General features: G+C 63.4%; 38 protein-coding genes (1 of these 38 running past the window's edge). 20 read left to right on the top strand and 18 right to left on the bottom strand.

The genetic code is table 11. From position 1 onward, the window contains the following. Positions 1 to 341: 341 nt before the first annotated feature. The 3 genes from IVA98_RS16120 to IVA98_RS16110 form a co-directional block, all read right to left on the bottom strand. Positions 342 to 1619, bottom strand: a complete 1278-nt coding sequence (locus IVA98_RS16120) for an acyl-CoA dehydrogenase family protein (RefSeq protein ID WP_247301404.1) — start codon at positions 1617 to 1619, stop codon at positions 342 to 344. Between the two features lie 367 nt (positions 1620 to 1986). After that, the gene (locus IVA98_RS16115) at positions 1987 to 2367 is read right to left on the bottom strand and encodes a VOC family protein (protein ID WP_247301402.1); all 381 of its coding nucleotides are present in this window, start codon (positions 2365 to 2367) and stop codon (positions 1987 to 1989) included. Positions 2368 to 2472: 105 nt separating this feature from the next. Then, positions 2473 to 3252, bottom strand: a complete 780-nt coding sequence (locus tag IVA98_RS16110) for an SDR family NAD(P)-dependent oxidoreductase (protein ID WP_247301401.1) — start codon at positions 3250 to 3252, stop codon at positions 2473 to 2475. A 168-nt stretch (positions 3253 to 3420) separates the two neighbouring features. Here IVA98_RS16110 and IVA98_RS16105 point away from each other — a divergent pair, with 168 nt between their 5' ends. Genes IVA98_RS16105 through IVA98_RS16095 form a run of 3 tightly spaced genes read left to right on the top strand, consistent with a single transcriptional unit; the run spans position 3421 to position 5572 of the window. Further along, entirely contained in the window at positions 3421 to 4209 is a 789-nt protein-coding gene (locus IVA98_RS16105) for an enoyl-CoA hydratase/isomerase (RefSeq protein WP_247301400.1), read from the top strand. Then, a complete protein-coding gene (locus IVA98_RS16100; protein ID WP_247301399.1) occupies positions 4206 to 5192 on the top strand; it encodes a phosphotransferase family protein in 987 nt (328 codons plus the stop codon). The genes IVA98_RS16105 and IVA98_RS16100 overlap by 4 nt, the downstream gene beginning before the upstream one ends. 2 nt (positions 5193 to 5194) lie before the next feature. Continuing rightward, positions 5195 to 5572 carry a DUF6285 domain-containing protein gene (locus IVA98_RS16095; RefSeq protein ID WP_247301397.1) on the top strand — a complete coding sequence of 126 codons (378 nt, stop codon included), beginning with the start codon at positions 5195 to 5197 and terminating at the stop codon, positions 5570 to 5572. Positions 5573 to 5685: 113 nt separating this feature from the next. Here IVA98_RS16095 and IVA98_RS16090 read toward each other — a convergent pair whose 3' ends face one another. Next, on the bottom strand, positions 5686 to 6465 hold the full coding sequence (locus IVA98_RS16090) for an enoyl-CoA hydratase-related protein (protein WP_247301395.1): 780 nt from the start codon (positions 6463 to 6465) through the stop codon (positions 5686 to 5688). A gap of 211 nt (positions 6466 to 6676) precedes the next feature. Between IVA98_RS16090 and IVA98_RS16085 the strand changes: the two genes are divergently transcribed. Beyond that, a complete protein-coding gene (locus IVA98_RS16085) occupies positions 6677 to 7951 on the top strand; it encodes an acyl-CoA dehydrogenase family protein (RefSeq protein WP_247336431.1) in 1275 nt (424 codons plus the stop codon). 120 nt (positions 7952 to 8071) lie between these two features. Here the strand turns inward: IVA98_RS16085 and IVA98_RS16080 are convergent, their stop codons facing one another. Then, complete coding sequence (locus IVA98_RS16080; RefSeq protein ID WP_247301393.1) at positions 8072 to 9649, bottom strand: fatty acid--CoA ligase; 1578 nt, start codon at positions 9647 to 9649, stop codon at positions 8072 to 8074. A 138-nt stretch (positions 9650 to 9787) separates the two neighbouring features. Continuing rightward, positions 9788 to 10660 carry an SDR family oxidoreductase gene (locus tag IVA98_RS16075; RefSeq protein WP_247301391.1) on the bottom strand — a complete coding sequence of 291 codons (873 nt, stop codon included), beginning with the start codon at positions 10658 to 10660 and terminating at the stop codon, positions 9788 to 9790. Between the two features lie 105 nt (positions 10661 to 10765). On the opposite strand from IVA98_RS16075, the gene IVA98_RS16070 reads away from it, so the two are divergent. The 4 genes from IVA98_RS16070 (at position 10766) to IVA98_RS16055 (ending at position 14602) form a co-directional block, all read left to right on the top strand. Further along, on the top strand, positions 10766 to 11575 hold the full coding sequence (locus IVA98_RS16070) for a crotonase/enoyl-CoA hydratase family protein (protein WP_247301389.1): 810 nt from the start codon (positions 10766 to 10768) through the stop codon (positions 11573 to 11575). 126 nt (positions 11576 to 11701) lie between these two features. After that, complete coding sequence (locus IVA98_RS16065; protein WP_247355181.1) at positions 11702 to 13246, top strand: acyl-CoA synthetase; 1545 nt, start codon at positions 11702 to 11704, stop codon at positions 13244 to 13246. A 153-nt stretch (positions 13247 to 13399) separates the two neighbouring features. Next, a complete protein-coding gene (locus IVA98_RS16060; RefSeq protein WP_247301386.1) occupies positions 13400 to 13804 on the top strand; it encodes a YccF domain-containing protein in 405 nt (134 codons plus the stop codon). Between the two features lie 372 nt (positions 13805 to 14176). Then, positions 14177 to 14602, top strand: a complete 426-nt coding sequence (locus IVA98_RS16055) for a YybH family protein (RefSeq protein WP_247301385.1) — start codon at positions 14177 to 14179, stop codon at positions 14600 to 14602. A gap of 899 nt (positions 14603 to 15501) precedes the next feature. Here IVA98_RS16055 and IVA98_RS16050 read toward each other — a convergent pair. Together IVA98_RS16050 and IVA98_RS16045 are read right to left on the bottom strand one after the other, a co-directional pair. After that, on the bottom strand, positions 15502 to 16113 hold the full coding sequence (locus tag IVA98_RS16050) for a dioxygenase family protein (protein ID WP_247355180.1): 612 nt from the start codon (positions 16111 to 16113) through the stop codon (positions 15502 to 15504). After that, on the bottom strand, positions 16113 to 17102 hold the full coding sequence (locus tag IVA98_RS16045) for a Bug family tripartite tricarboxylate transporter substrate binding protein (protein ID WP_247355179.1): 990 nt from the start codon (positions 17100 to 17102) through the stop codon (positions 16113 to 16115). Before IVA98_RS16045 ends, IVA98_RS16050 begins: the two co-directional genes overlap by 1 nt. Positions 17103 to 17219: 117 nt before the next feature. Here IVA98_RS16045 and IVA98_RS16040 point away from each other — a divergent pair, with 117 nt between their 5' ends. The 4 genes from IVA98_RS16040 to ppc all read left to right on the top strand — a co-directional run bounded on the left by IVA98_RS16040 (position 17220) and on the right by ppc (position 23650). After that, positions 17220 to 18170: a LysR family transcriptional regulator gene (locus tag IVA98_RS16040; protein ID WP_247301374.1), complete on the top strand. Its 951-nt coding sequence runs from the start codon at positions 17220 to 17222 to the stop codon at positions 18168 to 18170. Between the two features lie 160 nt (positions 18171 to 18330). Then, positions 18331 to 18774, top strand: a complete 444-nt coding sequence (locus IVA98_RS16035) for a cache domain-containing protein (protein ID WP_247336444.1) — start codon at positions 18331 to 18333, stop codon at positions 18772 to 18774. Positions 18775 to 18854: 80 nt separating this feature from the next. Beyond that, positions 18855 to 19763: an alpha/beta hydrolase gene (locus IVA98_RS16030; protein WP_247336447.1), complete on the top strand. Its 909-nt coding sequence runs from the start codon at positions 18855 to 18857 to the stop codon at positions 19761 to 19763. A 1088-nt stretch (positions 19764 to 20851) separates the two neighbouring features. Further along, entirely contained in the window at positions 20852 to 23650 is a 2799-nt protein-coding gene (gene ppc, locus IVA98_RS16025; protein WP_247301370.1) for a phosphoenolpyruvate carboxylase, read from the top strand. Between the two features lie 93 nt (positions 23651 to 23743). On the opposite strand, the gene IVA98_RS16020 is transcribed toward ppc, so the two are convergent. The 4 genes from IVA98_RS16020 to IVA98_RS16005 form a co-directional block, all read right to left on the bottom strand. Further along, complete coding sequence (locus IVA98_RS16020; protein WP_247301368.1) at positions 23744 to 24910, bottom strand: SMP-30/gluconolactonase/LRE family protein; 1167 nt, start codon at positions 24908 to 24910, stop codon at positions 23744 to 23746. A gap of 115 nt (positions 24911 to 25025) precedes the next feature. After that, positions 25026 to 25940 (bottom strand): SDR family oxidoreductase, encoded by a 915-nt coding sequence (locus IVA98_RS16015; protein ID WP_247301366.1) that lies wholly within the window; start codon positions 25938 to 25940, stop codon positions 25026 to 25028. A gap of 138 nt (positions 25941 to 26078) precedes the next feature. After that, the gene (locus IVA98_RS16010) at positions 26079 to 27218 is read right to left on the bottom strand and encodes a thiolase C-terminal domain-containing protein (RefSeq protein WP_247301364.1); all 1140 of its coding nucleotides are present in this window, start codon (positions 27216 to 27218) and stop codon (positions 26079 to 26081) included. Between the two features lie 3 nt (positions 27219 to 27221). Beyond that, on the bottom strand, positions 27222 to 27635 hold the full coding sequence (locus IVA98_RS16005) for a Zn-ribbon domain-containing OB-fold protein (protein ID WP_247276049.1): 414 nt from the start codon (positions 27633 to 27635) through the stop codon (positions 27222 to 27224). 178 nt (positions 27636 to 27813) lie between these two features. Here IVA98_RS16005 and IVA98_RS16000 point away from each other — a divergent pair, with 178 nt between their 5' ends. From IVA98_RS16000 to alkB, 4 genes are all read left to right on the top strand, one after another. After that, a complete protein-coding gene (locus IVA98_RS16000; protein WP_247301362.1) occupies positions 27814 to 29163 on the top strand; it encodes an amidase in 1350 nt (449 codons plus the stop codon). After that, positions 29156 to 29842 carry a DUF2848 domain-containing protein gene (locus tag IVA98_RS15995; RefSeq protein ID WP_247336453.1) on the top strand — a complete coding sequence of 229 codons (687 nt, stop codon included), beginning with the start codon at positions 29156 to 29158 and terminating at the stop codon, positions 29840 to 29842. The genes IVA98_RS16000 and IVA98_RS15995 overlap by 8 nt, the downstream gene beginning before the upstream one ends. A gap of 183 nt (positions 29843 to 30025) precedes the next feature. Beyond that, on the top strand, positions 30026 to 30772 hold the full coding sequence (locus tag IVA98_RS15990) for a 2OG-Fe(II) oxygenase (RefSeq protein WP_247301359.1): 747 nt from the start codon (positions 30026 to 30028) through the stop codon (positions 30770 to 30772). 9 nt (positions 30773 to 30781) lie between these two features. After that, positions 30782 to 31435, top strand: a complete 654-nt coding sequence (gene alkB, locus IVA98_RS15985; RefSeq protein ID WP_247355178.1) for a DNA oxidative demethylase AlkB — start codon at positions 30782 to 30784, stop codon at positions 31433 to 31435. A gap of 122 nt (positions 31436 to 31557) precedes the next feature. Here the strand turns inward: alkB and IVA98_RS15980 are convergent, their stop codons facing one another. The 6 genes from IVA98_RS15980 to hpaH all read right to left on the bottom strand — a co-directional run bounded on the left by IVA98_RS15980 (position 31558) and on the right by hpaH (position 37964). Next, positions 31558 to 33186, bottom strand: a complete 1629-nt coding sequence (locus IVA98_RS15980; RefSeq protein WP_247301356.1) for a thiamine pyrophosphate-dependent enzyme — start codon at positions 33184 to 33186, stop codon at positions 31558 to 31560. A 25-nt stretch (positions 33187 to 33211) separates the two neighbouring features. Then, positions 33212 to 34081: a fumarylacetoacetate hydrolase family protein gene (locus IVA98_RS15975; protein WP_247301355.1), complete on the bottom strand. Its 870-nt coding sequence runs from the start codon at positions 34079 to 34081 to the stop codon at positions 33212 to 33214. Then, positions 34081 to 35064 carry a 3,4-dihydroxyphenylacetate 2,3-dioxygenase gene (gene hpaD, locus IVA98_RS15970; RefSeq protein ID WP_247355177.1) on the bottom strand — a complete coding sequence of 328 codons (984 nt, stop codon included), beginning with the start codon at positions 35062 to 35064 and terminating at the stop codon, positions 34081 to 34083. The genes IVA98_RS15975 and hpaD overlap by 1 nt, the downstream gene beginning before the upstream one ends. 133 nt (positions 35065 to 35197) lie before the next feature. Further along, positions 35198 to 36736, bottom strand: a complete 1539-nt coding sequence (gene hpaE, locus IVA98_RS15965) for a 5-carboxymethyl-2-hydroxymuconate semialdehyde dehydrogenase (RefSeq protein ID WP_247355176.1) — start codon at positions 36734 to 36736, stop codon at positions 35198 to 35200. Beyond that, a complete protein-coding gene (locus tag IVA98_RS15960) occupies positions 36729 to 37127 on the bottom strand; it encodes a 5-carboxymethyl-2-hydroxymuconate Delta-isomerase (RefSeq protein WP_247278926.1) in 399 nt (132 codons plus the stop codon). The genes hpaE and IVA98_RS15960 overlap by 8 nt, the downstream gene beginning before the upstream one ends. 30 nt (positions 37128 to 37157) lie before the next feature. After that, positions 37158 to 37964, bottom strand: a complete 807-nt coding sequence (hpaH, locus tag IVA98_RS15955) for a 2-oxo-hept-4-ene-1,7-dioate hydratase (RefSeq protein ID WP_247355175.1) — start codon at positions 37962 to 37964, stop codon at positions 37158 to 37160. A 111-nt stretch (positions 37965 to 38075) separates the two neighbouring features. Here hpaH and hpaR point away from each other — a divergent pair, with 111 nt between their 5' ends. From hpaR to IVA98_RS15935, 4 genes are all read left to right on the top strand, one after another. After that, entirely contained in the window at positions 38076 to 38594 is a 519-nt protein-coding gene (gene hpaR / locus IVA98_RS15950) for a homoprotocatechuate degradation operon regulator HpaR (RefSeq protein WP_247301351.1), read from the top strand. 118 nt (positions 38595 to 38712) lie between these two features. Beyond that, positions 38713 to 39798 (top strand): malate/lactate/ureidoglycolate dehydrogenase, encoded by a 1086-nt coding sequence (locus IVA98_RS15945; protein WP_247301350.1) that lies wholly within the window; start codon positions 38713 to 38715, stop codon positions 39796 to 39798. 114 nt (positions 39799 to 39912) lie between these two features. Further along, the gene (locus IVA98_RS15940) at positions 39913 to 40689 is read left to right on the top strand and encodes an HpcH/HpaI aldolase family protein (protein ID WP_247278922.1); all 777 of its coding nucleotides are present in this window, start codon (positions 39913 to 39915) and stop codon (positions 40687 to 40689) included. 94 nt (positions 40690 to 40783) lie between these two features. Continuing rightward, positions 40784 to 41399 carry the beginning of a D-arabinonate dehydratase gene (locus tag IVA98_RS15935; protein WP_247301349.1) on the top strand. Its footprint extends 908 nt past the window's final position, so only the first 616 of its 1524 coding nucleotides appear in the window; its start codon is at positions 40784 to 40786; its stop codon lies off the right edge, out of view.

Raw genomic sequence — 41399 nt, 5'->3', positions numbered from 1 at the left:
CCGGCACAGACCGTGCTATGCTTGGCCATCTTCGTCGATCCCTCCCTTGTTATGCGAACCTAAAGTTCGTTCAACCATTCGGGTCCCGATGAAGTGCCGGTCGCGATCTTGCTATGCCAGACAGCCCTCAAGGCTTCGGTGGGCACCGATCCGATCGAACGGCGACCCAGCTCGGGCGGCCACCCGGGCTGGGCCATTCCTCACGGAACGGCTCAACATAACCGATCAGGCTAATACAAGGGTGGGCAAAGCGAAGCGTGCCCACCGCCTCGTGTAACAATGCGTGATGGTGGGCACGGCGCGAAGAGCGCGCCTTTGCCCACCCTACAGCACCGCGCGGCTCACGCCATGCTCAGCTCGTGGCGTCCCACCACCATCCAGTGCACTTCATCCGGACCGTCCGCAAAGCGGAGGTGACGCACGTCCTGATACATCTCGGCCAGCGGGGTCCAGTGCGAGATGCCGGTGGCGCCGTGCATCTGGATAGCCTGGTCGATGATCTTGCAGGCGCGCTCCGGCACCATGGCCTTGACCATGGAGACCCAGACGCGGGCCTCCTTGTTGCCGAGCACGTCCATCGCCTTCGCGGCCTTCAGCACCATCAGCCGCATCGCCTCGATCTCGCAGCGGGCTTGCGCGATGATCTGCATGTTGCCGCCGAGATGGGCGATCTTCTTGCCGAACGCTTCGCGGGTGAGGCCGCGCTGCACCATGAGGTCGAGCGCCTTCTCGGCCTTGCCGATGGTGCGCATGCAGTGATGGATGCGGCCGGGGCCGAGGCGGAGCTGCGAGATCTCGAAGCCGCGGCCCTCGCCGAGCAGGATGTTCTCCTTGGGCACCCGGACATTATTGAAGCGCATATGCATGTGGCCGCGCGGAGCGTGGTCCTGGCCGAACACGTACATGGGCCCGAGCACCTCGACGCCGGGCGTGTCGCGCGGCACGAGGATCTGCGACTGCTGCTTGCTCGGTGCCGCATCCGGATTGGTCTTCACCATCACGATGAGGATCTTGCAGCGAGGATCCCCTAAGCCTGAGATGTAGTACTTCTCGCCGTTGATGACCCATTCGTTGCCGACGAGTTTGGCCGTGGTCGAGATGTTCTTGGCGTCGGAGGAGGCGACGTTCGGCTCGGTCATGACGTAAGCCGAGCGGATCTCGCCGTTGAGCAGCGGCTTCAGCCATTTCTCCTTCTGCTCCTTGGTGCCGACGCGCTCCAGAACTTCCATGTTGCCGGTATCGGGCGCCGAGCAATTCATGGTCTCGGATGCCAGCGGGCTCTTGCCGAGCTCGGAGGCGATATAGGCGTAGTCGAGATTCTTCAGGCCCTGACCGGTCTCGTCATCGGGCAGGAAGAAGTTCCAGAGGCCTTCCTGCTTGGCCTTGTTCTTGGCCTTCTCGAGCACCTCGAGCTGCTTCGGCGTAAAGCTCCAGCGATCCTCCTTGCTCTCGCCGGCCTTGGCGAACTCGATCGACATCGGCTCGACGGTTTCGCGGATGAACTTCTTGACGTGGTCGTAGAGCGGGCGGACCTGCTCCGACATGCGCAAGTCGTTGAGCTCGTCGCCGGGATTGAGGGTGTAGTTGGTGGTGCGGGGAATGTAGGTGTGCTTTGTCATTGTTCCTCCCGGAGCGCTAGGATTCCGCTGAGCGCAAGAATAGTCGCAGCGCCGCCAAAGTGCGAGCGCGCATTTTTCACGTAGAGCCATGCCATGCGATGGAATATCGCGAAGGCGTTTGAAATGTTGTTTGAATGGTGATGAGGTTTCGGTGCGCTCGCGACAAGCTCCGCTGTCATCGCCCGATTCAATCGGGCGATCCAGTATTCCAGAGACGGCGGTGATTGAACCGAAAGGCCGCGGCGTACTGGATGCCCCGGTCCCGGCTCCGCTACTAGGCTACGCCGGGCCTACAAGCGCTCTCGGCCGGCGAAGCTTCAGCGGAGACGGCAAGCCGGGGCATGACAATTGTGGTTGTGGCCCAGACCTAGTTCGGCATCCGATGCATCGCGCAGATCTTGTTGCCGTCGAGGTCGCGCAAATAAGCGAGATAGAGCTTGCCGCCCGGTCCCTGGCGGACACCGGGCGGATCCTCAATCGAGGTCGCACCGGCCGCGACACCGGCCGCGTGCCAAGCCTCGACCTGCTCCGGCGAATTGCAGGCAAAGCCGATCGTGCCGCCATTCGCGCAGGTCGCCGGTTCGCCGTTGATCGGCTTCGACACCGAGAACACACCGGTCTTGGTGATGTAGAAGATGCGATGACCGTCGACCCTGGCCGGCCGCACCTCGAGCGTGCCGAGCAGCTTGTCGTAGAACGTCTTGGCCTTGTCGAGATCGTTGGTGCCGATCATCACGTGCGAGAACATTTGCCAATTTCCTCCGAGTTTGTAGCCCGGACGGAGCGCAGCGAGATCCGGGTTGTTTGCTTTTGGTTGTCCCGGATTGCGCTGCACTCCATCCGGGTTACGAAATCAAAACGCCGTATAGCCGCCGTCGATCACGAACGTATCGGCGGTGTGATACGACGACGCCTTGCTCATCAGATACACGGCAATGCCGCCGAAATCGGATGCCTCGCCGAAGCGCCGCACCGGAATGCGCGGCATCACGTTGGCGACGAACTTGTCGTTGGCCATGAGCCCCGCGGTCATGTCGCTCTTGATCCAGCCCGGCAGGATCGCGTTCGCGGTGACCCCGTAACGCGCGAGCTCGACACCGAGCGCACGCACCAGCGCGTTGATGGCGGCCTTGGTCGCCGCATAATGCTCGTTGCGCGCGGTGCCGAAGATCGAGGCGAGGCTCGAGGTCGCAACCAGCCGGCCGAAGGGGTCGCCGGCATTGGCACGCTCGGTCATGTGCTTTGCCGCAGCCTGGAACGCGTGGAATACGCCGTCGAGATTGGTCGAAAACATCGTGCGCCATTCCTGTTCGGTCCGCTCGATGAACGAGCGCCGCCCGCCGCCACCGATGCCTGCGTTGGCAAAGCAGCCGTCGACCCGGCCGAACGCGTCGAGCGTCGCCTTCATCGCAGCATCGACCGAGGCCGGATCGGTGACGTCGCAGACGCGGGTGTCAACTTTGCCGGCAAGGCCGGCCAGGCTCGCGGCAGCAGCCTTGTTCTTGTCAGCATTGCGGCCCCAGACCGAGACGTTGCAGCCCTGGCCGGCGAGCGCCTGCGCAAAGCCGAGCCCGATGCCGCCATTGCCGCCGGTGATCACGGCGACGCGGCCGGAAAGGTCGAAAAGGTTCATGGCGCGTTTCCCGTTTTTGGCCTGCGGCGGATCAGCCGCTGCGCGCAAGATTGCTTGCTATGCTCCGATCACCATGGACAAGACCGCGCCAAAAATCAAATATGCGCCCCGGCAAAACAAATTCCGGTCTGCGAAACTGACACAGGCCGGCAAGCTGACGAGGAAACCATGCAGTTCAAACACGTCACGCTCGATTTCGATGGTTCGGTCGCGATCCTCAAGCTCGACCATCAGGAGGTGATGAACGCAGTCTCCGTGGACATGCTGGGCGGTCTTGCCGAAGCGCTGGACGCGATCGAGGAGAAGAAGGATGAGGTGCGCTGCGTCGTTTTGACCGGCGCGGGGCGGGCGTTCTGCACCGGCGCAAATCTCCAGGGCCGCAACAACCAGTCGAAGAAGACCAAGGCCGGCCTGACGCTCGAGACCGGCTTTCATCCGTTCCTGCGCCGCATCCGAAACCTGCATTGCCCGATCGTGACCGCGGTCAACGGTCCCGCCGCCGGCGCCGGCATGAGCTTCGCGCTGCTCGGTGACATGATCCTGTGCGCGCGCTCGTCCTATTTCCTGCAAGCCTTCCGCCGCATCGGTCTCGTGCCGGATTGCGGCTCCACCTGGCTCTTGCCGCGCCTGATCGGTCGGGCGCGCTCGATCGAATTGTCGCTGATGGGCGAGCGGCTGCCGGCCGAGAAGGCGTTGGAATGGGGCCTCGTCAACCGTGTCTATGATGACGGCGTGCTGATGGAGGAGGCGATGAAGCTCGCACGCGAACTCGCCAGCGGCCCGACCGTGGCGCTGTCGCTGATCCGCAAACTCTATTGGGACAGCCCGGAAAATTCCTTCGAGGATCAGCTCAACCTCGAATTCCAGTGCCAGCTCCGAGCGGGCGACACCGAGGACTTCCGCGAAGGCGTCGGCGCGTTCCTGGAGAAGCGCCCGGCGCAGTTCAAAGGCAAATGATCGAGGCGGAGCTTTCCCGCAGCGTCGCGCGCTGGTGCACCGGTGCGACCGGCGTCGCCGGTGCGGCCAAGCTCTCCGGCGGCGCCAGTCAGGAAACGTGGCGCTTCGATATCGTGCATCCCGATGGGCTGATAGGCGCAATCCTGCGCCGCTCGCCGAAAGGCTATGGCGCCGCGCCAACGCGCGCGGCGGGCCTCGCCGCTGAAGCCCAGCTGATGCAACTCGCCTACGAGGCAAGCCTGCCGTCGCCGCGCGTGATGCATGTGCTCACGCCGGAGGACGATCTCGGCACCGGCTTCATCATGCAGCGGGTCGAGGGCGAAACCATCGCCCGCAAGATTTTGCGCGATGAGGAGTTCGCAGCCGCACGGCCACTGCTGGCGCGGCAGATCGGCGGTGTGCTCGCCGGTTTGCACAAGCTGCCGCTGGGTAAGCTGCCGGAGCTGCGCCGCATGACCGCGGCGAAGGAGATCGATGAGTTCGAGCGCGACTATCGCAGCCTGAACTGGCCCAAGCCCGTGTTCGAGCTGGCGCTGCGCTGGTTGCGCGAGCACGATCCCGGTCCGTCGGCGGAGGAGACGCTGGTACATGGCGATTTCCGCAACGGCAATCTCATCATCGGCGCCGACGGTATCCGTGCCGTGCTGGACTGGGAGCTCGCCCATCTCGGCGATCCCATGGAGGATCTCGGCTGGGTCTGCGTCAACTCGTGGCGTTTCGGCGAGATCGACAAGCCGGTCGGCGGCTTCGGCTCGCGCGAGGAGCTGTTTGCGGGCTATGAGGCCGCGGGCCGCAAGGTCGATCCGTCGCGCGTGAAATTCTGGGAAGTAATGGGCACGCTGCGCTGGGGCATCATGTGCGGCGGCATGATGCAGCGGTTTCGCGAGGGGCCCGACCATTCCATGGAGCGCGCCATGATCGGACGCCGCGCCTCCGAGACCGAGATCGATCTATTGCGGCTGCTGGCGCCGCGCGGGAGTTGACCATGCAGGACGAACCCACGCCGATCGAGCTGACAAAGTCAGTCGCCGATTTCTTGCGCAATGACATCACGCCGCTGATCTCAGGCCACCAGGCCTTCAAGCTGCGCGTCGCCATCAACATCCTCGATCTCGTGACACGGCAGCTGACGCGGGAGGAGGGCAGCGATGCGGCGGAGGTGGAGCGGCTGCGCGCGCTGCTCGGCATGGACGGTTCATTGATCGACCTCAACCGCACTCTTGCGATGCGCATCGCCAAAGGCGAGATCGATCTCGCAACGCCGGGCCTTGCCGAGCACCTCTGGCAGACCACGATGGACAAGCTCGCAGTCGATCAGCCGAATTACGCGTCATACAAGCGAGAGCTGTCGCGAGGCGGGTAGCTCTCTCCCCGTCAGTGCGAGCGCAGCGAAGCAAATCCAGAGTCTTTCCACGAAGGCGGTCTCTGGATTTGCTTCGTCGCAAGATCTCCTCGCAATGACGGCGGAAAGACTCGTTACTTCCCCACCCATTTCGGTGGTCGCTTCTCCGCAAACGCCTTCGGGCCCTCGATGTAATCCTGCGACGCCACCATCGCCTTCACCGCCGGATACTCCCGCTGCTGCTCGATCGCCTGTTCCAGCGAGACACCAAGCCCCTTCTGGATTGCCTGCTTCGAGGCCCGGATCGACATCGGCGAGTTCTTGGTGATCATCTCGGCCCAGCGCAGCGCGGCGCTGAGTGCTTCGCCCTGCGGCACCACCTCGTTGACGAAGCCGAGTTCGAGGCCCTCCTTGGCACTGACATGCCGCGCGGTAAGGATCATGCCCATGGCGCGTTTGAGGCCGATCTGCCGTGGCAGCCGGTGCAGGCCACCGGCGAGCGCGGCCAGGCCAACGCGCGGCTCGGGCAGGGCGAAGGTGGCATTCTCCGAGGCAATGATGAGGTCGCAGGCCAGCGCGATCTCGAAGCCGCCGCCCATCGCGACGCCGTTCACGGCGGCGATGATCGGCTTGTCGCAGTCGAACCGCGAGGTCAGGCCCGCAAAGCCGCCCTTGTCCCAGCCGCGTTTGCCGCCCGCGGCCTGCCACTTCAGATCGTTGCCGGCGCAGAACGCCTTGTCACCGCTGCCGGTGACGATCGCGATCCATTGCTCGGGATCGGTCGAGAAATCGTCGAAGACCTTGTTGAGCTCGAAATGCGCGTCCGTGTGCAGCGCGTTGTAGACCTCGGGCCGCGACAGCGTGACGATCGTGATCGGGCCCTTGCGTTCCACCTTGGAAAATTTCAGCTCCATGATCGCTCCCGCATTTTCTTGTGAAGGAATATTGTCGTCATACTAGCGCGCGGGTGCGCTTGAGCACCATCGAATTGCGCAAGCGCGCCTTGCGTGCCTCACACGTCTCGGCTTGCTTGACTTGGATGCGCTCTTCTCCGCTTAATCGTGTGAAGCAAGAATGCGCCTAGCGCCTTAACGCAAAACGAAAAATCATTCCGGGAGAGAAGCCTTGGATTTCTCATTACCTGACGATCTGGTCGCCTATCTCGGAGAGCTCGACCGTTTCATCGAGCGCGAGATCAGGCCGCTGGAAGCGGCCGACGACAATATCCGCTTCTTCGATCACCGCCGCGAATGGGCGCGCACCGATTTCGAGAATGGCGGCCTGCCGCGCCACGAATGGGAGGCGCTGCTGCGCAAGGCCAAGGACCTGGCGGACGCCGCGGGTCATCTGCGTTTTCCGGTGCCGAAGCAATATGGCGGCAAGGACGGCTCCAACCTCTGGATGGCCGTGATCCGCGAGCATTTTGCCGCCAAGGGGTTAGGCCTGCACAACGATCTCCAGAACGAGCATTCCATCGTCGGCAATTTCCCCGTCGTTACCATGCTCGACCGCTACGGCCGCGACGATCAGAAGGCGATGATCGACGGCTCGATCAAAGGCAAGTACCGCATCACCTTTGGCCTCACCGAGCCGCATCACGGCTCGGACGCCACCCATATGGAGACGCGCGCCGTGCCGGCGACCCGCGACAACGTCAAGGGCTGGATCATCAACGGCGAAAAGATGTGGACGACAGGTATGCATGTTGCCACGCATTGCGCGCTGTTTGCGCGCACGAGCGGCAATGACGGCGATGCGCGCGGCATCACTTGTTTCCTGGTGCCGGCGAAGAGCGACGGCGTCAAGGTCGAGGAGTACATGTGGACCTTCAACATGCCGACCGACCACCCCCGCGTCAGCTTTACGGACGTGTTCGTGCCTGAGGATGCCCTGTTCGGCGAGGTCGGCCGCGGCCTGTCCTTGGCGCAGTGCTTCGTGCACCAGAACCGCATCCGCCAGGCCGCGAGCTCGCTCGGCGCCGCGGTTTACTGCATCAACGAGAGCGTCAAATACGCGCGTGAGCGAAAACCCTTCGGCCGGGCACTGGCCGAGAACCAGGCGATCCAGTTTCCGTTGGTGGAGCTCGCGACGCAGGCCGAGATGCTGCGTCTTCTGATCCGCAAGACGGCCTGGGAGATGGACCAGCTCACCGAAGAGCAGATTGAGCGCACGCTCTCTGACCGCGTCTCCATGTGCAATTACTGGGCAAACCGCCTCTGCTGCGAATCCGCCGACCGCGCCATGCAGGTCCATGGCGGCATGGGCTACTCACGCCACAAGCCGTTCGAGCACATCTACCGCCACCACCGGCGCTATCGCATCACTGAGGGCAGCGAGGAGATCCAGATGCGGAAGGTCGCGGGGTTCTTGTTCGGCTATATGGGGCCGGGGAAGCATTAGCGGCTTGCACCGCTGTCGTAGGGTGGACAAAGCGAAGCGTGCCCACCACTTCTCCCGCAATCGTCGAAGAATGGTGGGCACGGCGCTTTGCGCCTTTGCCCACCTTAAGGCACTACGCGGTCAATTCACCCGTCGCTCTTTTCCGGCCCAATACGGCTCACGCAATTGGCGCCGCAAGATCTTGCCGCTCGGATTCCTCGGCAGCGCCGGCAGAAACTCGACGCTCTTGGGCGTCTTGTAGCCAGCGATGCGCTCGCGAGTGAAGTTGATGATGTCGGTGGCTGTGGCCTGCTTGCCAGGCTTCATGACCACCATAGCCTTCACCACCTCGCCCCATTTGTCGTCAGGCACGCCGATCACGGCGGCTTCCGCGACATCAGGGTGATCGCACAACGCACTCTCGACCTCGGCCGGGTAGATGTTCTCGCCGCCCGAGATGATCATGTCCTTGATGCGATCGTGGATATAGAGATAGCCGTCCTCGTCCATGTAGCCGGCATCGCCGGTGCGCAGCCAGCCGTCGGAACGAAGCGCAGCGGCGGTCGCCTCGGGCAGGTTCCAATACCCGGCCATGTTGGAGCCCGAGCGCGTCGCGATCTCGCCAACCTGGCGCGGCGGCAGCGGCTTGCCGTCCGCGTCCAGGATCGCGATCTCGACGCCCGGCAGTGCCTTGCCGGCCGAGCGCATCCGCTCCAGTCCCGCGACGTGGGCTTCCGGCGGCAGCGCGACGATGGTGCCGGTGGTCTCGGTCATGCCGTACATTTGCACGAAACCGCATTTGAAGACCTCGATGCATTCCTTCAGCAGCGCCGCCGGAATTGGCGAGGCGCCATACAGCATGTATTTCAGCCGCGAGAAATCGACCGTCTTCGCGCGCGGCTGCCGCACCACGAATTGCATTGCCGCCGGCACCATGAATAGCTTCGTGATCCCGGACTGCTCGAAGAAGTCCAGAACCTTGGCCGGATCGAACTCGCGCGCGATTACGCCGCGGGCGCCGTGATAGAGCCCCATTACGCCCCAGCCCGAGCCGCCGATGTGGAAGATCGGCATCGCCACCAGCGAGACATCATCGGTTGACCACCGGTTCCACTCCGGCTTGTCCTCGGCATTACCGGTCTGCACCAGATTGAGAAAGTTCGCGTGCGAGAGCATTGCGCCCTTCGGCTTGCCGGTCGTACCCGACGTGTAGAGCTGGATCGCGATATCCTTTGTGTCGATCGCGAGCTTCGGATCGTCACCGCTCTGCGCGTCCCGCCAGGCCGCAAAATCCTGCCATTCCGGCGCGCCGCCTTCGGTGGTGATGATTGTGCGCACGCCCGGCAACTGATCCTTGATTTGGCGAACGAGCGCGATGAACTCCGGTCCGACGAACAGCACCGGCGCCTTGCAATCCTCGACGATGAAGGCGACCTCGGGTCCCGCGAGCCGCCAATTCACCGGCGCCATCACCACACCGGCCTTCATGGCGCCCATCAGCAGCTCGAAATAGATGTCGCTGTTCTTGCCGAGATAGGCGATGCGGTCGCCTTTCTTCACGCCCATTGCGATCAACGCGTGGGCGACCTTGTTGGTGTTGACGTCGAATTCGGCGAAGCTGGTGAGGCGGCCCTCGAACTCGTAGGCAATGGCATTGCCGCGGCTTTTCGCACGCTCGCGCACCATGTCGGCGAGATTGGCCAGAGGCTGTGTGGGCATGTTTCTCCCGTCGTCTTGTTCTTATGCCACAGAGTGTGGCGTCATCCGCGGGTGAAGACAAGACGGGACAAATCGACCGCGGTTTCCTGTCCCGGACGCAGCGCCTCTTGCGCTGCGCTGTCCGGGGCACGAGGGAGATCATCCCCGCTTGGCCCGATCCTTCTCGTTCTGCGCCATGATGCTCTCGCGCGCGGCTTTCCAGTCGTCGTCGCTCCAGTCGCGGAGCTGGTAGAAATTGCCGCCCATGGCGAGCGCCTGCGCGCCGTCCATGGCGATGGTCTCGCCGTTGATCCAGTCGCAGCCGCCGGAGATCAGGAACACCGCGAGGTTCTGCAGTTCCTCCATGGTGCCGACGCGGCCCATCGGGTTCATCGCCTTGGTGCGCGCGCCGGCCTCGTCGCCGGGCTTGATCCGCTTGCTCATGCCTTCGGTCGGGATTTCGCCCGGCGCGATGGTGTTGAGGCGGATGCCATAGCGACCCCATTCGGTGGCGAGCGACATCGTCATGGCGTGGATCGCCGACTTGCTCATCGCCGATGGCACCACGTAGGGCGAGCCGTTGCGCACCCAGGTCACGGTGATCGAGACGACATTGCCGGGCTGCTTCAAGGCGATCCAGCGCTTGCCGACCGCCTGCGTGACGTAGAACGTGCCGTGCATGACGATGTTGGCGACGGCATCGAAGCCGCGCGGCGAGAGCTCCTCGCTGCGCGAGATGAAATTGCCGGCAGCATTGTTGATGAGATCGGTGAGGGGGCCGTCGCGAAAGATGGTCTCGATCATCTCCTCGACCGCGAGCGCGTTGCGGATGTCGACACCATGGCTGGTGACGCGGCCGCCATAGAGATCCATCAATTCGGTCGCGGTCTCGTCGCACACGATCTTGCGTCGGCCGCAGATGTGCACCTCGGCGCCGAGCTGGAGGAAGCGCGCCGCCATCGACTTGCCGAGCCCGGTGCCGCCGCCGGTCACGAGAATGCGGCGTCCGGCCAGAAGATTTTCCTTGAACATGGGTGTTTCCCTCGTAGGGATTGTCAGTTAATTGGTCGATTGACTAAATCCGGCTGCCAGCGTCCTGTAAAGCGGCACTGAACAAGAACAGGGGAGAATTCATCCATGGAAGAGCGCGTCTCGATCTCGATCTCGGACGGCGTCGCCGACGTGCGCCTGATGCGCGCCGACAAGATGAATGCGCTGGATCAGGCCATGTTCGAGGCCCTTGTCGCTGCGACCGAGCGGCTTTCGAAGGAAAAGGGCGTGCGCGTCGTCGTGCTGTCCGGCGAGGGCCGTGCTTTCTGCGCCGGCCTCGACATGGGGCGTTTTGCCGCCATGAAGGAGAAGGGCGGCAACGGAATTCCGGGTGGCGAAAATCGTGACCTCACCAAGCGCACGCATGGGCAGGCAAACTTTCCGCAAGCCGCGGTGTGGGGCTGGCGTCAGCTTCCGGTGCCTGTGATTGCGGCCGTCCACGGCGTTGCTTTCGGCGGCGGCTTCCAGCTCTCGCTCGGCGCCGACATGCGCTTCCTCGCACCCGATACGCGGATGTCGATCATGGAGATCAAATGGGGCCTCGTGCCCGACATGGCGGGCACGCCGATCCTGGCAAGCCTGGTGCGCGACGACATCCTGCGCGATCTCACCTATACCGGACGCATCTTCTCCGCGCAGGAGGCGATGACTTACGGCCTCGCCACCCGCATCTGCGACGATCCGCGCGCAGCGGCCCTGGAAGCCGCGCGCGAGGTCGCTGGCAAGAGCCCCGACGCGATCCGTGCCGCAAAACGCCTGCTCAACAATCTTTCGATCGATCCGGGCCCCGCGCTGCTCGCCGAATCCGTCGAGCAGCAGAAGCTGATCGGCAGCGCGAACCAGACCGAGGCGGTGCGGGCCAATCTGGAGAAGCGCGCGCCGAAGTTTGCGGATTAGCACAGACCTCATCCCGAGGAGCCGCGCAGCGGCGTCTCGAGGGATGGGCCACGGGCTCTCATGGTTCGAGACGGCGCTTTGCGCCTCCTCACCATGAGGGGCGACTTTGAACAAGAAGAAGAACAAATGAGCGAACCGTCTCAATTCCTGGGCATCGTCTCCGGCAACCGTCGCCGCTCTCATGCCGAGGTCGCTGACCGTGCCGACCGCATCGCGAGTGGCCTCGCCGAGCTCCGCGTCAAGCCAGGTGATTGCGTCTGCATGCTGATGCGCAACGACATCGCCTTCCTGGAGGCCGCCTATGCTGCGATGCGGCTCGGCGCCTATGGCGTGCCCATCAACTGGCACTTCAAGCCGGAGGAGATCAACTACATCCTGGAGGATACCGGCACCTCCGTGCTGATCGGACATGCCGACATGCTGCATGCCTTGCGCGGTGCCATACCGAACGGCGTCACCGTGCTCAGCGTGCCGACGCCGCCGGAAATCCTGTCCAATTACAAGATCGATCCAGATCATCTGAAGACTCCGGAGTTCGCCATGGATTTCGAGTCTTGGCTCGCCCAGCACCAGCCCTATGACGGCCCGGTCGTGCCGCAGCCGATGAGCATGATCTACACCTCGGGGACAACAGGCCATCCCAAGGGCGTCCGCCGCAATGCGCCGACGCCGGAGCAGCAGGCTGCCGGCGAGCGCATGCGCGCGATGATCTACGGCCTCAAGCCCGGCGCCCGCGCGCTGCTGCCGGGCCCGCTCTATCATTCCGCGCCCAACTCCTTCGGCATCCGCGCCGGCAAGCTCGGCGGCGCACTGGTGCTGATGCCGCGCTTCGAAGCCGAAGAATTTCTCGAACTCATCGAACGATACAGGATCGACACCATCTTCATGGTGCCGACCATGTTCATCCGCCTGATGAAGCTGCCGGAAGAGGTGCGCAGGAAATACGACGTCTCCTCGCTGCGCCACGTCATCCATGCGGCCGCGCCATGCCCAGCCGAGGTCAAACGCGCCATGATCGAATGGTGGGGACCGGTGATCTACGAATTCTACGGCTCGACCGAGTCCAGCGCGGTCACCTTCGCAACCTCGGAGGATGCGCTGAAGAAGCCCGGCACGGTCGGCAGGATCTCGCCCGGCGCGGAATTGCGCTTCATCGGGGATGACGGCCGCGTGCTTCCGGTGGGCGAAGTCGGCGAGATCTATTCGCGCATGGCTGGGATGGCCGATTTCACCTACCACAACAAGCCGGAGAAGCGCGCCGAGATCGACCGCGATGGCTTCATCACCTCCGGTGATGTCGGCTACATCGACGAGGACGGTTACGTCTTCATCTGCGACCGTAAGCGGGACATGGTGATCTCAGGCGGCGTCAACATCTATCCGGCCGAGATCGAATCCGTGCTGCACGCAGTGCCTTGCGTGCATGATTGCGCCGTGTTCGGCATCCCCGATGCCGAGTTCGGGGAGGCGCTGATGGCGGTGGTCGAACCGCAAGTAGGCATCACGCTCGAGGCCGCCGATGTGCGGGCGCGCTTGAAGGCTTCGCTCGCCGACTACAAGGTGCCGAAGCACATCGAGATCCGCAGCGGGCTGCCGCGCGAAGATTCGGGAAAGATCTTCAAGCGCCGCCTGCGCGATCCCTATTGGGAGCAGGCCGGACGCAAGATCTAGCCGGCTGAGCGAGCCGATACCCGGGAGACTGAGAGCCAGGGTCCCGGATGTCCGCTTCGCGCGTCCGGGCTTCGTTTTGTGGGTATCGAGCCGTCTTCGCAGAGACAGATTTCGAACCTATATAGACGGCGTCATCCACCATCGGATCATCCCATGGCTCCCGTTTCCATCCTGCTCAACCTGCTCTGGATCCTCATCGGCGGCGCCTGGATGGCGTTCGGCTGGTTGATCGCCGCGGTCATCATGGCCATCACTATCATCGGCCTGCCCTGGGCGCGGGCGGCCTTCAATATTGCCGTCTACACACTGCTGCCATTCGGCTCGAGGGCGGTGCGGCGCGACGAGGTCACCGGGATGAGCGATATCGGCACCGGCCCGCTCGGGGTGATCGGCAACGTCATCTGGTTCGTGCTCGCCGGCTGGTGGCTGGCGCTCGGCCATCTCCTCACCGCCCTGGTTCTCGCCGTGACCATCATCGGCATCCCCTTCGCCTGGGCGCATTTGAAGCTCGCAGGCATCGCGCTGTGGCCGATCGGCAAAGTGATCGTGCCGGCTTAGGCCGTCGACCCATCAATGTCGGCCTCCGGCGGCAGAGCGGAAGTGGCCCAGCTTGCGGGCGTCGTCGGTTGATGACCTAACTCGGACCTCAACCAAGATCGGAAAACTGTTCGCTCCGCATCGACGCTGGCGATACAGCGCGTCATCTCGTCCGCGCGGGCCGCCACTGCAAGGAGCAATCACTCTCGTCGCTCTCAGGACCGAGTGAGTTGGCTAGGGCGCCACGTCGTACTCAGTTCGTCAATACTTCTTACGGTAATTCCCCGGAGTTGCTGTTTTGTCAAACCCGGTCTGGGATGTGGCATTCGACGCCTCCGCTGTGGGCAACACACCCGCGCTGCAATCGAATCGTACTTTGAGTTGGAGATGATCATGCGCAACATCGTACTGGTGATGGTATTCGTGGTCTCGCTGGCGGCTCCGGCTTTGGCCCAGAAGTCCGAGATTGAAGCGATCAACACCAAATTTATTGAATTCTTCAACAAGGGCGATTTCTCCGGTATCGGCTCGCTCTATAGCGCTGATGCGATCGCGATGCCGCCCGGCTCCTCGATGGTGCAGGGCCGAGCAGCCATCGAAGTAATGTGGAAAGGCATGGCGGATCAAGTCAGCGACCCGAAGCTCACAACTGTTGACGTGAAGTCGCTCGGCCCTTCGGCGGCACGCGAGATCGGCACGTTTGCTCTGAAGACCAAAGGGCCGACACCGCAGGAAGTGACCGGGAAGTACGTCGTTGTTTGGGAAAAGGTCGGAAATGACTGGAAGCTCGCCACCGACATATGGAACGAGGGCAAGTAGGCCGCCCGTCGGCGTACATGTCCGTTATTGGGCGAAGTCACGGCCCGTGTCATGGAGGTCCGGCTCGGTCTGCTCAGTGAGGCAAGGCAACAGCTATCTGCGCACGAGATCGAGAAAGTCTCGGCGCGGGTCCACCATGAGGCCGGATTCACATCGAGAAGTTCAACGGCCCGTTCCTATTCGGCGATAAGGCGATGGCAGCGGAGTATCGTGCCGGCTTCAAGTTCGCGATCGAGCGGGGCTGGCTCGAGTTGCACGAGAGTGACACCTACGTGAAGTTCACCCAAGCCGGCGCCGGTCTGTTCGTTTAAGGTCGGCGGTTCCGCCGGCGGCTTTCGCGTCACATCATCTTCAGACGCTGGACGGCACGTCGTTAAAACAAACGCCGACTTGCTACATTGCCATTCACTGCCGAGGGCGGCACTCGAGACAGGCCGGGGAGCAGCGGCCACGACCAATAAAACAGCCGTGGCGGCCACGCAATTTGCGATGACGAGCGTGCGTCCTTTGCGATTCCAAGTTGCGCCGATCATGGCCGTCGCTCCTTTTGCAGGTCAGTGAGGACGCTAAGCCGAGTTTGTTTCCGGCTGACTTCGTCGCCGCGCCGATCGGTCTCATTCACGCGGCAGTGATTGTTTGGGCGGAGCGGGTCGCCTGCTACCCTCCTGGGTGTACAGGTTGCGATCAGCTACTTCGACGGACGGTGGAACCGCCGGAATGAAATGCCTGCTCGGGCGACCTCAAGGCACCGGGCTTGAAGTCTCCGAATAATCCGCACTCTCAGTTCGCTCGCCGGCAAGGAGCGCAGCAACGAGAGGTGAATGTCGGGCATTGGAGGGACAGCAGACCGTTTGCCGGGCGGTACCAAAGCCCGACTTGGAGGCCCGCCTACACCGCCATCATCCGCTGGCCAAGATTATGTCGAAATCCGCGACCATCGCGTGCTTCTCGAGGTGGGATGGCGGCTCTTGCAAGTTGACGATCAGCCGGTCGGGGTGCGGAGCCGCGTTGAGCCAGCGGTCGGCCAGGTTTTCGGCTTCGCCCGCGAAATAGAGCTGGGTTACCAGGCGATCGAACCGGCCCTCGACGGTGAGGTGAATGTGCGGCGGCCTGATTTCGCCTTCTGCCGTCGGATAGCGGCCCGGTTTTATCGTACGAAAACTGTAGCAGCCGGACGCGTCTGCGGTCAGGCGCGCGAAGCCCTTGAAATTGGGATCGACCGGCGCTGGGTTCATATCGCTCGGATGACGATATTTCCCTGCAGCGTTTGCTTGCCAGATTTCGATGAGTGCATGCGGCACCGGCTTTCCAGAAGGAGTGAGCACGCGCCCCCTGACATAGATGAGCTGGCCCTGCGCCTCGGCGGCGCTGCCCATTGGGCGCGCCAGATTGGTTGCCAGATCGGGACGCTCCCGAATTGGATAGAACGGGCCGACGATCTGCGGCGGCGTGATCGCAAATGCTGCTTCATCGCGGCGGCCCGTCCGGCCTTTGGGTCCGGCATCGCTCATTAGGGTAGCTTGATGTCCGCGTCCTTGACGATCTTGGCCCAATGGGCAACATCGGACCGGATTCCATCGCCAAATTCTGCGGCGGTGCCGCCGACGGGTACGGCTCCTATCTTGTCGAGCGAAGCGCGGATTTTAGGCTCAGCAAGAACCTTGTTGATCGCTTTGTTGAGCTGCAAGGTGATCTCCGCGGGCGTGCCTCGCCTGGCGGCAAAGCCGATCCAATCGGCCGTCACGAGATCTGGAAAGCCTGCTTCGGCCACCGAGGGAACGTTCTTGAGGGCGGCGATCCGCGCAGTCGCGGTGACGGCGAGGGCGCGCAGCTTGCCGGTCTCGATGAGGTCGATGACCGGAAGCGTGGTAACGAACATGTATTCAACGTTGCCGCCGATCAGATCGGCGATAGCCTGCGAAAACTGCTGATAGGGTACGTGGGTGGCGTGCACGCCGGCCTGCAATGCGAACATCTCGCCGATCAGGTGCGAAGGTGTGCCGAAGCCAGCGGACGCGAAGTTGAGTTTCCCGGGCTTGCTCTTGAGCAGCGCGACCAGTTCGGGCAGGGAATTGACGGACAACGATGGCGTGGTGACGAGCACCGTATAGGACGTCGATATCTTGACGACCGGATCGAAATCCGCGTCGGGTCGTGTCTCTGCCTTCGGAAGCAGGGTCGGAGTGACCATCATTGGCAAGCTCATGGTGAGCAGCGTATAGCCGTCCGCCGGACGGCCGCTTACGTCATTCATTGCGATGGTTTGCAAAGCGCCCGGCCGATCTTCCACGACGAGCCGCCAACCTTCGTTGGCCGCAAGTCCATCGGCCACCAGGCGACTGATGATATCGGGCGGCGTGCCGGCACTCGTCGGGACGACAATTCGAATGAGGTTGGATGGATAGGGTTGCGCGGCGACCTGATGGGCCGACAACGATGCTGCAAGGGCCCCCAGCAGGAACGTGCGACGGGGCAAGCGGAAGTGCGGTGTCTCCGACATGGTGCTGCTCCAAAACTCGCAAGTGAGAAGTCACTATCGATTTGCAGCTTGTTCCTGATACCTATATATGGAAAGTTCTATTTTCCGATCCTTCTATTCCGTTTCGGAAAGGGTCGCATGTTCGACGCATCCCAGATTAGTCAGCGTATCAAGCTGCGGCAGCTGAATGTCTTCATCGCTGTCGTCGAGCACGGGAGCATGGCGAAGGCGGCCGAGCACCTTGCCATTTCGCAGCCCGTCATTTCCAAGATGATCGCGAGCCTCGAGCAAACGCTTGGCCTTCCGCTCCTCGAGCGAAGCCGTCTCGGGGTGGCGCCTACGCTTTATGGCGAGGCGTTGCTCAAACGTAGCATCGCCCTGAGCAACGATTTGCGCAGTGGCGTGGACGAGCTGCAAGCGCTGGCTGATCCGACAACCGGCGAATTGCGCATCGGCAGTACAGAACCTGTGATGGCTGGCCTGCTGCCTGCCATCATCGATCGGCTATCCCGGCAATATCCGAGGCTCGCGCTTCATATCATCGAGGGCGAACCGCCGGAGCTTCAGGATCGGCATCTGCGCAACCACGATATCGATCTGATGATCGGACGGCTGCCGAGCCCGGCGCCCGCTGCTGACACCGATGTGCGGGAGCTGTTGCACGAAAGCGGCGTCGTCGTTGCAGGCTTGAACAATCCGTGGGTGCAGCGGCGCAAGATCCGCCTCGCCGAGTTGGTCAACGAGCGCTGGTGCCTGCCACCGCGCGAAAGTTTTCCGGGCGGCTGGATTGCCAATGCATTTCACGCGTCCGCACTCGAGGTGCCGCGGCCCAGCGTGACCGTGTACTCGATCCTCATGCAGTCGGCATTGCTGTCATCGGAGCGCTTCCTGAGCTTTCTTCCGGCATCGATGCTGCATTTCAGCGCCAAGCGGCTGTCGATGAAAATCTTGCCCGTCGAAATGCCTGCGCAGATGTGGCCGATCGGAATCATCACGCTGAAGGGCCGAACTCCCAATCCAGCGCGGCGGCTATTCATCGACTGCGCGCTGGAGATAGCCAAGCCGCTCGCTGGCAAGCGAACACCCTGACCGGCAAATTCAGGCGATGCACTTCCGCTAATGGTCCCACAGCGGACTTTTCCGGTCGCCATCAAACGCGCAGCGCAAGCACAAATTTGCATCTCGACAGGCCGATTCGAAACTGCGAAGGGAAAGGGATTGAATTCATTATCTTAGTAGAGGGCGAACAATGATTAGGATCATTCTTTCTGGCGTCGCCTCAGTCCTGTTCATCCAAGCAGCCATTGGCCAACAGTACGGCACCGCAAGTGAGGCGCGCGCCATGCTTGAAAGGGTCGTCTCCGGCATTAAGGCCGACCCGGCTGCAACAATCGAAAAAATCAATAAGAGCGACCCGAGCTTCAGCGACCGAGACTTGTATCCGACCTGCGCGGGCCCGGACGGCAAGATGGTGGCCAATCCCAACCGTGCGCGCCTCGGCCTTGTTCAGAAGGATAGTAAAGACGCCTCGGGCAAGCCGTATAGGGAAGAACTGGCGCGCGCCCAAGAGGGACTTTTTTCAGAAGTCAGCTATCTCTCGCCACGTCCCGGTGCTGACAAAACACCCGTTTCGAAGGTCGCTTTCGTTACGAAAATCGCGGGATACATTTGTCTTGTAGGGTGCTCACCATAGGTCGAGTGCCGTCTGGATTTTGCGCTGAGGGTCCTGCCTTTCAAGAAGATTATCCTGCAATCCATTTTGAGGTGTCGGAAATGCGTCGGTCTATTGCTATTACAACCATGTTGCTCAGCCTTCAGTCAGCCTCGGCGGGTCCAATGCCTCCGGATAAAGCTGAGGCGGTTAAGGCAATGGGCGCTGTGATAAATGCTCCCGAAACCGGGAAGTTGTACGCGCCGCTGCAAGCGAAAGAGCCGTATGAAAACGTAACAGTCGATCGAAACATCAAGTACGGCCAACACGAGCGAAATCTGCTGGACGTGTTTCGGGCAACGACCCCCGAGGCTCGTCCCGTTCTCATCTTCGTTCACGGCGGCGGATACGAGAGGGGCGACAAGCGCGCCGGCTCAAGCCCCTACTATGACAATGTCATGTTGTGGGCGACGAAGAATGGCATGGTCGGAGTCAACATGACCTACCGCCTCGCGCCCGACTATCCCTGGCCCGCGGCGGCGGCCGATGTCGCGTCGGCAGTGGCATGGACAAAGGAGAAAATCCGGGACTACGGGGGCGATCCAAATCGCATTTTTCTGATGGGGCACTCTGCCGGGGCATCGCACGTCGGCAGTTACCTAGCGCGCGCAGCCGTGCCCGTGGTCGTCGGTGCAATACTTGTGTCCGGCACATATGACCTTCGTCCCCAAATCGAAGTGGCGGGGCAGAAATCCTATTTCGGCGCGGATACCGAATTATGGCGGGAGCGATCCTCGCTAAATGGCTTGGCCCAATCAAAGCTGCCATTGTTAGTCGTGCGCGGAGAAATTGATGTTCCGTACTACATCGATCAAGCAGAAACTCTGAAGACTGCGATGTGTGCTAACAATCACTGTCAAACGTTTGCGGTGCTGAAAGGCCATAGCCACATGTCGGAAATTTACTCAGTGAATACGGAAGACACGACTCTTACAGATACAATCCTCGCGTTTGTAAAGGGACTGAAATAGTCGCGTCTGATTAGCGATCATCGGCGGCGGACGAATTCACATCGCGCCCCGTTCGCGCATTGGGCTTTATGGTGCGGGGCTGCGGCACGCCGCGTAAACTTCGGGCATCTTTCGGTTAACGATGATGGCCGCTACTGGCCCGTAGTGACCAACTCCGAGAATACCGTTTAGGTCGGGCCCGGCATTCCGGCCACCGTTGGTTGGCCACCCCCAAGTAGGCAGAGCGACGAATCACGAGCAGTCGGGGTGCCCAGTTCGGACACGCTCCAACGCCTTCGCATAATTACTCGCGTTGCCAGGCGGGCAAATCACGCCACATGTAAGTCAAGGGCAGGGGACGGAAAAATTCCGATTGACCGAATTCGTGTTTTCGGGTAAACCGCAAAACATCCCGGCCCGTCAAAGGGACGTTTCGCGATCGTCACGATACGTCGGCCGGGATGCGATGGACGCGGCAGCGCCGGCGCGTGACGAGGTGGCAGGGCGGGCTAGGCCTGTGAGCCATCGCGATCCGCGGGATCGACACGGCGCGGTCACAGCGTTTCCTTTCGAGTTCGGGGGCGAGCACGCGCGAGCTTCCGAATGGGTTTGGGAGGGACGTCCGCGGACGGCAAAAGCGTGTGGTCCTGACGCCGGGGGTCTGTGCGTCAAGGCTTGCGGTGGTGAAGCGGCCCGACCGGGCGCGTGCATCTTTGATCCGCAAGGCGACGGGGGCAATAGTGCATCGCTCCCCGAGGAGAGCGCGCCATAGGCCGTAAAACCATTGCGCAGGGAAGGCCGGGGATGTCCCGGCGTCACCTGTGGTCACCCCGCGTGCGTTTTTCGCGTGCGGACCCTGGGTGCCAGCCGGCGCCCGGCCTTCCCTGCGCCCTCTCTTCCTTCTCGATGAGGGTGAAGACGGATAGCAAACCTCGGGCCCTGCGCCGCGAGCGCGAGAACGTGTGTGCGCGCCGCTCTGCGAGACCCATCCCTGCCACGGTCAGCCATGTTGCCGCGCCGCCACCAAGTTCATCTTGCACTGCGGCAGAAAAATATCGCACACTCGCTCCTGCCGGGCATCCAAGCGAGCTCGAACCAAGGAGCGAGCCATGTCCCTCCAGACCATACCATCCGACGCCACCGAGCATCGCCCCAACCGTCCCGAGGACGTCCAGGCCATGGAGGCCGAGGCCCGGCTGCGGGACGACATCCGCCTGCTCGGGCGCATCCTGGGCGATACCGTGCGCGACCAGGAGGGCGCCGAATTGTTCGATCTGGTCGAGCGGATCCGCCAGACCTCGATCCGATTTCACCGCGACGAGGACCGGCTCGCCCGCCGCGAGCTCGAGCAGATCCTCGATGGCATGTCGATCTCCGAGACCGTGCGGATCGTCCGCGCTTTCAGCTATTTCTCCCATCTCGCCAACATCGCCGAGGACCAGAACAACATCCGGCAGATGCGCGCCCGCACTGCGGGCAAGAACGGCGGCTCCGGCGTGCTGGCGGAAACGCTCGCCCATGCCAAGGCGGCGGGCATCGGCCCCGACGCGCTGCGCAATTTCTTCAAGACCGCACTGGTCAGTCCGGTGCTGACCGCGCACCCGACCGAGGTCCGCCGCAAGAGCACCATGGACCGCGAGATGGAGATCGCAGCCCTGCTCGATCGCCGCGAGCGCGTCGCCCTGACCGCCGAGGAGGCCGCCGCCAGCGACGAGCAGCTGCGCCGCGAGGTGCTGACGCTGTGGCAGACCAACCTTTTGCGGCGGACCAAGCTCACGGTGCTCGACGAGGTCGCCAACGGCCTGGCGTTCTACGACTACACCTTCCTGCGCGAGGTGCCGCGCCTGATCAACGCGCTCGAAGATCGGCTGCAGGAGGGCGGCGAGCAGGCGGCGGGCGAGCTCGCCTCGTTCCTGCGCATGGGCAGCTGGATCGGCGGCGACCGCGACGGCAATCCCTTCGTCACCGCCGACGTCATGCGCGGCACGCTGCGGTTGCAGTCGAGCCGGGTGATGCAGTTCTATCTCAACGAGCTGCACGTGCTCGGCTCCGAGCTGTCGATCGCCGCGCATCTCGCCGATGTCTCCGAGGAGCTGCGCACGCTGGCGGAGCGCTCGCCGGATACTTCGCCGCACCGAAGCGGCGAGCCTTATCGCCTCGCGGTCTCCGGCATCTATGCGCGCCTCACCGCGACCGCCGAAAAGCTGGAAGTCGAGATCACGCGGCGGCCGGTCGGCAAGGGCAAGCCTTACGAGAGCGTCCGGGAGCTGCAGGCCGATCTCGACGTGCTGCACCGCTCGCTGATCTCGAACAACGCCCGCGTCATCGCCCGCGGCCGGCTGCGGCTGCTCCGGCGCGCGGTGGATTGCTTCGGTTTCCATCTGGCGCGGCTCGACATCCGCCAGAACTCTGCCGTGCATGAGCGCACCATTGCCGAGCTGATAGATGCTGCCAACCCCGGCATGTCCTATCTCGCGCTCGGCGAGGACGCCCGCATTTCGCTGCTCACCAACGAATTACGCTCGACGCGCGCGCTGGTCTCGCCATTCGTCAAGTACAGCGACGAGACCATGGGCGAGCTCAACGTGTTCCATGCCGCCGCGGAAGCGCATGCGAAGTTCGGTTCGGACGCGATTCCCCAATGCATCATCTCGATGTGCAAGGGCATGTCGGACATGCTCGAGGTCGCGGTGCTGCTCAAGGAGGTCGGCCTCGTCCATCCCTCCGGCCGCAGCGCCATCAATATCGTCCCCCTGTTCGAGACCATCGAGGATTTACAGGCCTCCAGCAGCATCATGGACCGCATGCTGTCATTGCACGATTACCGCCGCCTCGTCGACAGCCGCGGCTGCGTGCAGGAGGTCATGCTCGGCTATTCCGACAGCAACAAGGATGGCGGCTTCGTCACCTCGGGCTGGGAGCTCTACAAGGCCGAGATCGGTCTCGTCGACGTGTTCGAGCGTCACGGCGTGCGCCTGCGCCTGTTCCACGGCCGCGGCGGCTCGGTCGGCCGCGGTGGTGGTCCGAGCTATGATGCCATCATCGCGCAGCCCGGCGGAGCGGTGAACGGCCAGATCCGCATCACCGAGCAGGGCGAGATCATCTCGTCGAAATATTCCAACGCCGAGGTCGGTCGCAACAATCTGGAGATCCTCGCTGCGGCGACGCTGGAGGCGAGTCTGCTGAATCCGCGCCAGAGCGCGCCGCGCCGCGAATATCTGACCGCGATGGACGAATTGTCGAAACTTGCCTTCAGGGCTTATCGCGGCCTCGTCTACGAGACCGATGGCTTCGTCGACTACTTCTGGTCATCGACCGTGATCAACGAGATCGCGACGCTCAACATCGGCAGCCGCCCGGCCTCGCGCAAGAAGACGCGCGCGATCGAGGATTTGCGCGCCATCCCGTGGGTATTCTCCTGGGCGCAATGCCGCCTGATGCTGCCGGGCTGGTACGGTTTTGGCAGCGCGGTCGAGCAGTGGATCGCCGAGCATCCCGACAAGGGCATGCCGTTCCTGAAGGAGCTCTACCAGGAGTGGCCGTTCTTCCGCATGCTGCTCTCGAACATGGACATGGTGCTGGCGAAAAGCTCGATCGCGATCGCCTCGCGCTATGCCGAGCTCGTGCCGGACGAAGCCCTGCGCGAAAAAATCTTCGGCCGCATCCGCCGCGAATGGCATTCCTGCATCGAGACGCTGCTCGACATCATGGGCCAGGATCGGTTGCTTCAAAGCAACCCGCTGCTGGAGCGCTCGGTGCGCCACCGCTTCCCCTATCTCGATCCGCTCAACCACGTCCAGGTCGAGCTCTTGAAGGAGCATCGCGCGCAGAACCCGGACGAGCAGGTGCTGCGCGGGATCCAGCTCACGATCAACGGCATCTCGGCGGGCTTGCGGAATACGGGGTGACCTCGTCGTTCCGGGACGATGCGAAGCATCGAACCCGGAACCTCGAGATTCCGGGTTCGGCTCTTCGAGCCGCCCCGGAATGACGGCACTATCTCACGGCTTCATCGCGCCCTGCACGCTGGTGTAGACGGCATAGAGCGATGTCGAGCCGCAAATATAGAGCCTGTTTCGCTGCTGGCCGCCGAAGCACAGATTGGCGACTGTTTCCGGAATATGGATCTTGCCGAGCAATTCGCCCGATGGCGTATAGCAGCGCACGCCGTCTTCGTTCGGGTCGCCCCAGCCCACCGAACACCAAACCCGTCCTTCAGTGTCGCAGCGGACGCCGTCGGTGATGCTCGGTTTTGGCATGTCAGCGAAGACCTTGCTGTTCGACACCTTTCCCCCGGCCACGTCGAGATCGAACACGCGGATATGGGACGGGTTGTCCGGCCCATCGGTGAACCCGGTGTCGCAGATGTAGAGCTTCTTCTCATCCGGCGAGATAGCGAGCCCGTTGGGCTCCACAAAATCGTCGACGACGACTTTGACCTCTCCGGACTTCGGATCGACCCGGTAGACGTTCTTCTTGTCCTGCTCGGGCTCGGCCTTGATCCCTTCATAGAAGCCGCCGATCCCGTAGGCAGGATCGGTGAACCAGATCGCGCCATCGGCCGTCACCACCGCATCGTTGGGCGAGTTCAATCGCTTGCCGTTGAACTTGTCGGCGATGATGGTGATCGAGCCGTCGAGTTCGGTCCGAGTCACGCGCCGACCGCTATGCTCGCATGTGATCAGACGTCCTTCGCGATCGATGGTGTTGCCGTTCGAGTTCATCGAGGGCTGACGGTAGACGCTGAGGTGACCGTCATCCTCGGAGAAGCGCATGATGCGGTTGTTCGGAATGTCGCTGAACAACAGGTAGCGCCCGGCGGCGAAATACACCGGACCCTCGGCCCAGCGGAAGCCGGTGGCGACCCGCTCGACGGCCATGGTGCCGGCGAAGGCCGGAAAGCCGGAGGGCCCGAAGGATGGCGGCCCCTTCTTGGTGGATTCCAGGTGGGAGTCCGGATAGCGGCTGCCCGGCAGTGGTCCCAAAGGCAACGGCGCCGTCGATCTCGTCGGCGCGCCTGTCTGGCCCAAGGGCGCGACGGAGGCTGCCAAGGCCGCGTTCATGGTAACGCCCGTCGCCGCGACTGCGGCCGCCGCGCCCTTCAACAGGGTGCGGCGCGCGAGAGAGGGTTCGCTGGATTCGGCAGAAATGGTCAGTGGTTTCGTCATAGTCGCCTCCCATTTTTTTGTTGGGAGGAAAACCATCCGCCTGCAATCGGGCGTAAAGCGGGCGATCCCGGCCGAACAACTGGAGACCGCGATGCAGCAATAGCTTGGACTCCAGCTAGACGGGATCCCAGGTGAAGATGTCGGCCGAGCGGTCGAGCTTGTAGAACGATCCCTTCAGTGCCGGCATGCCGTGTTCCGCGATCGACTGCGGCGTCCAGCCGTCGCTTCGCTGCACCGAGCGGATCGGACGGTTCTGGCTGAACAGGAAGATCTCGTTCATGCGCACGCCAAAGATCTGCCCGGTGACGTCCCTGGCGGAATCGCCCAGCAGATAGCCGCAGAGCGGGGCGATCTTCTCCGGTCCCATCTGCTTGATCTTCTCGACCCGCGCTTTTTCGGCTTCGGTCTCGGTCGGGATGGTGCCGATCATGCGGGTCCAGGCGAACGGCGAGACGCAGTTGGAGCGAACGTTGAAACGGCCCATGTCGAGCGCGATCGACTTGGACAGGCCGACGATGCCGAGCTTGGCGGCGGCATAGTTGGCTTGGCCGAAATTGCCGATCAGGCCGGAGGTCGAGGTGAAATGGACGAAGGAGCCCGACTCCTGCTCGCGGAAGATCCGCGCCGCGGCGTGGGAGACATAGAACGAGCCCATCAAATGCACCTTGATGACCGCCTCGAAGGCCTCCACGCTCATCTTGTGGAAGATCATGTCGCGCAGGATGCCGGCATTGTTGACGACGCCGTCGAGCCGGCCGAAATGGTCGGTCGCGGTCTTCACGATCTTGCTCGCGGGAATGGCTTCGGCCACCGACTCGAAATTGGCAACGGCAATGCCGCCGCGCTTCTTGATCTCCTCGACCACTTCTTCGGCGGGCGCCGCGTTCGAGCCGGCCCCATCAGCGGCGGCGCCGGGATCGTTGACGACGACCTTGGCGCCTTCCGCGGCGCAAAGCAGCGCGATCTCCCGCCCGATGCCGCGGCCTGCGCCGGTGACGATGATGACCTTGTCTTGCAGTGATTTCGTCATGTGGGTTCTCCGTGTTGTTTCCGCGGTCGCGGCAACCCCAGTTCGTCACGCGCGGGCTTGACCCGCGCATCCATCTTCAGAAGAGGATGGATTGCCGGGTCAAGCCCGGCAATGACGGCTGGGCATTGCCGAGCCGCCTTACCTCTCGTTCGTAAACACGATCGTGCCACTCGCCGCGAACATGCCGCCGACGCCGTGGCACACCGAAACCTTCGCGTTCGGCACCTGTGCCGGCGCGATGCCACGCATCTGCCGCACGCTCTCCTGGAGCGCGTACATGCCGTACATGCCCGAATGCATATAGCTCAAGCCACCGCCATTGGTGTTGAGCGGCAGCTTAGCCCCGGGCCGCGTGTTGCCGTCCGCAATGAACTTGCCCGTTTCCTCATAGGGCATGAAGCCGAGGTCGCCGAGCCCGAACAGCGGCAGATGTGCAAACGCGTCGTAGATCATGAGATGGTCGACGTCCTTGTGCGCGATGCCGGCCTCCTTGAAGGCGAGGGGCCCTGCGGTCTTGAACGCGCGCGAGGAATTGAACGTCTCCATCTGGCTGACCATCGGTGTTTCCACGCTCTCGCCAGTGCCCATGATGTAGACCGGCTTCCTCGGAAAATCCTTGGCTCGGTCGGCCGAGGTCAGGATCAGCGCGCCGCCGCCGTCGGTGACGAGGCAGCACTGGAGCAGGCGGAACGGATAGGCGATCATGCGCGAGTTGAGCACGTCCGCGACCGTGATCGGCTCCTTCATCATCGCGCGCGGGTTTTTGGCCGCCCATTCCCGCTGCACCACCGCGACCGAAGCGAGCTGCTCGTGCGTGATGCCGTAGGTCTTCATGAAGCGCAGCACGGGGATCGGGAACATGCTGGGCGGGCCGTAGACCCCATAGGGCGCCTCGAACTGGCCGTTAAGGCTGTCTGCCGGCGTCGAGCGCGGCAATTTGCCGATCATCGACTTGCCGCTCTCGGCATGGGTGATCAGCACGGTCTTGCACAGGCCGGCCTCGATCGCCGCGGCCGCGTGGCGCACGTGCAGCATGAAGGAGCAGCCGCCGACGGAAGTGCCGTCCACCCAGGTGGGCTTGATGCCTAGATAATGGCAGACCTGCTGTGGCGTTTCGACCGCGGTCGCAAATCCGTCGATGTCGGAGAGCTTCAGCCCGGCATCGGCAATAGCATTGAGCGCCGCGTCGGCGTGGAGCTGGAGCTGCGAGGCATTGGGGATGACACCGAGCTCGGTGGTCTCGGCCGCGCCGACGACGGCAACCTGGTTCTTGCGCATGGCTTAGCCCTTCGCCGGACGAAAGACGGGAAGGGTGATGTTGTCGTCGAGCTTCTCAAAGGCGACCTCGAGCTTCATATCGAGCTCAAGCGCTTCTGGCGTCTGCGGACAGTCGATGATGTTGCTCATCATTCGCGGCCCCTCATCGAGCTCGACCACGGCGATCGCGTAAGGCGGCGTGAAGCCGGGCGCAGCGGGACGGTGGTTGATCACGTAGCTGTAGAGAAAACCATTGCCGCTCGCCTTGAACACCGAGACCTTGCGCGAGGCGCAGGACGGACAGAACGGGCGCGGCGGGAAGTAGATATGCGCGCAGGCGTCGCAGCGCTGGAGGCGCAATTCGCCCGCCTTCGTGCCGTCCCAGAAATGCTGGGTCTCTGGCGTGGGTTTCGGTCGCGCGCGCTGCGGTTCGGCCATATCGGCAGCTCCTCCCAAGAGACAGGCTTCGCGCCCGCCTGTTTCGATCTTGATGCGACAATCGACTATAGTGCGTCAACGGTCCAGCAATGCGCATGCATGCCATCATGCGCACAATGCTTGTGTCGACCTCGGCCGGCGCTATAGATTGCGCGCGCCAATATTCCGTGAGACAGACATGCCCGATTTTCCGACACTGGCGAAGCTCGCCGGAGACCTCGAAGGCGGCCGCACGACCTCCCGTAAGCTGGTGGAGGCGTGCATCGCCAGGATCGCCGATCCGGCCGGCGAAGGCCAGCGCGCCTTCATCCATGTCGACAAGGATGCTGCGCTCGCGGCCGCTGACGCGATGGACGGCTTGCGCAAGGCCAACGCGGCGCCGTCGCGCTATGCCGGCATCCCGATCTCGATCAAGGATCTCTTCGACATCAGGGGCCAGGTGACGCGCGCCGGCTCCCGCGCGCTCGACGATTCCTCACCGGCCGAGCAGGACGCGGTCGCAGTGGCCCGGCTGCGCAAAGCCGGTTTCGTCGTGATCGGGCGCACCAACATGACCGAGTTCGCCTATTCCGGCATCGGCATCAATCCGCACTATGGGACGCCGAAGGGCGCCTGGAACCGGGCAGAGGGCCATGTGCCCGGCGGCTCGTCCTCGGGCGCGGCAGTGTCCGTGCTCGATGGCATGGCGCATGGCGCCCTCGGCACCGACACCGGCGGCTCCTGCCGGATTCCGGCCGCCTTCAACGGCATCGTCGGCTACAAGCCGACGCAGCGCCGTGTGCCGCTCGACGGCGCGGTGCCGCTGTCGTTCTCGCTCGATAGCATCGGGCCGCTGGCGCGATCGGTCAGTTGCTGTGCCATACTCGACGCGGTGCTGGCCAACGAGCCGATCGTTCCGCTCAAGCCGCGGCCGATCCAGGGCTTGCGGCTGGCGGTACCGACCACGATCGCGCTCGACGACCTCGATGCACAGGTCTCCGAGACTTTCGAGCGCGCGCTGAAGGCGCTCGCCGATCACGGCGCCATGGTCGAGCGCATCGAAATGGCTGAATTCCGCGATATCGGCCCGATGAACGCCAAAGGCGGCTTTGCAGCTTCCGAAAGCTATGCCTGGCATCGCTATCTCATCACAGCGAAGGGCGACGTCTATGATCCCAGGGTCGCCGTGCGCATCATGCGCGGCGAGGTGCAGAGCGCGGCCGATTACATCGATCTGCTCAACGAGCGCCGCTCGCTGATCGCCCGCGTCAATGCGCGGATTGCGCCTTATGACGCGCTGGTGCTGCCGACGACGCCCAACACACCGCCGAAAATCGCCGATCTCGCCAACGACCAGGCATTCGCCCGCGAAAATCTCCGCGCCTTGCGTAATTGCAGCCTGATCAACCTGATCGACGGCTGCGCCATCTCGCTGCCTGCGCATCGCGAGGGCCACGTTCCTGTCGGCTTGATGCTGGCGGGGGCGGGCGGGACCGATCGCCGCATCTTCGAGCTTGCTGCCGGCATGGAGGCCGTAATCCGTGTTTGACCTGACCTTCACCGTCGACGCCCAGGACACCACAACGCCGCTGACGCTGGCGATCGACCAAGCCGTCATCGCCGGCTGGACCGGCCGCGATCCCGTCGCGCGCGACAAGCACATCGCCGAGCTCGAGGCCGTCGGCATCGCCCGGCCGGCCTCAACGCCGATCTACTATCGCGTCTCGGCGCGGCGGCTGACGATGGAAGACCGCATCGAATGCACCGGCGGCGATTCGTCCGGCGAGGTGGAGTTCGTGCTGCTCGGGTGGCAGGGCCGCATCTTCGTCGGCTGCGGCTCCGATCACACCGACCGCAAGGTCGAGGCCTATAACGTCACAGTGTCCAAGCAGATGTGCGACAAGCCGATCGCGTCGACGCTGTGGGAGCTCGAGGACGTCATCGGCCATTGGGACAAGATGATCCTGCGCTCCTACGCCACGATCAACGGCGAGCGCGTGCTCTATCAGGAGGGCACCCTCGACGCCATGCTCCCGGTCACTGAGCTCATCGCACGCGGCTTTCCGGGCGGGAAGCTGCCCGACGGCTGCGCCATGTTCGGCGGCACCTTCGCCGCTAAGGGCGGCATCCGCCCTGCCGACCGGTTCGAATTCGAGCTGGAAGATCCCGTGCTGAAGCGAACGATCAAGCACGGCTATGACGTGGTGATGCTGCCCGTGAGGGGTTAATGCTCTCAACCATCATTGCGAACGCAACTATCTCCGCGTCATTGCGAGGAGTCCTTGCGACGAAGCGATCCAGACTGGTGCCGCGGCGGGATTGTGGATTGCTTCGCGAAGCTCGCATTGACGGAGAGACAGTCATCGGAAATCGGGTGGCAGGGTGAACCTCGGACTGCAAAGGTGATTGTTATGACAATGACCGCACGCAAATCACCCCAGAAGCCATCCGCCGACCTTTCCGCCCACGTCAACGCCCTCGACTGGCCGCAAATCACCGCCGAACTCGACGCCCAGGGTTGCGCCGTCCTGAAAGACCTGCTGACGCCGGAGCAATGCCGTAGTATCGCCGCGCTCTATCCAGACGACACGCACTTCCGCAGCCGCATCGTCATGGGGCGCCACGGCTTTGGCCGCGGCGAATACAAGTACTTCTCTTACCCGCTCCCCGACCCGATTGCGCAATTGCGCCCGGCGCTTTATGCGCGGCTTCAGGGCGTCGCCAATCGCTGGAACGAGGCGATGGGGATCGACATCCGCTATCCGGCCGCGCATGCGGCGTTCCTCAAGCGCTGCCACGAAGCAGGCCAGAGCCGGCCGACGCCGCTGCTGCTGCAATATGAGGCCGGCGACTACAATTGCCTGCACCAGGATCTGTATGGTGAGCATGTGTTCCCGATCCAGGTCGCGATCCTGCTGTCAGAGCCGGGGCGCGACTTCGCCGGCGGCGAGTTCGTGCTGACCGAGCAGCGGCCGCGCATGCAGTCGCGCGCCGAGGTGGTGCCGCTGGCGCAGGGCGACGCTGTCGCCTTCGCCGTGCATCACCGCCCGGTGCAGGGGACACGCGGGACATACCGGGTTAACTTGCGTCACGGCGTCAGCCGGATTCGCTCCGGCCAGCGCCACACGCTGGGTGTGATCTTCCATGATGCCAAATGAGTGAGGCGATTGACTGCGGATTTGTTCGATAGCGTCGCCGAGGCGCAGCCATCGCGCGAGGAGATCGCCGACGGCGCCGTGCTTCTGCGCGGCTTCGTCACGCCGATCGAGAGCGAGCTGATCGAAGCCGTGCGCGCCATCGTGGCGCAATCGCCGTTTCGGCGCATGACCACGCCCGGCGGCTATCAGATGTCGGTGGCGATGACCAATTGCGGCAAGCGCGGCTGGATCACCGATCACACCGGCTATCGCTATGATCCGATCGATCCGCGAACCGGCGCGCATTGGCCGGCGATGCCCGCAGTGTTCCGTGATCTCGCCCGCCGCGCGGCGGAGCAGGGCGGCTTCAAAGACTTCGCGCCCGATGCCTGCCTCGTCAACCGCTACGAGCCCGGCACGCGGCTGTCGCTGCATCAGGACAAGGACGAGCTCGACTATTCGGCCCCGATCGTCTCGGTCTCGCTCGGCCTGCCCGCAACCTTCCTGTTCGGCGGCATGGCGCGTAGCGACAAGCTGCGGCGTTTCCGGCTCGTCCATGGCGACGTCGTGGTCTGGGGCGGGACTAGCAGGCTCGCTTATCACGGCGTCGCGCCGCTCGCCGACGGCGAGCACGCGCTGCTCGGCCAGGAGCGAATCAATTTGACGTTTCGACAAACACGCTAGTCCATCCCCTCATCGTGAGGAGCTTGCGAAGCAAGCGTCTCGAAGGATGAAGGCCCGAGCCGCCGCAGCGGAGGCCCTCATGGTTCGAGACGGCGCTTCGCGCCTCCTCACCATGAGGACAACTACGGCTTTGGCGGGTGAATGAACGCCCAGGGACTGACTTCGGAGTCCCGCGTCACTTCCACCGAGATCAGATATGGCCCGCCATGTGCCAGCGCCTTTTCCATCGCCGCCTTGAACTGGTCCAGGGCGGTGACGCGCGCAGCGGCAACGCCGAAGGATTCGGCGAGCTTGACGAAATCCGGATTGACGAGATCCGACGCCACCACGCGGCCTTCAAAACGTTCGCGCTGGTCGCGCCGGACATTGCCGTAGGCGTTGTTGTTGAACACCAGCGTCACCACGCCGATGTTGAACTGCACGGCGGTCGAGAGCTCCTGCACGCCGAACATGAAGCCGCCGTCGCCGGTGATGGCGACGACGGGTTTGTCAGGGTTCGCGACCTTGGCGCCAAGCGCGGTCGGAAAGCCCGAGCCGAGCGTGCCCTGATAGCCTGACGTGATAAAGGTGCGCGGCTGATAGACCGGAAAGCCGTACCAGGAGGCGAAGCCGAACTGCGATAATTCATCTGTCACGATCGCATTCGCCGGCAGCACCTCGCGCAGGATGTTGAGATACGCCATCTGCGGCTGGATGCGCTGGATTTCCTGTTGCGCGGTTGCGGTGGCCTCGCGGATGTCTCCCCGCCGGCCGCGGCTTCTCGCATAGCCGGCCTTCTTCACGGCGGTGACGAGATCGGCCGTGCCAGCCTTGGCATCGGCGACAATGGCGGTATCGGAGGCGAGCCGGCGCATCTCGGCCGGATCGATATCGATCCGAATGGATCTCAATCCCTTCGGCTGATAGGGCCAGCGAAAGCCAGAGGCCGGCAGCTCCGCGCGGGTGCCGATTGCGATCATCAAATCAGTGTTCGACCACAGCTTATAGGCCGCGGCCATGGTGAGTCCGAGTTCGTGCGCATTGGAGACGATGCCGCGGCCGCTGCGGAAGGCAACGACGGGCGCATCGATCATCTCGGCGAGCTCGAGGATCTCCTCGCGCGCCCCGATCGCGCCGCTGCCGACGAAGATCATCGGCGCCTTGCTGGTCTTGATCAGCGCGGCGGCCTGCTTGATCAGGTCAGGATCAGGCTGCGGCGCGGGCAGCGGCTCCAGCACCTGTGCGGCCGCGGTTTCGGCGCGCTGGGTGAAGACGTCCCAGGGCATCTCGACAGACGCAGGCCCGCGCCGCCCCGACATCATCTCCTGAAAGGCGCGCGCGACGACCGTCGGCGCATTGCCGGGATATTCGACACGATCTGCCCATTTCACATAGGTGCGCAGGGTCGCGAGCTGGTCCGGCATCTCGTGCAGATGGCCGCGACCCTTGCCCAAAAATGGCGTCGGCACCTGGCCGGTGACGCAGAGCACCGGCTCGTTGCAGCCGAACGCGGTGAGCAACGCCGCGCTGGCGTTGAGCACGCCGGGGCCGGGCACCACGCTGAACACGCCGGGCTTGTCGCTGGAGCGCGCATAGCCGAACGCCATGTAGCCGCAGGCCTGCTCGTGCCGCGCGCCGATCACCTTGAGCTGGGCCTGGTGGAAGGCATCGAACAGGCCGTAGACCTGCGCGCCGGGCAGGCCGAACACGGTGTCGACGCCGTGGGCGACGAGGCCGCTTACGATCGCTTCGCCGCCGGTGAGGGTGGTCATGGTGCTATTCCACTTCGATGGTTGATCAGGCTTCGTCGACGACGCCGTTGCGCAAAAGCCCGATGCCTTCTGCTTCGATCTCGATCACGTCGCCGGGCTTCAGGTAGCGCGGCGGATCGAACCGCGCGCCGGCACCGGTCGGCGTGCCCGTGACGATGATGTCGCCGGGGACGAGGGTGGCAAAGGTCGAGATATAGCTGATGAGGTAGCGGAACGGGAACATCAAGCGGCTGGTGCGATCGTCCTGCCTGAGCTCACCGTTGACATGCGTGGTGAGGCGAATGTCGGCGATCTGGGATTCCGTTGTGTAGGGCACGAGCCATGGCCCAAGGCTGCCGCTGGAATCAAAGTTCTTGCCCTGCGTCACGTTAAACTTGGCATGACGCAGCCAGTCGCGCACCGAGCCTTCGTTGCAGAGTGTGAGCGCGGCGATGTGATCGAGCGCTGCGCTTTCCGGAATATGCCGGCCTTCCTTGCCGATCACCAGCACGATCTCGCCTTCATAGTCGAGCTGAGCGGAGGCGCGCGGCCGCACCAGCGGCGTGCCATGGCCGACGAAGGAGCGTGGGCTCCGCATGAACATGCTCGGGTATTTCGGCGCGTCCTGGCCGTCCTTGTACTCGGCGTTGCGGTCGGGATAGTTGACGCCGATGCAGATGATCTTTTCCGGCGCGGGCACTGGCGGCAGAAAGGTGATCTCGCGGAGGGCATGATCCGGCGTGCGGCCTGCGGCTTCCTCAGCAAAGCTCGTCAGCTTCCCGGCCGCGATCACCTCGCGCAGCGTCGGAAAATCCTTGGCGTGGCGCGCGGAGAGATCGACCACGCCGCTATGGACGACCGCGCCGTAGCGCGTTGCCCCCTTGACGGAATAGGTGGCGAGGCGACGGAGTGTCATCAGTCTGCCACCAGCACGTCGGCCACGAATTTCGGCTCGCGCACGGCCTGGCCAGTGAAGGGCGAGCCCTGCTCGAACCAGGAGCGCGGCGCGGGGGCACCCCACAGCGTCTGCCGGCGCGGATCGCGCAGCGACCAGCGCAGCGGCTCGTGGTCGTGATCGCCCGTGAAGTAGTCGCTGGTGTAGAGCTCGAGCCGGTGGCCGTCAGGGTCGCGCACATAAAGGAAGAACGCATTCGAGATGCCGTGGCGTCCGGGGCCGCGCTCGATGTTCTTCACGAAGCCCTGGGAGGCCATAACGTCGCAGAGATGGATGATGTTCATCGCCGTCGGCGTCCAATAGGCGAAGTGGTGCAGGCGAGGGCCCTTGCCGTTGGTGATGGCGAAGTCGTGGACGTTGCCCTTGCGATGCATCCAGGCTGCGGCGATACGTCCGTTCGGTCCGTCCTCCTCGGCATATTCGGTCAGGCGGAAGCCGAGCCGGGCGTAGAAATCGAGGGTGTCCTGCACCTCGGCGGCGAAGACGTTGAAATGGTCGAGCCGCTGCGGGTGGCAGCCTCTGTAGAGATCGTAGCGGCGCAAGAGGTGTGGGCGTCGGTCCATCGCTGCATAGAGCTCGATCTGGAAACCGAAGGGATCCGTGAATTGCAGAGTGCGGCCCTGGAACGGCTGGTCCGCGAAGCCGTAGGCGAGACCGTTCTCGGACAGGAATGCGGCCGCCTTGTCGAGATCCTTGTCGTTGCCGACCTTAAAGCCGAGCCGCGCGCAGGCGGGCGCTGCGGCCTTGCGCAGGACGAGCGAGTGATGCTGATGCTCTTCAGCTCCGCGCAAATAAACGACATTGTCGTCGGCGTCCTCCACATGCAGGCCAACGCTGGTCTCGTAGAACTCGCGGCTCAGCTTCAGATCGGTGACGTCGAGCACGACATGGCTGGAGCGGATGATGTTGAACGGCGGCTCGAAGACGTGTTGCGGTATGGGCATTTGCGTTTCCCCTCTCTCGGCTTCGTCATTCCGGGGCGTGCGAAGCGCGAACCCGGAATCCATTCATCCACGAACTCTGCTGCACAATGGATTCCGGGTTCGGCTCTTCGAGCCGCCCCGGAATGACACTGCGTTAAATTCCCAATTTCTGAATCTTGTGCGTGCCCCGCGCCAGCGAGACGTGCTTGGTTTCCATGTAGAAGTCGAACGAATAGTCGCCGCCGTCGCGGCCGATGCCTGAGGCCTTCATGCCGCCGAACGGCGTCGGCAGGTGGCGGACGTTTTCCGAGTTCAGCCAGATCATGCCGGCCTCCAGCGCGTCCGCGACGCGCAGGGCGCGGCCCATGTCGTTGGTCCAGACATAGCCGGTGAGGCCATAGCGAATGTCGTTGGCGATCTCGATCGCGTCCGCCTCGTCACGGAACGGCAACACGGTCAGGAAGGGGCCGAACACCTCCTCCTGCGCCACCCGCATCTTGCCATGCGCACCGGTCACCAGCGTCGGCTCGACGTAATGTCCGCCGCCGGGGCCGTCACAGGGCTTGCCGCCGACCGCGATCGTCGCGCCGTCCTGGCGCGCGACGTCGAAATAAGAGCAAACTTTTGCGAGGTGACGCTGGTGGATCAGCGGCCCGATCTCGGTTGCGGGATCGAGGGGGTGGCCGACCTTCAGCGCCTTCACGCGCGCGGTCAGCTTCTCCACGAATGTCTCGGCGATGCTCTGCTGAATCAGCAGGCGGCTGGAGGAGGTGCAGCGCTCGCCATTGAGCGAGTAGATCATGAACACCACCGCATCGAGCGCGCGGTCGAGATCGGCGTCATCGAACACGATCACGGGGTTCTTGCCGCCGAGCTCGAAATGCACGCGCTTCAAGGTCGGCGCGCCCTGGATCATGATCGCCGAGCCCGTCGCACTCTCGCCGACGAAGCCGATCGCCTTGATGGCGGGATGCTCGGTCAACGCCTTTCCGGCCTCTTCACCAAAGCCGTGCACGGTGTTGAGCACGCCATCGGGAATGCCGGCATCCTTGACGAGCTTCGCCAGAATGGAGGCCGTCACCGGTGACCACTCGGCGGGCTTGTGCACGACGGTGCAGCCGGCTGCCAGGGCAGGGGCGATCTTCCAGGTCGAGAGCATGAACGGCGTGTTCCACGGCGTGATCACGCCGACTGGGCCGATCGGCACGCGCGTCGAGACATTCCAGTGCTCGTCGCTCGGCGTGTTGAGGCCGTCGCGCGCCTCGGCGCATTTGTCGGCGAAGAACCGAAAATTCTCGGCGGCGCGGACGGCGGCCTTGGCCATGAAGCGATAGGCTTGGCCGCTGTCGATGCATTCGAGCACCGCGATGTCATCGGCATTGTCCTCGATCGCGTCGGCGACCCGATGCAGCAGCTTGCGCCGCATAGCCGGGCCCATATCGCGCCAGGATTTGAAGGCCAGCGCGGCAGCAGTGGCCGCACGATCGATGTCCTCGGCGTTGCCGCGGGCGACGCTCGCGAGCGTCGCGCCATCGATCGGCGACTTGGTCTCGAAGGTCTCGCCAGAGATCGAGGGCACGATCTTGCCGTCGATCGTGTGACCGATGCCGTCCGCGCGGAGCGTTTTCAGCAGCGGTGCGAGGCGGTCGCGGTTGGCCTGGAACACGTCGGCTTTTGGCGCGGGCTTATCCATTTGCGGCCTCCACTTTCAGGGCGTCGTGGATGTTGTTGCGCTTCCAGCTCGTGTCCTTGTCGTTGATCTGCATGTCGAACGACAAGGCGAACTTGCTGGCAGCGAAGACGGGATCGAGATGTTTTGAGAGCGCCTGGAACACGTGCTCGCCGGCTTTCTGGCGCGTCTTGAGATCGCGGCCCTCGCCGATGCGCAACACCATGTCGAGAAAGCCGTAGTCCTGCCGCGCGTCCGCGATCGCGTAATGCTCGCACCTGACGGCGCGAACGCGGATGCCGCCGAGCGGGAAGATGCCGGTCTCGACCGCTGCCTTGCGCACGACTTCACATACCAAACCCATGTCGAGGCGGCCGTCGAGATTGGCGGAATATTCGATGGTGAAATGCGGCATCGCGGTTTCACTCCCTGTCTTCTTGTCCGCCTAAGCGAAGTAGCAGCTCACCGAGCCGTAGGCGCCATAATCGGCCTGAATTGTGTCGCCCTTGCGGGTCTCGATCGGGCGGATGAAGGAGCCGGCGAGCACGACCTGTCCGGGCTCCAGCGCATGGCCGAGCGGTGCGATCTTGTTCGCGAGCCAGGCCACGGCGGTTGCGGGATGGTTGAGCACCCCGGCGGCAAGTCCGGTTTCCTCGAGCTGGCCATTCCGGAAACACAGCGCGCCGATCCAGCGCAAATCGGCGTCCAGCGGCCGTATCGGCCGCCCGCCGAGCACGATGCCGGCATTCGCCGCGTTGTCGGCGATGGTGTCGAAAATCTTCCGCGCCGCTTTGGTCCTGGCATCAACGCGCTCGATGCGGGTGTCCAAGATCTCCAGCGCCGGCAGCACGAAGTCGGTGGCGTTGAGCACGTCGAACATCGTGCAGCCGGGTCCTGAAAGGCGCTTGCTCATCACGAAGGCGAGCTCCGCCTCGACGCGAGTCGCGATGAAGCGCTCGGTCGGAACGAGGCCGCCGTCAGCAAAGAACATATCGTCGAGCAGCACGCCGGAATCCGGCTCGTCGATATCGAGCGCACTCTGCATCGCCTTCGAGGTCAGTCCGATCTTGTGACCTTTGACGATGCGCCCCTCGGCAATCTTGACGTCGACCCAAGCCTTCTGAATCGCGTAGGCGTCAGCGATGGTGATCCCAGGAAAATCCTGCGAGAGCTGCCGGATCTGCGTGCGAGTCTTCTCCGCCTGGTGCAGACGCCTTGCGCAAGCTTGGATATCGTCGTTGGAAAGCGCCATTTGTGATCTTACAAATCGTGGTGCCCGGAGATACTTAACATGTTAAGTGAATGCGTCAAACACAATTCGCTCTTGCTGCATTGCAAACATGTTGCGGCTTGAAAGGGTATCATGACGAAGAAACCCGCCGATCCCGCCGGCGAAAGCACGCCTGCCGCGCGGCAGGTGCCGATGCGCGACTTCTCGCGTTCACTGCCGATGTCGCTGCTGCGGGCACGCGAGGCGGTGATGCGGCAATTCCGCCCCTCACTGCGCGAGCACGGCTTGACCGAGCAGCAATGGCGCATCCTGCGCGCGCTGGCCGCCATCGAGGCGGCCGAGGTTACGGAACTCGCGCGCACGGCGTTCCTGCTCGGGCCGAGCCTCTCACGCATCCTGCGCGACCTCGAAGCGCGCAATCTGATCGAGCGCAAGACCGCCACGGCGGACCAGCGCCGCAGCATGGTCTCCATCTCGAAAGAAGGCTTGAAGCTGATGGCCTCCGTGGCTCCGACGTCGGAGGCGATCTATGCCGAGATCACGCGACGCTTTGGCGGGCGCAAACTCGTTGAATTGCAGGACATGCTAGGCGAGCTCGAACAGAGTCTCGCAGGGCTCGGCAGCGGCGAGGAGGCAAGTGCCGAGGAGTGAAAGCTGATATGCGCGAGCGCGCGGCGCGAGCCATGGACATGGCCGCGTTTTTTCGCTCAAAGTGCCGCCCAAGCCGATCGCTGCAAAATCGGCGCCGGGTAGAGGTAAGCAGACCGTCATGGTCACCATTCAAGTCCAGAAGCTGATCGACTTCGTCAGCGAGGTCTTTGCGCATGCGCAGTCCTCGCCGGAGGAAGCCAGGCGCATCGCCAGCTATCTCACCACAGCGAATCTGACCGGCCACGACAGTCACGGTGTGATCCGCGTGCCCGTCTATATCCGTTGGCAGAAATCCGGCGCGGTCGTGCCCAACCAGAACGCGGAAGTGGTGCTGGACACGCCCTCCCTCGCGGTGGTCGACGGCAAGTTCGGCTACGGCCAGACCGTGACGCCGCAGGCGGTTCGGATCGGCATCGACAAGTGCAGGAAGGCGGGGCTTGCCGCGGTCGCGCTGCGCAACGCCGGCCATATCGGCCGTGTCGGCGACTGGGCCGAGATGGCTGCCGCCGAAGGGCTGATCTCGGTGCACTTCGTCAATGCGGCGGGCTCGCTGCTGGTGGCGCCGTTCGGCGGCGTCGAGAAACGGCTGTCGACTGCGCCATATTGCGTCGGCATCCCCCGCGCGGGTCAGGATCCGATCGTGCTGGACTTCGCGACTTCGGTCGTCGCCGAAGGCAAGGTGCTGGTCGCAAGCCGTGGCGGCAAAAAGCTGCCGAAGGGCGCGCTGGTCGATTCCGACGGCAGCCTGAGCGAGGACCCAGTCGTGCTCTACGGCCCCTACACGCCGGAGGGACCGCGCGATCATACCAAGGGCACAGGCGCCATCCGTGCCTTCGGCGAGCACAAGGGATCGGGGCTCGCCTTCATATGCGAGCTCTTGGGCGGTGCGCTGACTGGAACCGGGGCCACATCGGGCGGGCGGCGCTTTGCCAACGGCATGCTGGCGTTCTATGTCGATCCGAAGGTGGTCGATACCTCCAACCTTTTCGACGGCGAAGTCTCGCGCTATGTCGATTTCATACGCGCCACCAAGCCGATGGCCGACATCGATCAGGTGCTGATTCCCGGCGATCCCGAGCGGAAAACCCGCGCGGAACGCACGAAACACGGCATCCCCTTGCCGGATGACACCTGGGCGGCAATAGTGAACACCGCCCGCGAGGTCGGCGTCAGCGAAGTCAGCATCCAAAGGGCGACCGCATAGGTCTTGCGCCCTTGGAGCGTAGCGCGGCGATCCAGTTCGCGGTAACAGCGGGGTTGTGCTGTCGCGGCGCTCGTCATGGTGACGAAGGTTCAAACAACAAAGAAGGAAGGCAACGTGGCGAACAAGGTCAAGGAAATCTGGAAGTCGGGCAAGGCCGTGGTCAACGCGTGGCTCGCTATACCCTCCGGCTTCTCGGCCGAGATGGTCGCGCAATGCGGCTTCGACAGCGTCACCGTCGACATGCAGCATGGCGTGCAGGACTATCTGTCAATGGTCCAGTGCTTCCAGGCCATGGACAAGCATCCGATCACCCCGATGGTCCGCGTGCCCTGGAACGAGCCCGGCATTATCGGCAAGGTGCTCGACGGCGGCGCCTATGGCGTGATCTGCCCGATGGTCAATACGCCGCAGGAAGCCCGGAACCTGGTCTCCTATTCGAAATATCCGCCGAAGGGCGTGCGCTCCAACGGTCCGATCCGCGCCGGCATGTACGGCACTGCAGGCTCCTACCAGAAGACGGCCAACGACGAGATCGTGCTGTTGCCGATGATGGAGACCAGGACCGCGGTCGAGAACATGGAAGCGATCCTCGACGTCGAGGGCATCGACGGCGTCTATATCGGCCCGTCCGACCTCGGCTTCTCCTACGGCCTCGAGCCCAAGCTCGACCGCAGCGAGCCCGAGATCCTCGCGATCTACGAGAAGATCATCAAGGAGTGCGGCAAGCGCGGCCTCAACCCGGGCATCCATTGCAGCGGCGCCGAAGGCGCAGCGCGCGCCATCAATATGGGCTTCAAGCTGGTAACGTTGTCGAACGAGGTCGGTCTGATGACGACCTACGCCAAGATGCAGGTGAATGCGACCCGCAAGGAATCAGGCGGGAAGGCGTAACAAACCCGCGAATGGCGAATGGGGAGTAGCGAACAGGGCTACTCCCCTTTTCCATTCGCCATTCGCTACTCACTACTCGCCTAAGGAGATACCCATGACCATCAGCCTCGTCATCCGCCTGCATCCCGATGATGGCGTGGTGATCGCGCGCGCGAGCCTGCCGCCCGGCACGATGGTCGCCGACGGCGTGATCACGGTCGATCGCATTCCCTCCGGCCACAAGGTCGCGATCAAGCCGATCGCATTGGGAGAGCCGATCAAGCGCTACGGCCAGATCATCGGCTTTGCCACGATGCCGATCGCGCCGGGCCAGCACGTCCACACGCAGAATTGCGGCATGGGCGATTTCGCCAAGGACTATGCCTATTGCGCCGACGTCAAGCCGACGCCGAATTTCGACCTGCCGGCGACCTTCGAGGGCATCCGCCGTCCGGACGGCCGCGTCGCCACGCGCAACTATATCGGCATCCTCACCTCGGTGAATTGCAGCGCGCATGTCGCCAGCCTCGTTGCCGACGTCTTCAAGAAGAATCCCTTCAGTGGCGACAACCCGCTGGCCGATTTCCCCAACGTCGACGGCGTGGTCGCGCTGACCCACAAGACCGGCTGCGGCATGACGCAGAACGAGCCGCTGGCGCTGCTCCGCCGCACGCTCGGTGGCTATGCGCGGCACGTCAATTTCTCTCACGTCATCGTGCTCGGCCTCGGTT

This window comes from Bradyrhizobium sp. 160, from assembly GCF_023073735.1.
Classification (GTDB): domain Bacteria; phylum Pseudomonadota; class Alphaproteobacteria; order Rhizobiales; family Xanthobacteraceae; genus Bradyrhizobium.
Note: the sequence above shows the minus strand (reverse complement) of the source record. Positions and strands in the feature narration are given on the sequence as shown.

Bases quoted from the DNA above. Each gene is read 5' to 3' on its own strand.
- IVA98_RS16120 (WP_247301404.1), bottom strand. From the start codon at position 1,619: ATGACAAAGCACACCTACATTCCCCGCACCACCAACTACACCCTCAAT.
- IVA98_RS16115 (WP_247301402.1), bottom strand. From the start codon at position 2,367: ATGTTCTCGCACGTGATGATCGGCACCAACGATCTCGACAAGGCCAAG.
- IVA98_RS16110 (WP_247301401.1), bottom strand. From the start codon at position 3,252: ATGAACCTTTTCGACCTTTCCGGCCGCGTCGCCGTGATCACCGGCGGC.
- IVA98_RS16105 (WP_247301400.1), top strand. From the start codon at position 3,421: ATGCAGTTCAAACACGTCACGCTCGATTTCGATGGTTCGGTCGCGATC.
- IVA98_RS16100 (WP_247301399.1), top strand. From the start codon at position 4,206: ATGATCGAGGCGGAGCTTTCCCGCAGCGTCGCGCGCTGGTGCACCGGT.
- IVA98_RS16095 (WP_247301397.1), top strand. From the start codon at position 5,195: ATGCAGGACGAACCCACGCCGATCGAGCTGACAAAGTCAGTCGCCGAT.
- IVA98_RS16090 (WP_247301395.1), bottom strand. From the start codon at position 6,465: ATGGAGCTGAAATTTTCCAAGGTGGAACGCAAGGGCCCGATCACGATC.
- IVA98_RS16080 (WP_247301393.1), bottom strand. From the start codon at position 9,649: ATGCCCACACAGCCTCTGGCCAATCTCGCCGACATGGTGCGCGAGCGT.
- IVA98_RS16075 (WP_247301391.1), bottom strand. From the start codon at position 10,660: ATGTTCAAGGAAAATCTTCTGGCCGGACGCCGCATTCTCGTGACCGGC.
- IVA98_RS16070 (WP_247301389.1), top strand. From the start codon at position 10,766: ATGGAAGAGCGCGTCTCGATCTCGATCTCGGACGGCGTCGCCGACGTG.
- IVA98_RS16065 (WP_247355181.1), top strand. From the start codon at position 11,702: ATGAGCGAACCGTCTCAATTCCTGGGCATCGTCTCCGGCAACCGTCGC.
- IVA98_RS16060 (WP_247301386.1), top strand. From the start codon at position 13,400: ATGGCTCCCGTTTCCATCCTGCTCAACCTGCTCTGGATCCTCATCGGC.
- IVA98_RS16055 (WP_247301385.1), top strand. From the start codon at position 14,177: ATGCGCAACATCGTACTGGTGATGGTATTCGTGGTCTCGCTGGCGGCT.
- IVA98_RS16050 (WP_247355180.1), bottom strand. From the start codon at position 16,113: ATGAGCGATGCCGGACCCAAAGGCCGGACGGGCCGCCGCGATGAAGCA.
- IVA98_RS16045 (WP_247355179.1), bottom strand. From the start codon at position 17,102: ATGTCGGAGACACCGCACTTCCGCTTGCCCCGTCGCACGTTCCTGCTG.
- IVA98_RS16040 (WP_247301374.1), top strand. From the start codon at position 17,220: ATGTTCGACGCATCCCAGATTAGTCAGCGTATCAAGCTGCGGCAGCTG.
- IVA98_RS16035 (WP_247336444.1), top strand. From the start codon at position 18,331: ATGATTAGGATCATTCTTTCTGGCGTCGCCTCAGTCCTGTTCATCCAA.
- IVA98_RS16030 (WP_247336447.1), top strand. From the start codon at position 18,855: ATGCGTCGGTCTATTGCTATTACAACCATGTTGCTCAGCCTTCAGTCA.
- ppc (WP_247301370.1), top strand. From the start codon at position 20,852: ATGTCCCTCCAGACCATACCATCCGACGCCACCGAGCATCGCCCCAAC.
- IVA98_RS16020 (WP_247301368.1), bottom strand. From the start codon at position 24,910: ATGACGAAACCACTGACCATTTCTGCCGAATCCAGCGAACCCTCTCTC.
- IVA98_RS16015 (WP_247301366.1), bottom strand. From the start codon at position 25,940: ATGACGAAATCACTGCAAGACAAGGTCATCATCGTCACCGGCGCAGGC.
- IVA98_RS16010 (WP_247301364.1), bottom strand. From the start codon at position 27,218: ATGCGCAAGAACCAGGTTGCCGTCGTCGGCGCGGCCGAGACCACCGAG.
- IVA98_RS16005 (WP_247276049.1), bottom strand. From the start codon at position 27,635: ATGGCCGAACCGCAGCGCGCGCGACCGAAACCCACGCCAGAGACCCAG.
- IVA98_RS16000 (WP_247301362.1), top strand. From the start codon at position 27,814: ATGCCCGATTTTCCGACACTGGCGAAGCTCGCCGGAGACCTCGAAGGC.
- IVA98_RS15990 (WP_247301359.1), top strand. From the start codon at position 30,026: ATGACAATGACCGCACGCAAATCACCCCAGAAGCCATCCGCCGACCTT.
- IVA98_RS15980 (WP_247301356.1), bottom strand. From the start codon at position 33,186: ATGACCACCCTCACCGGCGGCGAAGCGATCGTAAGCGGCCTCGTCGCC.
- IVA98_RS15975 (WP_247301355.1), bottom strand. From the start codon at position 34,081: ATGACACTCCGTCGCCTCGCCACCTATTCCGTCAAGGGGGCAACGCGC.
- hpaD (WP_247355177.1), bottom strand. From the start codon at position 35,064: ATGCCCATACCGCAACACGTCTTCGAGCCGCCGTTCAACATCATCCGC.
- hpaE (WP_247355176.1), bottom strand. From the start codon at position 36,736: ATGGATAAGCCCGCGCCAAAAGCCGACGTGTTCCAGGCCAACCGCGAC.
- IVA98_RS15960 (WP_247278926.1), bottom strand. From the start codon at position 37,127: ATGCCGCATTTCACCATCGAATATTCCGCCAATCTCGACGGCCGCCTC.
- hpaH (WP_247355175.1), bottom strand. From the start codon at position 37,964: ATGGCGCTTTCCAACGACGATATCCAAGCTTGCGCAAGGCGTCTGCAC.
- hpaR (WP_247301351.1), top strand. From the start codon at position 38,076: ATGACGAAGAAACCCGCCGATCCCGCCGGCGAAAGCACGCCTGCCGCG.
- IVA98_RS15945 (WP_247301350.1), top strand. From the start codon at position 38,713: ATGGTCACCATTCAAGTCCAGAAGCTGATCGACTTCGTCAGCGAGGTC.